Origin of the sequence: Spiroplasma phoeniceum P40, assembly GCF_003339775.1 — a bacterium.
GTDB classification, from domain to species: domain Bacteria; phylum Bacillota_I; class Bacilli_A; order Mycoplasmatales; family Mycoplasmataceae; genus Spiroplasma; species Spiroplasma phoeniceum.
In genome coordinates, this window is the sequence record NZ_CP031088.1 from 461,372 (window position 1) to 519,042 (window position 57,671).

Consider the following 57,671-nt stretch of genomic DNA (forward strand, 5'->3'; position numbering starts at 1 on the left):
TCTTTAATTCTCCTTTTCATAATTTTTTTGCTCATAATCAATTTCCTCATTTCTATTATCGCTATTATTGTCATCTGTTTGTTCACTTTCATCTAAACGATTAATAAAGTCAGCTATTTTATCAATAATATTTTTAGCTTCTAGTAATTCAAATATTTTTTTTTTTTTTTTCAAAAAACTCTTTTGTCTGTTTTATTTTTTTATTTTTTTTCTCTAAAAAAAGAATTTTTTGAGCCATTAAACGGATTGTTGGTTATGAAATTATGCGGCAATGAGATTACCTGGTTTATCAAAAGTTGAAATTCAAAAAGGGGATGATTTTTTAGTAATTCTAGAAAAGTTTGATGCTTAAGTTCAAATTTTCGTCTTTTAGTCTTATTTCTTTCCCTAACAACTATTCCTAAAAATGTAAATAATCCTAAAAAGAAAGTTCCACCTATGCTTCCCAAAATAATTTTAACAGTTTTACTCATTTTTCCTTAATAATGCTATTTTTCATTATACTTCCCACTTTCTTTTTCTTTTAATGAACTAATATAAAAAGGAAAATATAAGATCATTAATAACTATTTTATTTATGTCTGTAATATTCTGCTTAGTAATTTTTTATATTTTTTAATTTATATATTTTATTATATAATAATTATTTTTTATTTGTGAAAAAGATGAATAGATATCATTATTTAAATTAAGGACTATGCTATTTTTTTGCTAACAAAGGAATCGCTTTTGTATAAATTTCTAACATTTTTTTAAATCATCAAGCTTAACATACTCATTATAAGAATGCATTGTTGATTCATTAATATCAAATTCAGCGCCAAATGCCACACAATTTGGCATTGCTTTAGCATATGTTCCACCACCGATTGCTACAGGTTTTGTGTGGGTATCACCAGTCACCTATTAGTAAACTTTCATAATATTTTTAATCATTAGACTATTAACTGGCATATAAAGTGCTTCTTGCCAAGAAATATTTGTTAATTCCAAGTTATATTTTTTTAATTCTGCTGTTAATGGTTTTTGTACATCAGGTAATTTATATGAAATTGGAACGCGCATATTTAAAGTTAAGCGTGTTTTTTTCTTGATTAATTTCAACTATTCCATTATTAATAATTAATAATCCGGTTTCATATTTCATATCTGGGAAAAGATGACTAAAATGAAAATTATTATATAAATGTTTTTTTGCAAAATTTGCAATTATTGAATTATTATTTAATTCAGCATATGTTGCTAAAGTAATTAAAGCAGCATTGATTCCTCGATCTGGTAAACTACCATGTTAAGATTTTTGTAGAAACCACATACATTTTGTATTTTTGTTTTTTACAGTTTTGGAAAGTAAATTTTTTTTAATATTTTTAATTGAGGAGTTGAAATTATGCAAACAAAGCAATATTTTATTTTGCAGTCGCTAGTGAAAAAGTATGGTAAAGATAATGTTATTAATACTGTTAATAAGATTGCAAAAGATATTGAAATTAAAAAGTAAAAGAATAAATTATTCCGCGTAATTTATTAGCGGATAATTTATTCAATAGTGTTTTTAATGGAGCGAAGCGACAACGAGCGGAGCAAGTTTGCAAATTTCAATTTTTTAGTTTTTAGAGAGGAAATGTAATATGCCAACTTGATTAACGACAATATTTAGTGTTGTTATTATATTAGGGATTTTTGCTTGAATTGGTTTATCAATTTATCAAAAAATTAAACAAATTCGAGGAAAGAAAAAAGAAAAAAAATTGAAAGAAAGGAGGATAAAAAAAATGTTAGGTATGTATTTAACAACAGCGGTTAATTTTTTAACAGCACCTACACCTAAAACTATGACTGAGGGTATGACTGGGATTTGAACTGGTTTGACTAGTGCATTATGAAAAGTTAAAGAAGTTATAACAAATATTTTACCTGAGATAATGGTTTTCTTAGGTGGAGCGTGAATTATATTAATTCCATTTGCTATATTTTGTATTATTAAAATCTTAAACTTTTTCCGTGTTATGGTTAAAGGATTTTAATATTTATTATTTATCATGTATTTTGACTGTGGCACACTAGTTTTTATATGTGATTTGATTAAATAATTTTGTTGTTTATTTTTGCACTATACACTGTCTACAAATTTATTTTTAAATAAATTTAATTATTTTGGTTATTATTGATAATTTTACAAGATGAAAAAACTTGTAGGCAGTATATAGTGTAAAAATATCAATTTAATTATATTTAAGGTATTATTATGGTTTTTTCTCTGTATAAAAATATTTATAAATTTGTTAATTTATAAAAAATTCAAATAATAAATTTAAAAGTTATTATTAAAATTATTATTAGTGAAATAATTGTTTTAATTAAAAATGAATTTATTAAATAGAAAAATGAATTTATTATTTCTTCGATATTTTATTTCTCCTTTCTATTTAAAATAATTTATACAGAGAGAAAACCATAATAATATCAACTTAATTATAAACTTATGATTTTATATTTTAATAACTATTATTAAAAATTAAATAGTATTTTTCAGTGTGCCAATTTTTATTATTTTTATATTTAACAATGTTTATTAACAGTGTTTATTAAGCATTAAATAAACAATATATTAGCATTATCTATAACATTGTTAATAATCAGTGTTTATTACAATTAAAAAACATTATATAAACATTATTTATAACATTGTTTATTAAACAAATATTTAGTTAGGAGATGATAAAATTGAGTAATTTTGTTAAGAAAAATCAGAATGTAGAAAATTATTTTATTAGTAAGGAATTTATCCCTTTTACAACAGATAAAGCAAGTTTTATTAATTTACCCAATCATAATCGCCATATTGGGTTTTGATTGAGTAATAAGTTTATTTATCCGAGTGAAAAACATTCGGATCAAGTAGCAATCGGTTTGATTTATAATAATTCTTATCCTATTATAAAGTATGATGAAAATTTAAAGCAAAATATTTGAAAATATTTAACTGGAACAACCTTAATCAATTTATATAATCAATATAAACAAAATTATTTTACTAAAATGAAAAAAGCATTATTTTCAAGTGAACCTCAAAAAGTAAAAACAAATAATAATAATAATAATTTAATAAATTTAAGTTTTGAAAAAGAACAAGAATTAATTAATGATTTGAAATATTTAAATTAAATGAGTTTATATGATTATTGAGTTCAATTTGTTATTTATATTATTGGTGCAAATGCCCCTGATTTTTTATATGTTATATCGTTTGTGTTATTTATCGTTTTGTTTTTTGGAATGTTTTTTAAACTTATTCAAAAAATGTGGAGTTTTTAAATATGCAAAATGATTGAATTAAATTAAAAGAGTTTTTTATTCATGTCTTTTTGTTTATAGATAAAACGAATGTTGAAAGTATTACAATGTGGAATTTAACGCAAAAATGAATATTTAACTTTGATGGTTGGTGTTTGAATTGTGATTTTGTTTTTAACTTGGTTTTTATTATGAATGGTTTTTAAAATAGTTGGGTATTTTAAATAATGAAAAAGTTTATATTTTTCTTTAAAAACTATTGTTATATTAGTGGTTCAATGTTTTTGTTTAGTTTAATTGATTTATTACTTTTGATAATTTCTTTGTATTGTGTTGGTTTAGTATTTTGATTTTTGTTTGCTTTGCAGTGTGTTTATTTTGTGTGATGATTGTGAAAAAATATTTTTTATCAGCTAAACGCTTTTCGGTTAGTAAATTTTGTTTGAGATAATCCGTTATCAGTTATTATTGGGAAGTTAGGGACCTGTAAAACATTACTTTTAACTTATTTATCGCAAACTATGAAATTATTGACAGATGAAATTTATAGTAATTATCCGTTAGAAGATGATAAAGTTAAAGTTTTAACATTTAAAAATTTAGATTTTACAGATAGAACAAAAACCAGTCCCACCCGATGATAGTGTTATTTTATTTGATGAAAGTTATTTGTATATTGATGGAACTAGTCCTCACGATGAGAAAAAAGTTCATAGTAGTAAAATACCGTGAATTGTTTTAGCGAGGACATTTTGGATACCGTGCGTTGTTTACTTCTCAGCGTGAGGGTATGATTTGAAATAATATTCGCCAGTTAGCAAGTGGAATTATTATTCCAATTTCATTGAAAAAACCCGTTGCTAAAAAAGGATTTAATTTTTTTAATCGTTTCTTTATTATGCGAATTGGAATTTTTCAAGATATAACGGATTATGAAATTTGAAAAACAAAATCAGTAGAACGAACAGCAGAAGGTAAAAGAGCAAAACATAAGTCGGATGTTGGGTTAGGAATTCGGTTTTTTAAAATAATTATTCCGCTTGAATTTGCCAATAAGTACGATAGTCAATGGTTAAAGTTTGTGCGTGATTTAAAAAATGATGAAATTATTGATAAAAAAGAATATTATTGGTAAGAAATCACAAAATTAAGCGTTAAAGAACGATTGGAGTTATTTGATATTGATATTTTGAAAAAGAATTTAAAACCTAAAAAAGAGAAAGGAAATAGTAAAGATGATTAATTTATTAGTTGAAAATAATAATAGTAATTAAGACAAGATTTTTAGTTTTGTTTTTGATATATTTTTATTTATTTTTGATGTAATTTGAAATACAAAATTACCGATGACAAATACGTCAATTGCTTATTTTTTAATCTTTTTTATGGTTATTAAGTTATCTATTTATGCAATTCACGGGACATCAACACAATATAATAATTTAGGTTCAACAGTTAATATAATGGTGTTTCACAAGTATATTCGTCAACTGTACGAAAAGGTATTAATGTTGGTAAAAATGTTTATCAAAATAGTAATAAGCAGCAAGTTAAAAAAAGAACTTAAACGACAAAGTATTAGATATCAAGCAAAAAATATTAAAAGTACTAAATTTAAAGGAGATAAAAAGTAATGATTAAATTAGTTTTATTGGTTGCGGCAATCGCGATATTTGGAACTGGTTTTATTACTGTTATTATTAATCAATTTACATCGGCAAAAAATATTATTATGGATTTATATAATTCTGATACTTGGTTGATTTGATTATTTGGTAGAATGGCAATTTTATTTAGCCATCCGTTAATGTTAACAATATCAAGTTTATATATTGTTGGGTTTATTGTTTCAAAAACATTGTATAGTTAGGAGTTGAGTTTATGAAAATTAAAAATTTTAAAGTTTTTAAAAGAAAAATGATGAGAAATATTAGTATATATTTTAGTTGTTGGTTTTGGTTTTGCTTTATTTATTGGATCAATTTACGATAAATGAGATAAATTAATTAATGAGTTTGGTATTTTATTCTGATATATGTTAGTTGCAAATTTGTTTTTTTGATTTGAATTAGTTTGATGTATTTTATTTATAATTAATTTTAAAAAGAAGAAAGGTGGTAAAGAATAATGCGTAAGTTATTATCTTTATTTGCCATATTTATTTTAAGTTTTTTAGGTTTGATTATTCCATTTATTACTTTAACGGCGTTTAGACCGTTAAATGAGGAGCAATATACGCTTAAACAAAAAAGTATAGTACTGATAAAGGTATTAATGAAACTGATTTTATTAATACAATGTTTTTACGCAGTAGTTTTTTTGAAAATTGGTCGGAAACAAATTATTTTATTAATCCAACTTTAAAAACATCAAAAAAATTATCGTTTAATGATAAATGATATTTGGATTTTTTACAAGATAGTTATTCCACGGGAGTTGTTTATGATAAACCTGGTGGAACATTTTTAAATTATTATCAACAATGACATAGTTTAAAAAGTTGATATATGGTTGATAAATTTTATGATGTTAAAAAGGAGAATTTTTTGGATGATTTAACTGATTTTATTTATGCTTTTGCAGTAAAATATAAGATGTATGATGTATCTAAAAAAATTGTGGAGAATGTTGACCATTATAAAGATAATCGTTATCCAAGAGTTAGGTTAAACCAAGATAATTGAAAATTAATTCCTAGGGTTAATGATGTTTTAGTACCACCCAAAGTAATTGCTTCTAAGAAGATGATAGGAAATATATTGTAATTTATCCATATCTAATCCAACAATGAAACATAATTAAAACAGATGCAAAAAATATTAATAATACCTGAGCATGAAGTTCAAAAGCAATAATTTATTATTGAGATGGTAGTGATGAACTAGAATTGCCAACAATTAACTCTAATACAGGTGAAATTACTGATTGAAATAGTTATCAACAAACTCGCGTAAAAGAATTTATTAGTTTATCTTTATATTCTGTTTTGCAGGAAAATATTAGAGTTCAACAAGGTGGTAGTGCGGATTATGAAAATCCGAATAAGGTTGGAACAAAGCGGATAATTTTTGATTTTGAAACGGTTGATGTTTTATTCGAACGGAAACTGGTGAGGTTTTTAATTTTAATGGTTCAATTTATTCATCATTAAATAGTAAAGATTTAAAATATTATCAACAATTTAGCGGTCAGTTTGATCTATCTAAGTTTTTACAGTCGTTTTTTGCAAGTGCTTTGGTGCCAGTGTTTCAAAATCGTAGTTCGTTTATTGAAAATGTATATATTGATAATTTACAGTATGATACTGTTTTAGTTAACTTTTTTGCGTTGAAATTACAAAATTTTAATAATATTTTATTAAGTGAAAATATTAACGATAAATTACAATTTGATAAATTATTAAATAGTATGTTTAAGATTTTACAGAAATTTTATACTAATTATTTACGCACGATTTTTGATTTAGAAAATAATACTTATGTTCAAGGTTATAATAAAAAATATGGTTTATTAGTAAATAATGGTTTTAAAATTTACCCACGATATTTTTATTTTTCAGATAAATATAAACAATTAGATATTAAATTATATTCAGCATTTAAAAATCGGTTTTATACGATTAATAATTATGGTAGTGTTTTTAATTATGATTTTTCGATTTCTAATAATTATGATATTAAGTTAAATTAGGGTTATGTTTTTGGCGGTAATTTACAAAATAAATATGGTTTGCAATATAAAAAAATTGAAGAACAAAAAATCGATTATAATGTTTTTGAATTGCAAGCCCAAAAAGAGAATGATATGTACCGATATTATTATTTTAATTTTGGAATTTATAACTGACAAGAAATTAATAATGGTGGTTTGTTCCCCGATAAGCAATTATTTCAAGTGCAATATATAAATCCTAAAGGTTGATGAGATTTTGAAACTCATATTAAAAATGCGGTCATCTGAATTTTTAATACTATTCCCGGAGTTAAACAAGTGAATGAATTAGCTAGTGGTGTTGGTAAGGTTTTTGAGACAGTGTATAGTTTTTTTAGTCAAATATTTGAGGTATGAAAATTTAATCCAGCATTGTATAGTATAATAACAAATATTTTTTTATTAATTATTTTTATTAAATTTGTGCGATTAATATAAAAAAGGAACTGTTATTCAGTTCCTTTTTGTTCTTTTCAATCAGTAATTTCACCGGTGTTTTTATCAATGGTAGGTATTTGTGGTTCATTATCACCATCTCAACGATAAATTATTGCTTTTGAACTTCATGCTCAGGTATTATTAATATTTTTTGCATCTGTTTTAATTATGTTTCATTGTTGGATTAGATATGGATAAATTACAATATATTTCCTATCATCTTCTTTTACATATTTATTTTTATCAGTAGAAGCAATTACTTTGGGTGGTACTAAAACATCATTAACCCTAGGAATTAATTTTCAATTACTACCTTCTGGTGGTTGTTGTGGATTATATTGTGGTTCTGGTTTATTACCCCCACCTCCGTTTTTATTATTATTTTCTTTTTTACAACTGATTAATGTTGTTGTGCTTGTTGCTGTTAATCCTATTGTTCCTATTATGCTAAGTCATTTTTTCATATAGATTGCTCCTTTTTATTGTTTTATATCAAGGAAAGGGGCTTCGCCCCTAAGTCGTTCCGCGACTTTTACCCCTTTAAGTAAGGTGGTGCGTGGATAAACCACCACACCACCTTACTTTTTTTTACCAACAACATTACATTATTTAGTCCTAAAAATAACGTAAAAGTCCATTAACCATTGCTAAAACCAAAATAGAACTTAACATAATCTTAAATGTAATATCAAAAGCAAACAAATTACCAATATTATTAAACAATTCAGACATATTACTAAACACATGTACTATCCCATTAACAAATTTATAAATTTCTTTCATACCAGGCAAATTATTTACAATCCAAATTGCCGAATTTTCAATATGAATATCTAAACGGTATCAAGCACCTTTTTTATAAGGTAATTGTCAAATTTTTCCATCATTAAGTTCACCATTTCAATCAGTAGCATTATAAAGACTAAAATTAAAACCATTAATTGAAATAGATCTATTTTCTATTAATGTAGTTGTACTAAATCTAATTAAATTAAAACCTTGATATTTTGACCTATCTGTCATATCTAATAATTTTATTGATTGAGTATATTTATCATTATTAGAAGGTAAAATATTAGTCTTATAATCTCAATTTGAATAATAAGAAAAATAATCATTAGTACTATTTATCGTATAGGCATTATATAATTGCACTCGTGGTTTTAAATAATAAATATCTGTATCAGGAAATCTTAAAATATTAAAAACCATTGATTTTGGATATAATAAAAAACCATTTTTTACAAAAAACACAAAACTTAAATTACCATTATTAGATGTAAAATAAATAAATTCTCTAAAATTAGAAATATTAAATATAACTCTTAAAACATTAGAATAAAAATAATCTAAAACTTGAAATAAATTATCCAACGAATAAAAATTTTGTTTAACATCATTAACAAAATAATTACTGTTAGATTTTTTAAGAATATCCATATTAAGCAATTCTTTATAATTAAAATTTAAAACTAAATAATTCATATCAAAATGTTTATAACTCTGATTGGCAATAATTGGATCTTTTAAATATTTTAAAGCATACAAATTAATAATTGTCGGACCTTTGTCATCAATTGCTCCTCGACCAAACAATTTATTATCTTTAATTTGTGGTTTAAATGGTTCAAACTCTCACTTGTTAAGATCACCTAGAAGAACAACATCTAAATGTCCTAAAATCGCAAAAATTTCTGAACCAGAACCAGATTCAACATAACCATAACGATTTTCTGAATCTTGATATGTTTTGAAACCTAATTCTGTTCCTAACTTAATGACATATTCTAAAACTTTTTTGTTCCTTCACCAAATGGTGCTCCTGGTTTTGCTTCACTACGAACTGAAGGAATTCGAATAATATCCTGAATTTTTTGTAAAGCTTCATCAAAGTATTCTATTAGTAATTTATCAACATTAATTTCCATAATTTTCTTCCTTTCTTATAGTTTTAATCTCTTATATTTTCTTAATTATCAATTCTAATTATTCACAGTTCTTCTTTAGTTAAATTATAGCATAAGTCTTAATCTATAATATTAACTAAAATATCATTTAAAATATTTAAACCTTGGCTTGTACAACGTAAATGATTATTATCAAAAACTAAATTATTTTTTTGTACTTCTACATCAATTTTATTTTGATAGTAATCTACTGCTGCTTTTGCATCTCTAACCTTTGTTAAATCAATGCCATTTAAAACACGTAATCCCATCATTAAAATTTGAAAATAATAATCCTTTACCGACAATTCTGTTTTAGTTTGTGTTCAGTTAGCATATTTTCGCGAATTCTGTAATAAATAGTAACCATCATTATTAATAAAACCAGCTGCACTAGGGCCAAGCAGTCAAAAAGACTTATTAGTTCAATACGCTAAATTATGTTGTGATTTTTTGTTGTTATTAGTATAATTTGAAATTTCGTATCTTTCATAACCTATTTTAGTTAATGCAGTATTAATAATTTCATCAAATGCAATATCATACTCTGGTAATTTAAGTTTTGTTTTACCCCAATATGAATTTTCTTTTAAAATTAATGAATATCAACTAATATGATCAGGTTGTAATTTTTGAATCATTAACAAATCTCCCTCAATATCAGCTTGTGTTTGATCAAATAAATTATAAATTAAGTCAAACGAAATATTATCAAAACCTTCTTGACGAGCTAAGTAATAACTATTAACAACAGCAGCACTATTATGATAACGATTAACTTTTTTTAATAACTGATCATTAAAAGTTTCAACACCAATTGAAAGACGGTTAATCTGATATTTCTTTAAAAGTTGTAATTGACTTTTTGTAATTTTTTCTGGATTTAACTCAATTGTATATTCCATTATTGGGTTTTGCACAACTTTTTGTAATAGTTGTAATAGTTGTTCTAATTGATTATCATCTAAACTATTTGGTGTTCCTCCTCCCAAATAAATTGTTTTTAAAGCAAAATCAGGATGGGGTTGAGCAATCTCATGTGATAATGAAGTTAAATATTCTTCAATCATTATTGGGCGTGATTTTTTAATTTTAAAAAAATCACAATAAAAACAAATATGGTCACAAAAAGGAATATGTACATATAAATGTTCAATCATTGTTAATCCTCACTTCTTTTATATTTTAATAATATAGATTTATAATTTCAAGTGCAACAATTATATGTTTTTTAATGATTAAATTAAAAGATTTCATTTAAAAATTAACCAACCTCAAATTCAATTATTTGCAAAAATGAATATTCACCATTATTAATAATCATTTCTTCCTTGCTTGGAAAAATAAAAAAACAATAGTCAAAGTCGTTCATTAATAATATGCTATTTTTAGTATATTTATTTATATTTGCAATTTTTGTTAATAATTTTACAGTAAAAGATTTTTCAGTTTTATTAATTAGATTAATTGTATTTTCAGAATCACTAGGATTATTAATCTATAATAGTTTTAGATTTGAATTTGTTTTACTGTTAAAAAAATTAATAATAGGTATAAAAATTGAAGTGATATAAGTTCCTTCTGACTTTTGTTCTAAAACACTAGCAACTTCAAGTACCTTATCAAAAAGTCGCTTGGTTCACCTTAAAAACCAAACGATGATTCTCATAATATGTTTCTAATTTAAAATAATGTCAAAAATTCATTACAATATTTTCAAATTGCTTAAGCTGAAAATCAAACACATTTTTTTCTACTAAAACTTTAACCTATTGTTCTAGATTTATGGAAGTCCGCAAATGTTTAAATGGTAAACTTTCAAGTATAAATTTTTCTACTATCATACTTCTAATTTTAATTTCAACATAAGAATCTTTGTACTCAGTTACTTTTTTTATAATATATGTTTCTTTATAAAAATTTAACAAATTTTCTGGTGTTAATTTCATTGGGTCATATCCCTTGCCGGCTCATGCTAAAACAGAATCCTTTTTAAAGGACATAGAATTTAAATTCATAAAAAAGTATTTCTATAATCGGATAAATTACTACCAAAAAATAAAATATTTTCATTCTTTAAAGCCTCCCTAACAATGGATCAAATTATCCTGCTGGGGTATCATTCATAACTATATTTTCTCACTCTAATTTGAAATTTTTGATTTTTTAAAACTTTATTAACAAACATAGTAAAATACTCCTCAATATTATCCTGAAGATTACTTAAAACATCTAAATCATTAGTTATAACTACTAGAGCATTAATCTTATCTCTTGCTGGCAATCCTTTAAATGTCACTTCATAATCAATATTAACTTGCACTGTAATTCCAAATACCTATTGTGGAGTATCTTTTAATAACCTCCGTATGTTATCAAAATTAATATTATACAAAGTAAATAAAATATTATCCTCATTTAAAAACAACGGCATTGTATCAACATAATAATTTGAATAGCGATCTCGTAAACTTTGATTCAAATTAGCAAACTCTACTTTAAAACCAGTAAGTAACTGTGTTAAAAAACGATATTTACTAATTCTTGGTAGTATTCATTATTCTTAGGTTTTTAATAAAATTAAGTAATTAGAAACAAATTAAGTTTCGCTTATGACTAAATGATAACAAAATTTATAAAAAATTCAACTTTTTTAAAAATTATATTTTTAATTGAATAAATAATTTTATAAAATTATGAATTTTGGCACACTAAAAAATAATTTTTAAAGTTATTACTAATTTTAAAAATTTTTTTATTTATAAAGATAAAAATTGATTTTGAGATTGATTTAATTTAAAAATATTAAATTCAATTTTTTCTTTATTTTTATTAATTTTAACTTCAATAATTCTGATATTAAGTCTTAACATTGAAGCAATTAACATATTATTAAATGTTTCTTTACAATATATTTTTGCACCTCGCCCCTTAACAGCCTTAATATAATGTGAAACATCACTTCAACATGACAACCAATATTATATTCTAATGCTTGATTTTCAATACCATCTTTATTATTTTTAATTAATTCAATAGTTTCTAATAAAAATTTCTTTTTGTTGTCAATAACATAGGATAAATGACAAATTAAAAAATCTAATAATGCTTCATAATTTCCAGTAAAAAAATATATACTTGCTAATTTATATTTTAATCTATGAATCTTGTTTCTATTTCGATATGGAAATAAGTCTTTAAATCTTTTTACTAAATGAAATTTATCGAAACTATATAATACAGTGTTATTTTTATATTTTTTTATGGCTTTGTAAATTTTTTTAATTTGTTTTTCACCATCACTTAATACTAATATTATAGTATTTTCATTAATATCATAAGTATCCATTAGTTTAAAAATTTTATCAATAAAATTATTAAAACTAGATTTTTCATTTTTATTAGTATTTTTATCCATCATTTGAAAAACACCTTTTTTCTTTTTAATTACTTTTCTTGTTTTAGTTAATTTTTCTTCATCAATACCAATATGCATAGTTGAAAAAAATATTTTCTTTTCAACTCTTTTTTTATTTTCTCACATAGGAACAAAAGCACCGTCAATTTGAATATATAAAACATTATTTGTAATTTTAATTTTATTGTTATTTTTGTTGCTAATATAGTCAACTTTTTCTAAATCGGCATTTTTAAAAATATTAGATATTGTTTTTTCGCTAATATTTGCATTCTCTGTTGTATGTAAAATATCTTTATATCTTTTTCCATCACCCAAAAAATATAAATATCTATCTTTTAAATTTTTTTCAATCTTTTCGTATTTTTTTAAACCTAATTCTTCATCTAATGGGTAACGATTAATATTTTCTTTTTTATTTTCATAATATTTAACATATAATCTTCTTTTTATAGAAATATTTCCATATTCTGTTTTAATTGTTTTTGGTAATTTTGATACAACCTTATATCCTTGTAATATTTGTCCTTGTTGATATAATTTAAATATCTCATTATCTCTATTAATTAATAAATTTTTAACTTCATTTTGTGTCTCGATTGTTTTATTTTCTTTATAATTTCCTAACAAATTTTGTTTTAACTCCATCTTATTATTTCCCTATCTTTAAAAAATATTTTTAATATGATATTAATAATACTTAATTTGATATTTGATAATGTTTATCATTTTATCATAATTTGAAAGCGAGGATATCTAAAAAATGCAATGAATTTAAATGAATTAGTAGAGCATTACGGACAATGAATAATTAATACATTTGATAAATTTGATGGTTTTGAATATGCCACATTTCATTATGACATTAATGCCCACAACTTTATGCAAAAATTACAAGAAGATATTTATCCTTATTTAGGTTATAAGATTAAAATGTTTAAAGCCAAAAAACATCAAACATCACTTAATAAAGAAGCGGGAATAATTAATCGTGTAACATGAATACGAAAAATGTTTGTTCAAGGCAAGATATATTGCATATTAGATAATTTCCCATTTTTAGATAAATGTATTAGTGAATTAAGATTTAGCGATACCAAACAAATATACCCGATAGTAAAATGTATCATGACCGATATATGATGCTTTGTTTTATGGTTCTTACCCATATCGCTTTAAAATGGGAATATAATAAATAATTTGTAAAAATAAAATAAGGTATAATTTCCCATCTTCAAACCAAAATCCAGTTATTTGTGAATTATAAATATGATTAGTTTGTTCTCAACAAATATAAGTATCTTTTCCATTTAAATTAATTTTAGTTCTAAAAAAATTTTGAATATTTTTATTTATAGATTTTTTTGTTGAAGTTGGTACAATTAAAAGTGATTGCCCCATTGTACCAATAACTATTGCTGGTCTAGTTTTAATAAACTCATTATCAAATGTTTTTGTTATTAAATTAATACCTTTTTTAAGGGTTAATTCATTATTTTTTTCATCAAAAAAATGATTATGAAAACTTGAATAATGTAATTTATGATATTTAATAACACTATACATAGTTATTTTTTTTATTTTATTTTTTTTAATCATATAAAATTTCTTTCATTTAATGCGTTCCTCTTTTTTTAAAAAAATATGGATGACCTGATATTTAAAATACCGATCTAGATGATGAGATGCTAATTTACTAATCATCTCTATTTAAAATAGATAATTATTTTTTTAATTTGTCAAGTAAATATAATTTTGGGCCGAGCGGTTGACTTTCTTAAATTATTGTGAAAAATAACTTAAATTTTCCGCGAGGCCAGATTGACCCTCTGCATATAATAAATTAAATAATTTCCTTTCAAAAAGTTAAATAACGCTTTTTTTATATATACAAGTATGTTAAAACAATTATATAAAAAAATTTAACAAAAGGAATTATAATAATGAAAAAGATATTAAGTCTTTTAGGCACAATCACTCTAATTGGAACAAGTGCAACAAGTTTAGTTGCTTGTAATACAACACAATATAGCGAGGATGAATTACAACAACTAAAAAAAGAAAACCAAATATGCACAAATTGCAAAGAAATAAAAGATAATTTAGAATGAATTTATCAACAAGAAAAACCTTTTAATCAAGTTGATAATAAATGATATTATGTTGTATGGCGTGGTGATAAAAATGGTGATTGAAGAATTGTTAAATTTTTAAATAATAGTAATTTATTAAAAATTGATAATTTTAATAATCGGCAGTTAGAAAAAACGGATTTAGCATATGGGAAGGATTTATATATTAGTAATAATTCTGGTTTTATTAAATATGTATCAAATTGACAAAGAGATGATGGAGCTTATTTTAAAGCATTTTATCGCTGAAATTTAGATACTAATGAACCTTATTTAATTATTAATGATAATGATAATATAAAAGTTAATGAAGAAATATAAAAAGTCAGTTTAATAACTGAATTTTTATATTTCTAATGTAATTAATGATAATTTTTCATTGTTTATATTAAATAATTGTAAATTATTAATATTAATTTCTTCTTTTTCTGTATAAATTGTAATATCATAATTTCCATAACCTCATATCCCCGATATTTCAATTTGATTTAAATTAAATATTTTTTCGTGTTTATAAAAAGTTATTTTAATATTATCTACAACTAATTTTTTAACAATACTCATTCAAACCGCCTTAGAATAAAGTAATCTATATCATTGTAAAAAATAATTTAAATAATTTTCTATTTTGTCATTAGAAACAATTAAATTAGTTAAATATTTTCCATATTCTCCATCTGATAATTTAATTTTAAAAGGTATAAGGGATGGTATATTATTTGTTTCTAATTCATTTGTTATTGATAATCAATTAAAATAATTGACTTCTAATTGATAAATTCGATTTTCTGAAATATCTTTATTTTTAACAGTTACTTTAATTTCATAATTTTTGTTATTATTATTTTGCTGTTTTAAATTTCAATCGATAATTTGTCCAGTTTTAGGTGAAATAAATGGTGTATTTGGTTCATTAGTATCTAAATTTCAGCGATAAAGTGCTTTAAAATAAGTTCCATCATCTCTTTGCCAATTTGATACATATTTAATAAAACCAGAATTATTACTAATATATAAATCCTTTCCATATGCTAAATCCGTTTTTTCTAACTGGCGATTATTAAAATTATCAATTTTTAATAAATTACTATTATTTAAAAATTTAACAATTCTTCAATCACCATTTTTATCACCACGCCATACAACAAAATAATATTTATTATCAACTGTATTAAATGGTTTATCATCTGCATAAACTTCTTCTCAATAATTTACTGGTATTGGTGGAATAGGACTACTACCACTAAAATTAAAATATAATGAATTTAATTCAACTTTGCAAGTTTCAAATACTCAATATCCAGTTTCTTGTTCTCTTGGTTTAGAAACTAATTCAAAATAATATGGAGCAATTAATTTAACATCATCATTATAGCCTTTGTTAATTGCATATTTGCTATATGTATAATTTGATAACATATAGATAATTTGTTTAAATCTTTTGACAGCATTATAATTAATAAGATTTGGATTATCTAATTTTCAGTTTTCAAATAAACCATCAATTACTTCTTCGGGTTTTTGCCCTTCGAATTGTTGGCGTAATTCAGCCGCTTTATTTGTAGGGTTACCCTTTTCATCGTATTTTGCGCCTTTAAATTTTCTATCATAATTGTAGCGATATGTTAAATAATTTAATAAAACTTTATCTAAACCATTTTCATTTATTAAATCTAATACATCTTTACCTTGAATGTAATTTTTAGCAATACTTCAAGGTAAAAAACTTTCTGTAAATAAATATTGAAATATTATTAAATTAGGTTCTGTCTCTATTGGCATTGATAATAATGGTACTAAACTAGCATTTTCAATATTTGATGAGTGATAAGAATAAACACCATTAATATTCCCTCAGCATTTAATATTGCCAAATAACATAGATTTAGGATATTTAATTTCAATCCCAGTAAATACTGTATCTTTGGGCAATGATTTTTGTAATACTAAATGGATGCTATTTTGGTTTTTTCATTTAAAATCGATTATTTTAATTAAATGCATAGATTTTATGATATCAATCCCTTCTAATGAATAGTGGTGTTTATATTCTTCAATGATATAACATTCATTTTTATTGTCTTCACTAATTGGTTCATTGACAGATATTATTTTTAAGTCTAATGTTTCTAAAAATTACTTGTCTTGTTTTGAAATATCATTAATTAAAATATCTTTTTCATCAATCATTATATAACTTGTACTGTTGTCTTGGATTGTGGTATTTTGCTGAATTTGTAATTTAAAATTAAAGTCACTAATTTCATAACCAGAAATTTTAATATACTCATCTTTATCAATAAAACCGATTTTAACGCTATTTTGAGAGTAGTTTAATGTTAGTTTTTCCTTTGTCTTAACAAGATTATTAATTTTATAAATATATAAGGTTCTAGCACGGTCTTCAGTAAATAACTGTTCTAAGTCAGGGTCGCTATATTGTGATTGACTGGCAAAATCTAAGGGGATATTATCAATTGAATAGTCAATTGGTTCATCGTTTAATTCTGATAACATCTTTTCTGATGGTTTTAACATTATTCTTGTCCTCCTTGCTCTTCATTAGGAGCGTTTATAATAATTTCATCATTTTTTAATTGTCTGTTTAAAGTAGAATTTAATGGTAATTTAACATCAACAATTAACTCATCAATATTTTTAATATTGAATGTTCTACTGTTTAAAATATCATTATCATATTTAATTAACTTAATAATAAATTCAGTTAATTTAATTTCTCTAATATATATCATTTGTTCATAAAAAGCGTTTGTTTGAATATTTACTCCCGCAACTTCGGCTTGGGTTTGTTGTGCTACTTTAGCAATAGCGGGAGCATGATGACGATTAATTTTATAATAATTAGTTAACAATCAATCATATATTTTTGTTAATTGTTCACCTTTAAAATTATCAGCAATATAGTCTACTGGTTGAAAATTACTATCAGGGTCTCCTTCAACTAATAACAAGTCATTTTCAATAAATGATGCCAAAATTTTACTAATTTCTTGGTCAACAATACCAGTAACTCCATTAGTATTAATAGTAAATTTACCACTATTTAATAATGGATCTAACATAATCTTTTCAGCAATGATATCTAAAATACTAGCAAATTGTTTGCCATAACGAGCAGAAGGTTCAAAATTAGAATTATTAGGGATAATTTCAATCGGAATAAAATTAAGTGGTAATATTTTTTCGCGTTGTAAAGAAGTATAGTTATTCCATTTAGTATCATCAATATATAAATCGGTAATAGTACTATATAATCGTGTTTTTAATGTTCTAATAACTTTTACTTGTTTATTTATAGCATCAATTTCTAATTTTTCAGTAATAAAAATACTTTGATTATTTTTAATATATGGGTCATAATCAAAAGTACAAGAAACTAAATTTCCCAATTCGTCATACTGGTCATTGTAAAAATCAATCGTAATAAAATTAAGTTTTGAATTATTAACAAAAATAAAATATGCGCCCTTACCATATTTATTAATTTTATATTCGTTATATCAATTTTTATTAGTAAAATCTTGCATTTTTAAAAAGTTATTAATTAATTTAGTATCTAATTGCTGATTAGTAACTGGATTAATAATGCTAATTTCTAATTCACGTGGATTTAAAAAATTAGCATTATCCTCACATATTCTTTTTTCTAAAATATCATTATGTTTTTGAACATTAACATTTTTACGATTAGTAATTGTTGATGCTAAATTAAAATAATAACTATCAATATCATATTCTTTTTTTATTTTTTTTTTTTTTTTTGCTGGTAATAATCCCATTTATAGCACCTCTTATTTTGTATCTTATTTTTTAATAACATCTTCAATACTATCTTGTTTTTTGTCTTTTTTAAAAAAATTAAAAACTTTATCAATTAAATAAATAAAAGACCCAGTAATAAGCAACGATAATTTAATATAAAAATATTCTGGTCATTCAATATCAATTACTTTAAATACCTTACAAAAAAATAATACAACTGAACTTATTATTAAAATAGCACCCAATCCTCAAATAAATACTTTGCGAATTAATAACAAAATTTCTGATTTATATTCTTTTAAATCCATTTATAACACCTCACTTTCTTTCTATACTTCTTGTCGTAAAACCCGAACACTATTAATTGGTATATTAGAACCCTCTGAACCATTAGTTAAATAAACCCGACCACTAGCATTATATAAAACAATACTATAAGGGGTTTTATCGATATCATCAATAAAACAAGTTGCTTGATGTTTAGATAAAGTTTTATTTTCTTTTGTTTCTGTAAAATAAGGTGGTTCAAGTCATAACATACCTTCAGCACCTTTAAGATTAGTTGGTGATAATCAAACTTGATAACGATATTCTTCTGAAAATTCAGGAATATCAATATACTTAGCACTATCAGGCTTATATGATATCGTTACTTTTTCTCATTTAATTTTTTTAAAAGATAATTGATTTTCTTCAATACCAAATTTATCTGATAATAATAATTCTAAACTATTATCATCTTTTTGATGTAATGGAGCATTAACTGTTATTGAACTACCGCCTTGTTTTGCTTTTCAAACATTATTTTCATAATAAATCGTATCATTGTCAAACGGAACTGATAACTCATTATTTTTATTTTTAATAATTGCTTTATTATCAATTTTAGTTTTTTCTTCTATTAATGCATCAACTTCTAATTGTGTATAATATGCTTCTAAATCTATCATTGTTAAATCAATTCCTTTTTCTTCAAAAGTGGGAAACATTTTCTTTAAAGTTGTTAGATTAGCCAATGATTTTGCATAAGTAGGTAATAAACCTTGCCATGTTGCCATTGGGTAGTTTTGTGAAGAATAATTAATATCACCAATATTCATTGTTGCAGAAGTAAAAAACTCAACTGGGATCCGATTAAATGTTCAATGATCTACAGTAATAAAAACCATATTAATACATATTTTCTTTAATAATGGGTCTTTAAATGTTTCAAACTTTAATTTTGTAAAAGGATAATTTAAATATGAATTAATCATATTTTGTGCTCTTATTGCAAAAGTTCTAAATCACAATTCTACATCATTTTTAAAAAATTTATTATAACGAACTGGAACTTGGGTAATTTTACCTGTCATTGGATTAAAATTATTATAGTTTTTTAAAGTAACACCATCTCATAACTCATTTAACATTTAACCATCTCCTTATCATTTTCTTTTTTTAGAATATATTTTTTTTGATATAAATTTTCTACTATTTAATAATGTTTTTGATTTAATTGTTTTACTTAAATTTTTGTTTTTTCAAATTGTTTATATGTTTTAAAAACAAATCCACTACCTAATAAACTAGTTGCCACACTATCTTCAACAGTTTTTAACATTTCACTTTTGTTCCAATTATTTTTTATTTGCTCTCTTAACTTTAAAAATTTAGCAATTGTCCGATATGTTTTAAAACTATCTCTTACTACTTGGCGATAAACAGCGGGGGCAAAAGATACTAAATTAAATAAACTTGTTTTTTTAAATCCTCAGTCAATAAATCATTCACTATCCATATAGAATTTAAATGGTTCTTTTGCTAAAATAAACTGTTCTGCTTTTATTAAAGTGGTAGTAACAACAATTGGAGAATATTTAGGATTTTTATAATATATTGTTAAAGCAACTTAACCCGCAACACTTATTGGAACAATTTTAACTGCTAAAAAAACATCAGAACCATAAGCAAATGGTAATAATTGTCCTTTTTGAATAGCCTTGGTTTCAAATTTAGATAATACTTTTCTAGTTTGTTCATTAATTTTTTGAATTACTTTTTGTTTAATATTGATTATTCTTTTTTCAATTGGTGCTAATATTTTTTTAGTTGCTTTTTGAATATAAAAATTTGGGTTTATTTTTTCTAATTTTTCTAATATTTTATTTAATTTGATTGGAGTTTTATGGATAAAATTAACTAATTTATTTTTATATATTTTATTTGCTAGCATTAAATTAACATTTAATAATAATTTTTTAGCAATTCCTTTTTTATGTAAATCAGTCATAATTTTTTATCATTCATCAGTACTTATTTTTGTTATTTTTTCAAAACTTAAACCATATTCTGATAATCAATTATTAACATATCCTTGATATTTTTTTGTTAATCTAGGTGCTTTTTGTACCAACTTTGGACTTATTTTTTGTTGACTAACATTATTAAAATCAGTTCCAGGAGGAAATAATTTTCTAATTGTATATAATAAAGTCTCATTATTTGCTTGTTTAGTAAAATCAAATATTAATTTATTAAATAAAATCTTTTTACCCGCTACTTGTCTTACAACATCTTCTAAGTTTTTAGCAGTTACTATTCCTAATTTTTCAAGTAATTTAGTTTCTTTTGCTAATTTTAAAACTTTTGTTATTCTAGCAGCACGAGTTAATTTACCAATACCCCCAATTTCTGGAAATAAATTTAAAGCGGTACTTTTTGCGGTAACTTCTGAGGTTAATTTATCATATATTTGATTGACTGTAAAATCAGTTGCTGTTTCTACTCCAAACGATATAAGGGCAGCAGCAAAATTAGATAATCCCGCACCTAATTCAACAGCAGAAGCAATCCCACCAGTTAAAACTGATAAACCAAGTGCTAAAACTTGTATTCCTAAAAATTCTAATAATTGTAAACCAAAACTTTTTTGTTGTTGCTGAATTGATAATCTGGTTGGAGTTTTAATACTATAAATAAGAGCAGTTTTTGTTGTTCCAATTGGCATTTTTATTTTTTATTTTTGGTTTTTTTAGTAGCAGCAGGAACTGTAATTTCCATTCCTGTTGTTTCACCAGTTAATCAATTTGTACCATTTAAACTATATGACAGTTCAACATCTTTACTAAAATCACCCTCATCTCTATCATTAAAAATTAAATGACTAAAATCTAAAATAGTAACAATATAATCTGAAGTTGTTAAACCAGCATTAATTTTTTGAATTGCTTTAATAAGACCAGTATTCATTTCCGCAATTACATCTGCTTTTTTAGTTAAATCAGGAACATCACTATATCAAGGTTTAGTTAAACTACCAATATTACTTTTATTAAATTGATTAATATTAATTTGATTTACTTTTTGCACTTTATAATATTGAACTTGTGATACACCAGTTGCATTATTTTTACCAGCAATATAAATATCAACATAAATATCTGTTGATGTAATATCATAAGTTGATGGTGAACCTTGATAATATAAAGATCATCAATCATAATCATCAACTGTTAAACTTGCATCAACTGTTTTAACTGCTTTTAAAACTTTATCATTTAAAAGTGGTCTTAAATCTTCATTACCTACTTTTTGCGGTACAATAATTCCTTTAATTATTTCATCATTTGTTAAACTATCAACATTTTTAATTTTATCGTGGATATCTATGGCGCTACTTACTTTGAATAAATTAGAGAAACTGTTCCACTATATTTATTTGGATTTCCAGTTGCTAATGCGCCAGTAGATGTAATATTAGAGAATGTTGCATCTCCATTTTGATAATTAGGATTTTTTACTTTAATAGCAGTTTCTAATTCTGCTGTTGTTGGGGTATCACCAGCCATTGTAATTTGACCTAAATTAGGTACTGTAATAACTTTTGATAAAGCAGACTTTGAATAAATGTGTTTAATAATTCCTTTTGTTTCAACTACTGCTCCACCCAAATATAAAACTCTTTCCATAATTAAAGTATTACCCATTCCAGTACCTAAAGCTGCCGCACCAACTCTTAATGGGGTATGGTCTTTTTTTTGTAAAATAAGTGGGTCATATTTTTTGCTAAATTTAAAAGCTATTGCATTAACACCATTTGGTAATAGATTAATTGTTCCTTCTGAACCATCTTCATTAATAATGGGTAATTTTTTAGGAACCATATAGTATGTTGTTCCTTCAACAGTTTTCATTGCTCCACTTGTTTCAATTACACTATTAATTTGGTCATTTGCTCCAAGTTGTAATTGTAATTTATTACGAATTCCACGGATAAAATCTGCTGAACCTAGTACAACTGTTTCTGATGGAGTAAAACCATTTTCATATATTTTGTCCATAATTTCATCGTGGATTTGTAAAGCATTTGTATCATCAGCTTTATTTCCTTGAATAGTTGTAACTTCTCCATTATTAATAATTTCTAAAATTTTATTTCGTTTATAAGAAACTTCAGTATCCATTGCTTGTTCAATATCAGCGGCTCAAAGATTAGGATTAAAATCACTTTCTACTGGGTCTAATTTACCAGCAAAAGTTAAAATTGTATCTAATTCAATAATTCCATCTTCAAACTCAACAGTTGAGTATTTTAATAAGTTATCATCGGTATTAAATACTTGACCACCTTTTCCTAGGCCTTGTTTATATTTAATATTTTTCTTTCTTTTATATGTTAAACCAAATTTATTTGCTTCTTTTCACGCAAATAAAGCTTCTCAACTAAATTTTTGTTGATATGTTTGTAAATATCATTCTTCAAATGCTTCTCGATCTCGTTCTGTTGCTTGATTAGCAATATCACCGAAAATTCTTTGTGGATTTTGTGCCATAATTTTATACCTTCCTTCTATTTATTAAATACATTGTCAGTATCTAAAATATTGTTTTGTTGTTCTTCTGTTTTTGGTACTCCACCAGTATTAACTGTTTGTACCTTAATTAATTCATCATAAACACTTTGTAATTGTGTTTTGATAACTTCAATATCATCATTAATATCATAAGACTTTAATAAAACATTTTTAAATTCTTCATTATCAGTTAAAGAATTAATAAAGTCAATTACTTCAATTTGTTTTAATTGAATAGTTTGTTGTTCAATTTGAGAAGTTAATTCAGTATTTTTTGTTTGTAATTCGTTGATTTGTTGATTACTATTTTCTAAATTACTTGCATTAAATTCTTCAACTTCAGCAGTATTTTCTAAAATAATTTCAGCAGTTTTAATATCTAAACTACCATCTTCATTTTTAATTGGTTCATTATCTTCATTGATAAGAACATATTTTACATTTTTTAATGCCATTGTTTTTCCTCCTATTTTTTAATATTTGTATTTGTTCTTTTTCTAATCGCTTTTTGTATAATTTCAAAACTTTCTACTCTAAAATATAAAAAATAGCGGTTAGTTTTTATATTTAACTGATTAAATACTGAGCCTTTAATTTTTATCTCATCATCTTTTTTTAATTTCAAAAATTCAGTTAAAACAGATGGGTTATATATTGATAATGTTGAATAATTTAATCCGTCTCATTGACATTTAGCCGAACAAGCATCAACTTCAATGCCACCAGCAACAAGTGCTTTAATTTTAGTTTTAATAGGATTTTCATGTAATTTAACAGTTAATTCTAACTTATTAACTTTTTTATTTTTTATTTTAGGTTTATTAGTTATTGATTTTTTAGATAAATTACTTTTTGTTTGTGCCATTTTTATCAACTCCTTTTAATAAAAAATATTGTAAATGTTTCCAAGCATCTAATTCATGCTCTGTCATTTTAATATTTCCAGTATAAATATAATTTTTCTTAACAGCTGGATATTGTAAAACATAATTTAAATTAAATAAATATTTGCATAAAACTTTTAAACCACCAATAAATTTAGGAGTAGATAAAGGATTTTTTATTTTTAAACCCTTATGAAGTTGGTAATCTTCAATTATTACAATAGCTTTGTTTAAATAAGAACAAATTTTATTTTTGAACTCATTTAATATTAAATACATATTATTTATTGCTTCTTCTTCAGAATTATAACTAAAAGTAATATTATTAATTATTTTCTTTTGCATCCATCCCTAGACAACTTTATACAAAGAAAATAACCTTTTGGAGCTCCTCCCTCTTGTTTTTTAGTGTCCGATATTGTTTTTTTGGTTTAACAACACTCTTTTTATGAAACAAGCAAAAACACACGCTCTGACATTTCGCGGGCGACTAACCCCGCCGAGAATTAAAGAAATAAATAGGAGTAGTAAATCCAATCGCTTTCACACTTTTTTAAGGCTTCGTGCCATAGATGAGTTATCCATCTTTAAGCATCAAAATATTAAGTTTTAGATTACATTATTCATCAGATAGTACCTTTATTAAAAATGATATTATTAGTTGTTAAACCGAAAAAATATAATAAATCACAGAAAGGAAATTATAAAAATTAACTAATTTGTAGGGAAAAATAGGTTAATTTTTAATTTTAAAGATACTATCTAATGAATAATGCAAATAAAAAAACGCTTTAATAAGCGATTAGTTTAATTTGTATTTAATTACTTTATTTATATTTTTTATAAAAAATAAGCTTTTTTCTTAATACCTAATTCTTTCATCCGTCAATGTCAAACCATCATTATCTTTTTTTAACTAATCAACTAACTCTGCAACAAATGGTATTTGATCCGGATAATCATTAATATCAATTGTTGCCTTTGTATCTCACCACGCTGCAAAAGTTTGGTTTACTTCCTCTTTTATATCATTTAAAATACCAAGATCTTGATTATGATCTAATTCATCTTTATCATCACGTTCATACTTTCCTCGCGCGGTACAACTAGCCACCCCAAACACATTACCACTGCCTAACACAAAAGAACTAAAAATGGTTAATAACCGTTTCATCAATATGCCACCTTCTTCCAATAAGATACTTATTACTTATTATTATATTGAATAAACAATAACAATTATTATTTATCTTTTGGTTAAGAAAAACATTATCAATTATTTTTAAAACAATATTTAATTTCGGTTAAACCAACGACCAAGTAATGCATCACCGTTTCGTTTACGACGACGAGCAATTAATCATGGAATTGAAATTACTAGTGTTAAAATAATTAAGAAAATAATAAAAATTACTAAACAAATACGATTTGTTTTTTTCTTTAAAGCTGCTAATTCTTCTGGATGAACAATTTCATATCCATAATAACCAATAATATTTGCTTTTCTTTTTTTTGTTAAAACAATATTCGCAATATGAACGCCTAATGTTAGGATTAAAATAATAATTGTAATTGTAATGGCTGCTGTTAAATCATCAACAATTCCTCAACTTCAAAAACCAAACCGAAACTCTTCACCTGAATGTTGTTGAAAACCATATAAAATTCCTAAAATAATTCCACCAAAGAAATAAGTCGGGAATGCTAATCAATTTAAAACAATACTACGAACAGTCATTTTTTTATAATTATCAATTAAGAAATGCGGAATAGTATGATTACCGCGTGTTAAATTAGAAAGATAACTATTTGTTTCAATTCGAACTCGTGATAAATCAAAAATACCAGCAAACAATAATCCTAGAGAAATTAACAAAAAAGTAATTGTCAAAAATGGATGAGGAATATATTTCGCTTTAATTCCCATAATTGCTTCTAATTCTTGTTGATGAGAAATAAAATATAAGGCAATAAATAAACTTGTCATCATTGTTCCAAGAAAACCAATAATAATCATAATTAAGGTACGAACTTTTTCCGAACGAATCTCACAAACAATTTCTAAAGGAATTAAACGGTTAGCATATTCCTTATTAAAACGACGACGTTGTTTTTCTGATAACTGTGGTTGATAAGCATAACGATTATTTTCCCTACTTTTTGTTAAAGCTGGTGGGTCAAATTGCGCTGATGGAATAAAATGACTATTTTGATAATACGATGGTGGCGCTGGCATTGAATTTGTCATCATTTGATTATCATAAAAATATTGTGATGAATTTGCACCACGATAGGCACCTTTGCTATAATAAGCTAATTCTGAAAGATTAAATTGTTCATTAACTTGTGATTGATGATACGGTGATGCAACACGTGATTGATAAGGAGGGCGATATTGATTTTCATACATATTATCATCGTTAACATAACCATCACGGTGGTTCTGATATCACATAAATTCAGCATTGTCATATCGCCCTTGATTTTGTTGTCCTGACCAATATTGATCATAATTAGAACTTGTTACATGCTGCTGAATTCGGCGTGGCAAAATTTGTTGATGAACTGGACGCGAATAATTTTGCGCCGCATCATGATTATAATATGGTTCAACATAACCGGGTGGCATTTGTGAAGCATTTATATTCATTACCTCACGGTCTTCTTCAAAATACTGGCGGTCATGATTATTAGCATAATAATTATATTGGTTACTTAAGTTCATTCGTGCTGGACGAATTGTATTATTATTTTGATATAACATTTCCATATTATTTAATTGGTTTTGTTTATATGCTTCATTTGGACGAAAGTATTGATTTGACGAAAGATGATTTTGAGGCATTCCATTTGGATGGGGTTGATTTTGACTAAAATCAACATTATTTTGGTTTCTTAATTCAGGATTAAAATTATCACCAAAACGATTTGCTGATTGCATTGGTGGTTGCTCATGTTGTTTATCTTTCACCATAAACGATTTAACCTTATTAAAAAAACCCATGCTTTGTTTCACCTGCCCTAAATGTGAATAACATTGTATTAAAAAAGAAACTGCTAGTTTTTATCACCCATTTTTTTAACTAGCATAATTTCTTGTTCAAAATACTCAATGTTTTTCTTAAAACTAGTTTCTTGTTTTAATTTTACAATATTCGTTCAATTACTACTGCTTTTTTTACTTCGAAATAAAGAAAAAGTAATAATAAAATAAACAAATAATAATAGCGCTGCAAATCCTAGTAGAAAACCAATTAACCCGATTACTGGAATGTCTAAATCTAAGATTGTTATGCTTGTTGTCAAGAAGCCATCCATATAAACACCACACTATCTATGAGTATTATACTATACTTTTTAAAATTTATGCAAAAAAACATATTATTTTTATCCTAAACCCTTTTCTAATGTCTCTAATAATTTAGTTTTTACTTCATTTTGTGTTTGATAAGTTAAATTTTAATGTATCAGTAAAGTGCTCTTGTTTAATTTGATCATAAATCATCCCAATTGTTGTTGTTAATTTAGTAATCTTTGCATCGTTATTAATATAATTAATAATACTATCATCAATCCATTTTGTTTTTTTCAATTTCTAATCAATTTAAATTTGTTTTTGAAGATTGGTCAGTATTAATTCAACAAGAATCAAGTTGCTTATTATCTCATTGTTTAGTTACATTATTATAAATACAAGTTGTTGAATAGATATTAGATAAAGCTTTTTCTGTTGCTTGTGCAATATTTAATAACACACTAGTAATAATATATTCATCACCATATATTTGAGATTGTGCTGTATCAATTCCAACAACTTTTTTTCGTTTTATTATATTTAATTCGGTCAATTGTATCTTGGGTTTGTGGTCCTGCAACAGGGAAAATAATACTTGCTTTTTTAGTAATTAAATAATCAGAAATCACTTTTCCTTCTCCTTGATTAAATGATTGTGAAAACCATGACTCATTGTCATTTAATACTTCTTGAACTTTTCTTATTGGTAATAAATTATTAATTTTGGGGTTTATGTTTTTAATTATTGCTAAAATATCTGTCATCAATTGATGTAAATTAGGATATCTAACATCGTTCTTAATAATTTCATTAAACACATCCGCTGATAATAAAAATGCTCATAAATAATTTGAAACACCAACTGGATTATCCATTCCTCCATAAGTTGCAATATTTAACTGTTGTTGAAATTCTGTTTGATGCAAATTAAGTCATATTGTTGTAACAAGACCCGCTAAAAAACCAGTAATTTCTTTTTGAAATAAAATTCCGACAATATTATCAACTAACGGACCATATGGGTCCATATTTTTATGAACATTCTGACCACTACCATCAATAAAAATAACATTATCCACTAAGTTTGCTGCTCAACCAATGGTATTGGCATGACTAAAACCAGGTAAAATTAGCGTCTTTGTCCCAGCAATACTAGCTGTAATATAAGCTGCTTTAAATTCACCTGGTGTAATACCATTTGGTTCAAAATAGCTAGCTCGAAATGGACTATCTTGTCATTGTGTCATTGATGAAACTTGGGTAAATTGTGACACGATATATTTGCTTGCTCCTTCTCAAGCTGATTGAATATAAGATTTATCATTAATTGACCCACCACTAGTTAATTATCTAAATATCATACATATATTGGTATTTTTTAACACAAGATGTTAAAAAACTAGCAGAAGTAGTGCCAATTTGTAGTGCCATTAAAATTTTAATTATTTTTTTCATTCTAATCTCCTTTAACCATAATTTAAAAAAATACTAAAAATATTCTTTTATTAAAACAACAATTATTTTATTTAAGTTTTTTTCTTGTTATTTGTTTCAGAATTAATATTTGATTTAACACGACTAATAAAACTTTCGCGTAATAATAGATTAACTTTCGGAACTAATAAACGTAAATGATTGCGATATTCAGCTAAAATTATGTCTGAAGTATAATAAAATATTAACAATAAAAGTAAAACAATTGTGGCACAAATTGTTGAAATAATTGTTGTAATATTATCAATTTGAATCGCAAAATTATCACGGGTAATATATTGCTGACCATAAGCATATTCTTTAAATATACCAACCTTTTTATCACGCATCACATCATCAACAAATTTAATAATGAATTCTAATCCAAATCATAATAATTGAAATTGTGCTACAATCGGTTTATTTGTTGGCGAACGATATTTTCATTCACACGTCATTGCAAACAAAATATTAAAACACATAGCAAAAGCTAATCCATTAATAACTTGCAATGCTAAGTAAGCTTCTGGAGAATGATTAAATGCAGTAATACTAAAGAAAATAAATCATAGTAATAACCCTAACCCAAAGCAATATTTAACACCAATTTTATTATACAGTAAATGACAAGCTAAATAAGCACCAAAAAATTGTGGAATTAGGAATAATTGTTCATTTAAACGCACAAATTGGTTGACTTTTCAAACATCATGGTATTTTTCTCATGTGCGTTGGCCTAACAATCAAAGATAAATATTTGATTGAGACACTTCTTTTAAAATAATAATTAAAATTACCATAAAAAAGATAATTAATACTTTTCCCCATTTAAATGGTTCAAACATTTTTTGCTGTTCAATCGTAAATGATGTTGATGTAAATTCTTTATGTGAAAATAAAGCATATAAAATTGTTGCACCCGCAATAGCAATTATTGCGCCAATTCCAATAATTCCTATTTGCAACTGATTAGTTAAATTACTTCCTACTGTAATAACAATATTATTAAACTCACTACCAAAAATAAGCGCAAATGTCATTAATGGCGCTACTAAACTAATTGTTTTAAATGGAAAAAACTTACAACCATATTCTTCATTATTATATGATAAAAAATAACTAGCCTTTGTAATAATTCCAAAACCAAGAAAAATTGCCGCGATAATTAATGTTGGTGCGGAAGGATAAACAATTAAAATAAAAATTCCAAGCATTGATATTCCAAACATTGTATATTGAAAAAAATGTCAACCAATACGAGAAAAAACCTTATGTAAAAATAAATAAGGAATCATCGCTAAAAAAGCATAAAGAGAAAGGGAAGTTGTTGCAATAATGGCAATTCCTTCCATATTATTAATTGATGCGGCAAAGAATAAATCGCGGAACTCAAAATTATCACCAATAATTGATGATAATGCAAATCAATATAAAAACGTTTGAATAAAGAATGCCTTCTGACTAGTATGTTTAATTTTAATGTTTTTTATTAAAATTAATATGTAAAGAACAAATAACAATAATAACATTAATGGATTAAATAAAAAAAAATCTCAATTATTTTGTAACACACCTGCACCCTCTTTCTGTATTATAGATTATAACATAACCTAAATAATTACATCCGTTCAATAACATTAACCCCTAATAAATTAAAGGCATTTGATAAAACTTGATAAATTACTTTAATAAATACTAAGCGCTGTTTTGTTAATTCTAAGTTATCTAAATTAATAACTTTTGATTCATTATAATATGAATGGAATTGCCGCGCAACATTTTGCACATAATCACAGACAAGATGTGGTTGACGTAATTTTGCTGCTCCTTCAATGCAACGATTAAATAAATCAATCTCATTTAAAAGGTCTAATTCTTTTTGTGACGTTAATAATTCAAAGGTTTTAACATCCGTAATATTAATTTTGCTAATTTTGGCTTGTTTTAGCACGCTATTGCAACGCGCTGTTGCATATTGTGCATAATAAACAGGGTTTTTTGAAGAATGCTCTTTTAAAATACCAATATCTAAGTCCATATGACTTTGAGCACTTTTTGAAGCTAACATATAACGAATTGGGTCAACTCCAATTTCTTCAATTAAGTCAATTAATCAAACTGCTGCCCCTTTTCGTTTACTCATTTTATATTCAGCACCGTCTTTAATTAACCGTACCATTTGAATCATATCAATATCTAAAATGTCTTTTTTATATCCTAATAACTGTAACCCCGCTAACATTCGTACAATATAACCGTGATGATCACCACCTCAAAAATTAACCAATTTATCTGCTTTGCTTCGCATTAAACGTTCATTATGTGATGCTAAATCAGGAGTAATATAAGTTAAATCACCATTTGTTTTAACTAAAACACGATCTTTATCATCACCAAAGTCGGTTGTTTTTAATCATAGTGCACCATCTTGTTCATAAGTTTTTCCCAATTTGGCATATTGGGCTAATGTTGCATCAATTTTTCCTCCCTCATACATTGCAGCTTCAGAAGAATAATATTCAATATCAACTCGAAATAATTTTAATTGCTTTTTAATAATATCTAAAAATAAATCAACTGATTTTTTACAAAACATTTCATGTACCTTTGGATCACTAATTTTATAATCCTTATCAAAAGTTAAATTAATAAATTTATCTTGATAATTGTCAACAAAATATTGTGCAACATCAGCATACATATCGCCGCGATATGCATCAGGGGGTAATTCGGTTTTTTTACCCAATAAATTTAAATAACTAACAAAAACCGTCACTGCTAAAGTATTTATTTGATTACCAGCATCATTAACATAATATTCAGTTTGAACATGATAACCAGCTGCTCGCAAAATTCGAGCAACACTATCACCAATGGCACCATTCCGAGCATGACCAATATGTAAAAATCCCGTTGGATTAGCTGAAACAATTTCTAAATTATAAGTAAAATTCTTTGGAGCTGAATATCCATATTTTTCTTCTCGTTTTAAAACCTCATTAATAACTTGATGTAACTGATCAGCAAGTAAGGTAAAATTAATAAATCCCGCACCAGCAATTTCAATTTTTTTAAAATATGATTTATTATTTTTTTCAATAAAATCAATAACTTCTTCAGCAATTTTATTTGGTGACTTTTTTAATTTTTTTGCTAGTAACAAAGCCAAATTGGTTGATAAATGTCCAAATCCTTCTTGACGTGGTTTTTCAACCATCACTGGTGTTGTTAAATTATTTGCCTTTAAGTACTCTTCTAACAGATTTTCAATTAATTTAACATTCGTATTCATAATTGTGGTTCCTTTCTTCTTTTATTTATATATATTTTACATAGTTTTTATAATTACTTATCTTTTTTTCTAATTTTACAATAATAAAATCCATCAGTATTATTTTCATAACCAAAAATTTGTTCTGTTGCAATAATTTTTAAATCCGGATGTTTTGCTAAAAAATTGCGGATTTGAACAGTATTTTCATATCCACCAAAAGTACAAGTAGAATAAACCAAAATTCCACCTGGTTTTAACAATTGATAAGCTTTATCTAATAATTGTTCTTGAATCTCAACTAAATTTGCTAATTCTTGATTAGTCAAAGTATGATATTTAATTTCTGGTTTTCGTTTAATTACCCCTAAACCACTGCAGGGGGCATCACAAAGAATTTTATCATATTTAATTTCAGGATTAATTTTTCTAGCATCTAATAAATGTGGATAAATATTCGTAATTCCTAATCGACTAGCATTCATTTTAATTAAATTAATCTTCTTTTCACTAATATCATATGCATCAATAATCCCTTTGTTGTTCATTATTTGACTTAAATGTGTTGTTTTACCACCCGGTGCACTGCACATATCTAACACGCGATCAGTTTCTTGAGGATTTAATACTTCTGCAATGCGCATACTCATTTCATCTTGAATAAAAATTAAACCTTTTTTAAACATTTCTGAATTAACAACTGGTTTATCGGCAATGACACCTACAGAAGATACTAAACTTTTTGTTAAATTATAATTTGAATATTGAGCTAATAATTCATCTCGATTAATTTTTAGGGTATTAACGCGAAATGAAAGTTTTGGAATTGTTAAACTATCAACCATTACTTGCTGAGCAATATCTTCACTATATTCATTACGAAGAATTAAATATAATGATGATGGAAAACTATATTTAATACTTAATTTTTTTGTTTCATAAGCAATATTAATTTCAAAAATCTCATCTTTACTGACAAAAATCTTTTTTAACGTAGCATTAATAAAACCAGCATACTTTGGATTTAGATTTTTACTAATATTAACAGCTTCATTAACAATTGCATAATTAGGGATACGATCTAAAAAACGAAATTGATAAATACTCATTCATAATAAAACTTGTAATTTTTGATTAGTTTTTTTGGATTCAATAAATTGATTAGCAATATATTCTAAATACAATTTATTTTTTAAAGTACCATAAACAATTCGATAAATTAAAGTTTTATCTTGGTCAGTAAAATCATCATTTTGTTCTACAATATTTGATAATAAATGATTACTAAACTTGTTTTTTGAAAAAATTTTTCATAAGATATTTCATGCTATTTCTCTTGCTTGCATTTTTTAATCCTTTAAACTTACGAACGATTAGCAATTTCTTGTTCTAAAATTGTTTTAATTTCTGCAACTGATTGTTCTACAGTGTTATTTACCACAACATAATTATAATTACTTTGCAATGAAAGTTCATCAGCTGCTTTTGCTAATCGTGCTTGTAATACTTCTTCGGGTTCACTTTTTCGGCCTCGAATTCGTTTTTCTAATTCCTCTAAACTTGGTGGAATTAAAAAAATTGAAACTGCATCAGTTACTTTCTGTAACACTTGTGTTGCACCTTGTACTTCAATTTCTAATAAAACATTTTTTCCATTATTAATTTGTTCAATACAATATGATTTCGGCGTACCATAATAATTACCGACAAATTCAGCATATTCTAATAATTCATCATTTTGAATTGCAGCTTCAAATGTTGGTCGGTCAACAAAAAAATAATTTACCCCTTCAAATTCATCCTGCCTTTTTGTTCTTGTTGTCATTGAAACTGAATAAGCCAAATTCAACTCCTCATACTTAAAAAGTTCTTGGCATATTGTCCCTTTCCCGACTCCTGATGGGCCAGAAAAAATAATTAAAAAACCCTCTTTCTGCACATTAACGTTCTCCTTTTTCTAATCTTAATATATACAAATACTTTTTTTTATATGTTTTACAACGTAACATAACTAAATTAAATTGATCAAATGACAACATTTGATTTGATTCACAAACTATTATTCCATAGTTATTGATAATATTGTTATTCAATATTATAGTAATAATATCATAATAATACTCAATTTGCTTAAAAGGTGGGTCTAAAAATAAAATATCAATTAATACTTTCTGTTGTATCATTCAATTTAATAAAACTTTATAATCATAATTTAATACTTTTGCATTATTTATTTTTAAGTTATTTAAATTAGTTTCAATAATTTTGGAAGCACATTGGTGCGAATCATTAAAATAACATTGTTGTAATCCACGTGATAACCCTTCAATTCCTAATTGACCACTTCCAGCAAAAATATCTAATCCAATTTTATTTTCATAAATAAAATAATTATCTAAAATATTAAATGTATCTTCTTTAACACGTGCCGTCATTGGCCGGGTATTTATTCCAACTAATGTTTTAATTTGATAACCCTTATATTTTCCACTAATTACGCGCATCTTCTTAACCCTTTTCTTTCTTTTTTTTATTATACTAAAACTTTAGAATTTTCTTTAATAATTGCTGAATATGTTATAATTTTTTAAGAGGTGATTTTTAGTGTTGCAAAATGAAATACCAACTAAAGACTGACTAGTATTTGATGATACACCGTCAATTCGACAAACATCAATTGATGTCTCTTTACCATTAGCACCTGAAAATGAACTTGTAATGCAAAAATTAATTGATTTTGTAAGATATTCCCAAGATCCGCAAAAAAATAGTGGTCATACAATTAGACCAGCTGTTGGTTTAGCTGCTCCTCAAATTGGACATAATCTTAAAATGTATTATATTCGAATTGAAGAGACAGATGACGAAACAGGAGATAAAAAAATAATTGAACATGCAATGATTAATCCTAAAATTATTGGAAAAAGTGAACAAATAGCTTGTATAGAAGAAGGCGAAGGTTGTTTAAGCGTTAATTGTGATAAAGAAGGTTTTGTCCCTCGTAGTTTTCGAATTATTATTGAAGGTTATGATTATTTAAAACAACAACAAGTAACAATTACTGCCCGTAGTTATGAAGCAATTGTTTTTCAACACGAACAAGCACATTTAGAAGGTAAATTATATTATGATTTAATTAATAAAACCGAACCTTGAATGAAAAAAAGTAATTGAATTATTTTATAAAAAATAAAAACTGGTAATACCAGTTTTTATTTAGTTTTAAATAGTAATTATATTTTCTTATTTTAATTCTTATGATAAAATCGCATCAGAGGTTATTTTTAATGCTACAAAATGAAGTACCAACTCATGACTGATTAGTATTGGATAACACTCCATCAATTTGGCAACCATCAATTGATGTGTCTGTATCCTTAACACCCGAAAATGAAATTGTAATGCAAAAATTAATTGATTTTGTAAGATATTCGCATACTCCCCAAAAAAATAATCCCAATAAGATTAAACCAGCTGTTGGTTTATCCGCTCCTCAAATTGGGCATAATCTTAAAATGTATTATATTCGAATTGAAGAGACAGCTGCTGAAACAGTAGATAAAAAAATAATTGAACATGCAATGATTAATCCTAAAATTATTGGAAAAAGTGAACAAATAGCTTGTATAGAAGAAGGCGAAGTTTGTTTTAGTGTTAGGAATAACCAATAAGGTTTTGTTCCCCGTAGTTTTGAGATTATTGTTGAAGGTTATGATTATTTAAAACAACAACAAGTAACAATTACTGCCCGTCGCCTTGAATCAATTGTTTTTCAACATGAACAAGGGCATTTAGAAGGAAACCTTTATTATAATTTAATTAATAAAACGGAACCTTGAATGAAAAAAAGTAATTGAATTATTGTATAAAAATAATATTTAACTTTTTTTAAAACAAAAGTTTTTTTGGTAATCTTACTAATCTTTATGTTATAATTTCTTGGATACTAGTAAATTAATTTTTTTCTTTTTAATAATATCCAATTTAATAAAGAAAAAACTATGCGTTAATTTTAGAATTATGAGGTGATAATTTCAATGAATGAAGAAAAGAAAGAAACAAGTAAAAACAAAGCAATAGTTACAAAACCAACTAGTATAGTAACAAAACAACCAATCCAAAATGTTGTTAAAAATAAAATTCCAACAAAAGTGTTTGCTTTAGGTGGATTAGAAGAAGTTGGAAAAAATACATATTGTATCGAGCATGATGAAGAGTTAATTATGCTTGATGCAGGAGTTAAATTTCCAAGTTCAACAATGCTTGGAGTTGATGCTGTTATTCCGAATTATAATTATTTAAAAGAAAACCAACGAAAAATAAAAGCATTATTTATTACACACGGCCATGAAGATCATATTGGTGGAATTCCCTATTTATTACGGGAAGTTAATATTCCAATTATTTATGCACCACGATTAGCAGCTGCTTTAATTCGTGATCGTCTAAAAGAAGCAAAATTGGAACAAACAACAATTGTTAAAGAAGTTGATAATATGAGTGTTATTAAAACAAAAAACTTTAAAATTAACTTTTTTGCTGTTAACCATAGTATTCCTGATGCCTTTGGAATTTCAGTAGTTACTCCAAATGGAAAAGTTGTTTCAACTGGTGATTATAAATTTGACTGAACACCATTAGGACATCGTGCTGATATTGAACGAATGGCAAATATGGGGCAAGAAGGTGTTATGTTATTAATGGCTGACAGTACCAATGCTGAAGTTGAGGGTTACACTCAAACTGAAACAAAAATTATTAAAAATATTGGTGAATTATTTATTAAAGCTAAGGGGCGAATTTTAATTTCAACTTTTGCTTCAAATGTTCATCGAATTCAACATATTGTTGAAATTGCAAATAAATATGGACGAAAAATTTTAGTGTTTGGTCGCAGTTTAGATCGCATTATTAAAATTATTCGTCAAATGGGACATTTAAAAATTTCTGATAAGGCATTTATTAAAGCTAATGATACTAAAAACTATAAAGATAATGAAATATTAATTATTTGTACTGGAAGCCAAGGTGAACCAATGGCAGCATTATCCCGAATTGCAAATAATCAACATCAACATATTTCTATTATTCCTGGTGATACTGTTATTTTTTCATCATCACCAATTCCCGGCAATCAAGCTGATGTTGAACGAGTTATTAATAAACTAGTTCGTGCTGGTGCTATTGTGCAAGAAAATAGTCCTTTAAATCAAATCCATACGTCTGGTCATGCTTCACAAGAAGAACAAAAATTATTATTTACCCTATTGAAGCCAAAATACTTTATGCCAATGCATGGTGACTATCGTATGCTTCGCCAACATGGTGAAACAGCAATTAGTGTCAATGTCCCAAAAGATAATGTCTTTATTTGTGCTAATGGTGATCAAATTGAACTATTAAATGGAACAGCAGCAATTGGTAAAAGAATTGAAGCTGAAGCTGTTTATGTTGATGGAAAAGATTTATCAGGGCAAACAACCGCTGTTGTTCGTGACCGTGAAATTTTATCAAAAGATGGATTAATTGCTGTTGTTATTTCAATTGATTCGCAAAATAATCAATTACTAACACCACCACGCATTATTTCAAGAGGAAGTTTCTATGTTAAAGAATCTGGAAATATTATTAATGAATCAATTCGTTTAGCAACCGAAGCAGTTAATGAAGTTTTAAAAACCCAAAAACCAACTTTTGGCGCTCTTAAAAATGCTATTAAGCAATCATTATCTCCTTTCATTTACCGTTATAAACGTCGTAATCCATTGATTATTCCAGTAATTTTAAATAAAAAATAAAAGAATATGTAAAAATATTCTTTTATTTTTTAATATATTATGAAAATCATTTTTAATTCACCTAATAAATTTTTCTTTTCCTTTATTTACAATTTACAAATATAACATATAATTTAATATTAAGAGAGGAACCGATATATTATGACTAATGAACAAATTGAATTATTATGAAGTACCTTGAAAAAACAAAATAATAGTGTTAATCTTCCCCTTACCACTTTTCTTGGTTATAACCAAACAACTGACATTGGAACAGTTTTAGCATTATTTGATGCAAATGGTTATCCAGTTACCACATTAAATGGAATTGGATTTATTGCTTTTGATCACACTGTTTTTTATGCCCTTGGCGGGGGTCAAATTTCTGATACAGGAATATTAATTAAGAAAGACCAGAAAATTTCTGTTTTTGACTTAAATAAACAAATTTACAAAAAAGTATATCTTCATCTTGTTAATACTAATGGTACAACAATTGAAATTAATGACGTATTAATCCAAAAAATAGATGTTGAACGTCGAATTAAAATTACAAAAAATCATACAGCCCAACATATTTTATCTTATATTATTGAGCATATTTTAAATGATGGTGATATGACAGATTCAGTTCAAATTAAAACTGATTATGCTTTCTTAGCAATGAATAAAGTTGATAACTGATTAGAAATTATTTTAATCGCTCGTAAACAAATTATTGAGAAATTAATTAATCATAACATTGCGAAAATTGAACATCAAATGCCAATTGACCAAGCAAGAGAATTAAAAATTGCTCATCCAAATTTTGAATATGATCCAATTGTTCGTGTTGTTGAATTTCCAACTGCAACAATTGATTTATGTGGTGGAACCCATGTTAATAACTTAAAAAAAATTAATTTTTTTGAAATTTGAGATTGTTGAGTTGATAAAAAGAAAGTTCGAATACAATTTTCAACAAATAAAGAAGCAACAGAAAGTTATTTTGCTAATTGAATTAACCAAAAAAAAGATAATTTATACCAAAGTATTAAAAAAATTAAAAGTTATGATGCTGATTTTAATTTCATAATACCTAATTTTGAAATTCCAACAACAATAATTGCAAAAAATAGTTTAAATACGGAAATTGAACAATTAGAAAAACAATTAAATGAAATTGCAAAAGAAAAATATAAATTATTATTACAAACAATTGATAATGCTGTTTTTCCATTCAAAGAAACAAGTATTAATAATAATTTAACAATCAAAGAAATTATTATTAATGATGAAAAAATAACACTTGAACTAATACGAAATAAATTAAATAAATTTTTACAAGAATATGAAAATAGCTTACTAATTTTTATTAATTCAACCTTAAAATATGGATTCATTAGTTTTACTAAAAAACATCAAAGTAAAATCAATCTTAATAACTTTTTACAAACCAATAAAAATGCCTTTGCAATATCTGGCGGCGGAACAGCTTTATTTATTAGTTTTACTTTTCAAAATGATATTAAACCATTTTTAGATCTTTTAATAGCAACAGTCAAACAAACAGAAATGGATTAAAAAGATGATATATAATATCATCTTTTTGTATGAAACAATTTGTTTACTAAATTTTTTAATAATTAGTATCTTTTATTAAAATTATTTATATATTTAATTCTTTCCATAATACTTAATATTAATTATTTTGTTATATATAAAAATAATTATAAATGGTAAATAAATCAAAAAGTGTATTAATTTAATTAAAATGATTTTCACAATAAATAAGATAGTATTTTATAAACTATGAAAAAATCTGTTAAGAATAAAAAAACAGAAAGGAAATAATGCAATTAAAAAAATATTTAGTTTATTAGCACCCATGAGTTTTGTTTTTGGAACTATGTCTAAAATAATTGCCACCAGTTCATTAGTAGACCAGCAAAGAGAACCATTAATAATAGAGGAACAATCAAATTTAGATTTATATTATAAAAACAATGATAATAAATGTGATATTGTTTTTAATGATTGAGGTTTTAAAAAAAGATGGATGACGATTGTGACATACATTTAATATTCACTTAATTAACCCTATAAATTACAAATACATTATGTTTTTAGGTCAAGAAAGTGATTTTTTTCAAAAATTAGATTAGGAAATATTGAATATTACGGTGATAAGTTAAATAAATATAATAATTTTCATAGTGATAATGAAACTTGCAAAAAAATGATTAATGCTAAGATTGTTGATGTCAAAGATATTCCTAAATTAATTAAACCTGAAAATTATTTTTTAGTTCAAGCACGTTGAGTTAAATATGGAAATGCATATTTTGAAGGCAGTCAACGGTTTGCTTTAACTTGATATTATGAAAATAATAGTTATTATATTCAAGTTTTAACACAGCATTGAGTAAATGTTACAGGTTCATCTATCGGCGGTGGAACATGAATGGGAATTGGAACTGGTATTAGATTATATAATGATTAATAATAATATTGCTATAAATAAATCTCTAAAGAATCTTTTTTAGAAAATCATTAATTGTCTTAGAACATAACTAATTAAATATATATCTGCATAAGTTTGTTTCAAAAAAATAAAAAGCACTTTAATGCTTTTTTAAAATTAATTATGCTAAAAATTTTGGTGCAGCAAGCATTAAAATGGCAACAATGCAATTATAACCAGCATGCGGAATTATGGTATATGTAACATTTCCATTAACAATAAGAAATAGCATTCCTAGTGTTAATGATGCTCCAATATATCCAATAAAATGTTCTCAATCACCGGTTCCAGCGACATGCATGCCAGCAAAGAAAATTGTTGATGCAACAAATCCAAGTCATTTGTTACCACTTAAACTAAAAATTCCGTGTCTAGTTGCTAATTCTTCAACAACTGGAGCAATTAAAATTGTATAGATAAATAAGAAAACAATATTTCACCATTTATCTAGTCCTTTAATTAAATTATTTTGATTGTTTGAAGTTGTTACTGTTATTAATGATTGTAAATAAACAAAAAATAAATGAATTGAAAAAACAGCAATAATACTAATTGAGAAAACAACAAAAAGACTTTTGCAATCTTGTTTTAAAGTTAATTTAATTTTTTCAAAAATTAATGGTGATGACCGATAAAGAATAAAAATTGTCACCAATCCCACAATTATTAATGTTAATAAATTAATTGTTGTTTTAACACTATCAGATGGATGAAACTGGTTTACAATGGTTCCAATTACTAAACCAATAATATTTGGAATAAAATAAAAATAATAAAAGTAAATAGCACCTGATCGCATAATTTGATTTTGTGCACCACTAATAACAAAATATGAGCCAACTGCAACAATAATCCAACTAATAAAGTTCATCCCTGCTAAAGCATATTCATTATGTGTAAACATATATGAAATTAGAATATTAATAAAAAAGGGAGCAAAAATAGCTGTTCCTAAAAAAATATAACCCGTATTTTTAAGTTTAACTAAATTAAAATCAAAGGGAGCAGCACGTTCAACTAATGTTGGTTTTAACTCATATCATGCTCTTTTACGATTATAAACATTATCATTATTAGTCATTTTTATTACTCCTTTAAATCCTACTTTTTATTATATAATAAATTAGTTAAAAATCCATTTAAAATTTAAAATTATTTGGTACAGAATTTTGAATCCATCTATTAAAAAAGACATTTTGCAATGTCTTTTATTTAATAATTAATGATGGTTGTGTCATTTCAGGGGGAATTTCTTCACCTAATAAATCTAAGATTGTCGGAGCAATATCAGCAATTGCCGCATTATCTTTTCGTAATTGTAATCCCTCTTTTGTAATAATAATTGGAACCAATTGTGAAGTATGCTTTTTATTAGGGCCCCCTGTTTCATCAATCATAATTTCAGCATTTCCGTGGTCAGCAGTAATAATCATAATTCCGTTAACTTTCTCAATTGCTGCATAAATTTTGCCAAGACAATCATCAATAGCTTTAACTGCTTCGATTGCGGCTGGTAAGATTCCAGTATGCCCAACCATATCACAATTTGCAAAATTTAAAATAATAACATCAAATTCATTTCGATTAAGTTCAGCAATTAATTTATCAGTAATTTCATACGCTGACATTTCTGGTTTTAAATCATAAGTTGCTACTTTTGGTGATGGAATTAAATCTGCTGAAGCCCCTGGTAATGTAATTTCGGCTTGTGTTGCTAGACCATTTTTAAAATAATCTTTTCCACCATCAAAGAAAAATGTAACATGAGCAATTTTTTCTGTTTCAGCAATTCGCAATTGACGGTAACCTTTTTTACTTAATCATTCTCCTAAACCATTAATAACTTCAATTGGTTTAAAAGCAACATGTTTTGAAGCAACTGTTTCTGCATATTCCATCATTGAAACAAAATAAATATCATATAATTTTGGCATAAAATAAGTTTGTGCATCATTACCCGGAAAATTAGGATTTGTTAAAGCCGAAGCTATTGCAATAGCACGATCAGGACGAAAATTAGCAAAAAAGACAGCATCACCTGATTTAATATAACCTCTTGGAGTATTAATATTATATGCTGGCATTAAAAATTCATCATTACGGCCAGCTTGATATTCACGGTCAATATATTCTATTGGGTCAATAAATTCCGAGCCTTTTCTTGAAACTAAAACATCATAAGCAACCTGCACTCGGTCATATTTTTTATCACGATCCATTGCGTAATAACGACCACCAATGGTTGCAATTTCGCCAACTTTTAATTCGTTTTGTAATTGTTGAAATTGTTTAAGATAAATTTTAATACATTCTGGTTTAGTATCACGTCCATCACCAAAAATATGCAAGTAAATTTCTTTTATTCCTTCTTGTACTACTAATTTATAAGCAGCAAAAATATGGTTTAAATGTGAATGAACACCACCATCTGAAAATAATCCCATAATATGAAAAGCACCATTATTTTTTTTTGCAAAATTAATTGCAGCTAAAAGTTCTGGATTTTGATTAAATGTTCCATCTTTAATTGCTTTATTAATTAAAGTTAATGATTCATATTTAATGCGACCTGCTCCTAAATGAATATGTCCAACTGCAGAATTTCCCATTTGTCCTTCTGGTAAACCAACTCATCCTCCTGCCGCATGTGCTGAGACTCATGGATATTTTGCTTTTAGCTTTTCAACATTGACCATATGCCCTTGTGTTACAGCATTTCCTTTTGAATCAGGTGCAATCCCTCACCCATCAAGAATTGCCAATAAAATTGGTTTTTTAACTTTCATTTTATTATTTCTCCTCTTTTTCTTTTTTCTTAACAATTATATAATTATTTTCTATTATTGAGAATATATTTTTCAATCATTTTTGCAAAACCACCTGTTTCAACGGTTGTCGTTACTTCTTTTGCTATTGCCTTGATTTGTTCTTGACTATTCTCCATTGCAATTCCCAATCATACATTTTTAATTATTCAATAATCATTCATACTGTCACTAATTGCCATCATTTCTGATAAAGCAATATTCCATTGGGGTGAAATTCATTTCAAACCAGCTAATTTACTAATCTCTTGAGCATTTATTTCTGCTGTTCCTGAGGCATCAATTGCAATTTCAATATTTTGCTCACGAGCTGCAATAATAAAATCGTCGTTTTCATGAACATCTATTACAATACATTTATAACTTTTATTTTGAATTGTTAATGCAGAATCATATTGAATAAACTCTCCATAAAAAAATGCTAATTCAGAATTATTTTCAGCAACAGGATTAAAATTAACAATAACTTTGGTTAAATAATCAGTATAACATCATAATTTTTTATGATATTTTTTTGCCAATTGGAATAAAAAATTAACTTGAGAAGTAGACAAGGTTTGTTGATAAAAAATTGTATGTGTCTTAATATCATAAATACATGCACCATTAAAACCAATAAAGTATTGAATGAAAATAATCCATTTTTACTTTAATAGCTTCTGATAACGAAGTTAATACTGGTCGTCCTGTTGCAAAAATAACTTGTACCCCCATTTCTTGTGCTTTAATAATTGGCATAATATTGGCCTCGTGAATCCCTTGATGAAAGGAACAAGCAGTTCCATCCATATCTAATGCAATTAATTTAATTTTAGTCATAATTCCCTACTTTCTATTAAAATCTCATAATTATATTGTAAAAGAAAAAACCATATTTTTAAATATGGTTTAAAAATTAAATTATTAAACAAGAATTATGCCTTAAAAAACTGCATTTGCATTTTCAGTTGCTACTTCATCTTTTAAAAGTCAATATCTTAATTGCGGACGAAAACCATAAATAGCACCTACACAACCACCTAAAATCGATAAAACAATTAAAATAGTAATAAAAACAGTTAATCAAGGACGTATTTTCTTTGCACAATTTTTACATTGACATTGAATTTTTTCAATATTTGCTTGATGTTTTTTGCTATTAGTTCCTTTTTGCTGCTTATCATCAAATAAATCGGGTGGTCCTGGTATTCCAATATTCATATTTTTGCCAAGTCCAACTTTAATATTTGGATCAATTGGGGCATTTAAGAAATCTGATGGTTTAATTGAAGTACGATTTTGCATATTAGCAATTCGTTCAGCAATCGTTTGAGATTGAGTTACTTGTCCCGATAATTGTTGTGAATTTTCTTGCATAGTATTTATTTGTTGGTTATTTTGTTGTCCTCAATTACTAACATTAGGAGAATATTGTTCATTTACATTTTGTTGTTGATATTGCGACGCTGATTGAACTCCTTGGTTATTACTAAGCTGATTATAATTTTGATTAGGTCCATTCTGCTGCTGATACTGTGAACCAAGATTTGATTGTTGATTAAATTGCTGTGGTCCAATATTTTGCGGTGGACGTTGCATTAAATTTTGCTGTTGATATTGTTGTGATAATTGATCCCCTTGGTTAGTACTAAGTTGATTATAATTTTGACTATTACCATTTTGTTGTTGATATTGTTGTGAACCAATATTTATTGTTGGTGAATATTGTTGTTGCGAAATATTTTGTCCGACCTGTCCAGATGTTACTGGATTATAATTTTGATTAGGTCCTTTTTGTTGATAATTTTGTTGTGAAACATTAAAATTATTTCCCTGGTTAAAAGAAGTTTGCTGTTGGTTACTTTCTGGCTTGTTGCCTGAACCATTGTCAAAAGAATGTTTAAAATTCATTTTATGCCCTTCCATTTCTTCAATAATTACATACTCTTTATTTTTGTATAATAATTATAACATAAAAATGGCCGCAATTTTAGGATAATATTGCTTTTGTAAAAACATTATTAATAATTACACTTGGTCGTTTATTATAATATAAAATATCATATAAAGCTTCAAATAAAGGTAATGTAATATTATTTGCACGCGCATCTAACACAATTGTTTTACAAGTTAAAACACCTTCTACTGTTTTTACTTGCTCTGATAAAACTTTTTGAGCATCATCAACTTTAGCAATTGCAAAACCAAGAGAATAATTCCGTGATTTACTTGAGGTAGTTGTTAAAATTAAATCAGCTAATCCTGCAAAGTTAAAAAAAGTTTCAATTTGAGCTCCTTTTGTTTTGGCAAAAAGTTGAATCTCATTTAACCCCATTGTAATTAATGATGCCTTAGCATTATCAGATTCATAAAGACCATTAAAAATTCCTGAGGCAATTGCTACTGCATTTTTTAAAGCAACCGCATATTCACTACCAATCACATCCGTATTAGCAAAAGTAACAAAATATTCATTATTAAACAAATCACGAACTTCTTGCGCAATTACTAAATCCTGTGAAACTGCCATAATACACGTTGGTTTTCGTTGTAAAACTTCTTTTGCAATGCTTGGACCATAAATACCTGCATATGCTTTTAAAATTTTTGTATTTATTAATTTTATAATTGATTTTGATAAAACTTCGTGTGTTTCAGGATCTAATCCTTTAGCAACATTAATGATAACAACTGGTTTTATTACTGTTTGATTGATTTTCTCAATTATTAATTTAATAGCAACAACAGGAATTCCTAAAATAATATATTCAGCATCTTCAACTGCTTCAGCAAAATTTGTTGTGGCCTTAATTTCTTTATTAATTTTTAAATTACCAAAAAAATGACGATTTAAATGTTCGTTGTTAATATCATTAACTTCTTTCTTATCAATTCCATACATAATAACGTTATGATCATTATCTGTCAAAACATTTGCTAAAACTGTCCCATATGCTCCTGTTCCAATAACAGTAATATTTTTTTGTGTTTTTTTCATCATAATTTTCCTCGTTACTTTCTCTCTCTAAATAATATTTTAATTGGTACTCCCTCAAATCCAAAATATTCTCGAAGTTGATTTTCAAGAAACCTTTTATAAGAAAAATGAAGATATTTTGGATTATTACAAAACATAATAAAAGTTGGTACAACACCTTCAGGCTGAGTAGCATAATAAATTTTTAAACGCCCACCATTAAAATCTGGTGGTGGATTTAACAATTGTGCTTTTACTAAAATTTCATTTAGAACACTAGTTTTTACTCGCTGCGTTAAACCAACATAAACTTCATCAATTGTTTGAAATAAAATATGTAATCGTTTTTTTTCTAAAGCAGAAACAAAAACCATTTTCGCATAATTTAGATATTTAAAATATCCACGAATACTTTGTTCAATTTTTTTCATTGACCGTTCATCTTTTTCCATTACCGCATCTCACTTATTAACTACCAAAATAATTGGTTTATTTTGTTCAAATGCAATACCAGCAATATTTGTATCTTGGTCAGTAATAGGAACTGTCCCATCAATAATTAATAAAACAAGATCACTTCGTTCGATTGCACTAACAGCACGAAGAACACTATATTTTTCTAATTTTTCATAAACTTTTCCTTTTCTACGAATTCCAGCAGTATCAATCACAGTATAAAGTTGATTATTCCGTTTAAATGATGTATCAATTGAATCTGTTGTTGTTCCTGCAATTGGTGATACAATGACTCGTTCTTCACCTAAAATAGCATTTGTTAAAGAAGATTTTCCAACATTTGGTTTACCGATTAAAGAAAAATGAATTCCTTCTGTTTTTGGTTGAACTGGAATTTGATCTAAATGAGAAATTACTTGGTCTAATAAATCACCAATTCCAATTCCATGAGTAGCAGATACAGCAATTGGCTCACCAAATCCTAATGTCATATTTTCATACAATTCACTTTCTTTTTCTTGCTTATCATATTTATTAACAACTAAAAGAACCGGTTTTTTAGCACGATATAGTATTTTTGCAACCATTTCATCATCTGGGGTAATTCCTTCTTTGTACGATAAAACAAAAATAATAATATCAGCTTCTGCAATTGCAATTTCTGCTTGCATTTTAATCTCTTGTGCAAACATTGCTGTATTATTTAATGTAATTCCCCCCGTATCAATTATTAAAAATTCTCTTGTTAATCATTCTGAGAAAGCATAAATTCGATCGCGTGTTACACCAGGAGTATCTTCAACAATTGCAAGGCGATTTTTAATAACACGATTAAATAATGTTGATTTTCCAACATTTGGACGCCCTACAATTGCAACAGTTCCTTTTTTTGCCATTTATTTTCCTGCTTTCTTATAATTACATACTATTTCATAAATTTTAGTTACCGTTTGTTCAAATGTTAACTTACTATTATCCACAATAACTGCATCAGGGGCAATTTTTAATGGTCCAACCGCTCGGGTAGTGTCAACATAATCTCGTTCTTTTAATTTAGCAGTAATTTCTGCCAAATTATTCGAAACAATATGGTTTTCTTGATTTTGATTTCATCGGCGGTTAGCTCGCGCTGTAATACTCGCTGTTAAGTAAATTTTCACTTCAGCATCAGGAAGAACAACAGTAGTAATATCTCGCCCAACAACAACATTACCTTTTTTAATCACTAATTTTTGTTGCAGGCAAACCATTGCTGCTCGAATAAAATCAAGTCCAGTAATTTTGTTGATATTATCCAGAACAAGATCAGTTTGCAACTTATCAGTAATATCTTTCCCATTGACATAAACACGGTTATTAATCACTTGATAATTAAAGTTTGTTAATTGCGCTTGTAACTGATGATGATTTGTAAAATCAACTCCAACTTTTACACAAAAATAAGTAAAAGCACGGTAAGTTAACCCAGTATCAATAAACTGATAATTTAGTTTTTTGGCCAATTCAGAACCAGCAGAAGATTTTCCACTACCAGCGGGGCCATCAATCGCAATATTTATTTTCATCATCTACTCCTATTTTCTATAACATAAAGATTAAAACTAAACAAATAGCTAATAAAACAACAAGCAAAAGCATAGTACTAAATAACATTTTATAACCTGGTTTTATTTTTCGATAAACAACTAATACATTATTATGTTTTTCTTCTAAAAGAGCGCTTGATTCTTTTAGCATTTCTGCTGTTGATCGTTGATCATTTTTACGCATATGTGCAATTGTACTAAATTCAATATTAGCTGAATTAATTTTAAAATCACTATTTTCTGCTTGAATTTTATCACTTACTCGATGATAAGTAATTTTTTCTGCTAAAATACTTTCTAAAATTGCTTGATATTTTTGATATGTTGGTTTATTTAACAATGTTTCAGCAATTAAAATATTATGCATAACATCACCAGCATCTTGGTCATTTTTTTGATTAGTTTGAATTGTTGCTTTAGTTGTATTAACAACTTGTTCTAGCAATTGTTGCAAATCATATTTAAAATCAGATGGGTATGGTTGTTCATCTGGGTTTTTATCCAAATATACTTTTTCTCAACTAAATTCTTGTTCAAAATCTGATTTAACACTACCAAAAAAATTATAATCAATAGCGTTTAACTTAGCCATGTAACTATTAATGACTTGACTAGTTTGATTAATTTCTTGATTAATCTCAATCTCTTTCTTAATAATTTCACGTAGCTGGGCAAATTTCTCCATTCTAGTTTCCATGTTAAACCTCCAACTTTTTTAAACTACATTAAAATTATATATTATTATTAAAATTTTTGTTATTATTATAGTGAATAAATAATGGAGTGATAAATATGGCAAATCGTGATATATCAAAAAAAAGAACATATGTAAATACTGACTTATGTATTTCTTGTGGTAGCTGTATTATGATTGATGAAACTGAAACATTTTTTATGGATAATGATGGTTTTGCAAATACCATTGATAATGATAAGGAGTTAGTGGAAGCACAAATGGTGTGTCCAACAGCAGCAATTTTTATTAAAACATTAGAAGAATTTAAAGAAAATCGGAAAAGTAGTCTTGATACTGATTAAAAAAATTTTTTTAATAATTATTTTCTTGGCGAGTAAAATTAATTTTATTTTTTTTATTATAAGCGGTAAGTAAATCATCTTCAGTAAATTTTAACTGTTCAGCAATTATTAAATAATGATTTAAAACTTTAAAATAAACTTCTAATGTTTGATTTTTAATTAGTTCTGTTGCAACTGCAAAACAATCTAAATAAAGTTTTGTTAAATTAATATTTTCCTGACAATATTCATTATGGTATTGATATGTTTTAAAGTCAACGGTTAAAGTATTACCAATACTAATTAAAAAATGAATTCCATCAATATATTCTTCTAATAAAATATCTTTTGCTGAAGCCGGCTTGACACTTCAATATTTAAAATCACGTTGTTCATTAATAAATTCTGCTAACTCAACTAAAAAAGCCAAAATTCGTTTCTCAAATGTTTCATTATCATTTAAGTTAAATTTTGTTAAAATATGCTTATCTAATTTTTTTTGGTTTTCTAACAAATAATTAAAAGTATTGTTACTTAACATTTTTGCTAATCTCCTTTGCAGTTCTCATTTGTCCTAAAATTGCTTTTGCATTAGGAACTTTATCATATTTCTTTACAATTTGCCCTGTTAACGAAGCAATTATTCGTTCTGAAGCAAATGGGTCACGTGGGTCATAAATTCAAGCATTATTAAAAATTGTTTCTATATTTTCTGCACCCATTGCCCCAATAACAATAGCATGAAAGCAATTCCGACGCTGTTTTAATAAATTTATCTTTGTTATTAAATCAGGTGATAAATCAGAAGTTAAAAAATCACTAATTAATAACAAATCAGCATTAAAATATTCATTACTATCCATTACTGTTAAAGTATGTTCTAATGCTGGCTCAACATCTGTATCCCCAGCAAAACTTTTTGACAAAAATTCAATTAATTTTGGTAGTGAATCTTTTAAAGAAGATAAATTATAAACATCTAAACTTTTAGAAAAATTAATCATGTAGCAAGGACGATGCTCTGCTAAAGCAATTTTTGCAATTGCTAAAGCAAGAGCTTTGGCAATTTGTTCGGGACTACCTCGCATTGAAGAAGAGGTATCAATTGATAAAATGATTGGCCCTTTTTCTTGAGGAACATATGTTTCAATTGTTCGTAATTTAATTTGTTCTTTGGGAACTTTATCTTGTGATAAAAATTCAAATGTTGTTAATTTGCCCTCAATATATTTTTTATAAAAAATATATTTTAAAACTGGATCTTTTAATAAAACTAATTCGTTGGGAAACATATGTTCTAAATCTTTAGATTCAGTTGCTCCAATAATTTCTTCTGGTGAAGAACCAATTGGTTTTCATTCATAATTTATTACAATTTCTTCTAAAATTCGTTGTTCAATTAAATTACTTTCACCTTGAAAACGCCCTAATAATGTTGCAATTTCAATAATTGATGGATTAGTTTCCAAAAATTTTGCAAATTTATCAATGGCTGACATATTAACACCTTTTTTTAATTCTACTGGATTTCATATTTTGCCAAAAAAGTTTCATACTGTTTTTAATAAACTATTAGCTTTATTATAAATTTCCACTTTATTATATAAATCTTGCATAAACTTTGTTCTTAATTCTTCAATTTTTGCAAAACGATAATCATTAATTCTTTTAATTAAAATGGATTCTCAAATTCCAATAAAATCACGAAATAACATATTTGGATTATTGTTTTGTTTTTTATTAAATTCATAACGATAATAATTTAGCCGATCATAAAATGGTGAATTAACTTTAAATAAAAAATCTTGTGTTGAAGCATAATTCTTTTTTAAACCATCATAACCATTAACTTTAATCCAATGAAATAAATAAATTTCTTTTTCGATATTTGAATCTAACTTAATTTTTATAATTTCATTTTCAATTTGATGATCATAAAAATTATTAACAGCTTGGTCAAACATTTCACTTAATCACCGGTTCGTTTTTTTCATCAGAGCAAACCTTGGATTAACTAAATCCGTATTTTTTAATGCTGTTAATTTACTAGCTAGTTGAACTCCCGCTTTTTGCTCTAAATATGGATTCACATTAAATCCTCCCTTGTTTTACTCATTTAATTTTTTGTTAATTGTTCAAAATTACTATTATTTATTTTTTGCTCTGAATTTGAAAATTGTTCTAATTCTAACCAATTTTCATTAAAATTTATTTTATTATCACTAAAGGCATTATTAACTGCCAACATAAAACGTTCTTTAAAAAAGAGGCAATTTAAAGATAATAATCGTTCTTTTTCATCCGGAAAAGCAATTGTTAAACTATCAATTTCTCGTTCAACAGCTAAAATTCTTTTTTCAAGTTTTGAATTATTATCCACTTTTGAATTCTTAATTTCAATTTTAATTTCTTCATTTGTTTTAATAATTTTAAAAGTACTATCATTAACATAACTAATCTCTGTTTGCAAAACATCTGCCATATTATCTAAATCTTCACCATAATATAATTCAATTAATGTGGGTTTTGTCTTATTATGACGAGCATCAATAAAATCTTCAACACGAATAAAACAAATTGGATACTGTTGATTTTTTCAAAAAATTCGGTGAAATGTTCCTTGTAATTTTCCATCAAAAACATCCAAATATTCACTTTTGCGACTATTAACTTCTTGAATATCTTCATACTGAGCTGATAATTCTTCTAATTCTTTGCTTAAACGATTCTTTTTTTCACGAACATCATACGTTAAAGCATCTAAATAAAATTCATTAAAAATAGCATTATATGTTTCTTCTTGTTGTTCATCATCTCAAATACAATATGGAATGACTAACCAATCAGCTTTATCAACTGTATCACGACCATTATAAAATGCTGAAGCTTTCATTAAATGAGCAATCTTCTTTCAACGACGATCTGAAATATAATATTCACCTTCAGTCGCAATATACATTGCTTTTCGAAATCGAGAAATAAAATCAAAAGTTACTGGTGTTATTTTAATCTTATTAATTTCTTTTCGTCATGTATCATATTCTTCATGTGTAATTTGTAAAGCTTCATCAACTTTTACATCTAATTCAGTTACTCCAGCAATCATATCATTAAAGTTTTCTTCGTCTTTTAACCCTTGTGCAATATAACGAATAATAAAACGGTCATATAATGCTTCAAGACCTTGTCCTTCTGATGGCAACTCATTTGACGCTGAAATTAATAATTTCATTGGCACTTTTATATCTACTCCAGCATTACGAAAAATCTTTTCATTAATAATTGTTAATAAAGTATTTTGAATTGATGGTCCCGCTTTTCAAATTTCATCTAAAAAAACAATTTCAGCCGTTGGTAAATATTTATCAATTAAGCGCTTATACACTCCTTTTTGTAAATCTTCAATTGAAATTGGTCCAAAAATTTCTTCTGGTGTTGAAAAACGATTCATTAAATATTCAAAAATAGTACCATTTTTAAAAGCATGCTTTAAACGACGCGAAACTAACGATTTAGCAATTCCGGGTTTTCCTAAAAGAAAAATTGATTCACCACTTAGCATCGCTAACATTGCTAAATTAAAAATTTCTTCTTTTTCATAAACATTTTGTTGTAATTGTTTGGTTAATTCTTCTAATCTTTCTGTAAGTGTCATAATTTTCTTTTTTCTCCTAAACTTCTAAATTAATTCTTCGTTTAACATCATCTGATTTAACAATTAAGAGGCATGCTCCAACAATTCAAATAGAAGTAATTATTAGAACCAAAACAATAAAAACTAATAATCAAATATTAATTGGTTCAGCGGGATTTCCTTTAATACTTCCTAGAATCAATAAAATTGCACATAAAATTTCAACAAATAAAAAATATAAAATTGCTAACATAATATAAGCAATACCTCATCCATAAATAGCACCCGCAGTTCGGACCATTGTCATCGGAATAAAATATAATAAACTAAATAATAAACTAAGAAATAAGAACCCATAACTTAAAAGGTCTTTAACATAAATCTCAGCAAAAACTTTAATATTTGGATCAAGATAATTACTTAAAGCAACTAAAATTGCCTTTTGACCAATAAAATAAGCTAAAACAATTGCTACTAACTGTCCAAAAATAATAAAACTTCGCCCTACTCGTTCAAGTGGACTATCCCAAAACATTCGTCGTTGTGAAAAATCATTGTGCTGAGTTGGTGACAAATAACTAAAACGTTTCTGTTCCTGTTTAGATAATTCTTTAACTTCCTCCTCATATTTTCGGCGTTCTTCTTCAGTATCAAGCAACTCTAAATCTGGAAATTTGCTTCCATATGTTGGCTTATTTTTAAACATTTTGTTCCCCCTTTGGTATTTAACCCTATTTTAATTTGTGTAAACATTTTAACATTTTCCCTAAATTTAGGCAATTAAATTATTTTTTTCCTATTTTTTAACAATCAAAATATTTCATATTGTTCCCTCAAAATATTTTGCTCCAAAACTTGTTACTTTAATATAATATCAATAATTACCTTCTTCTAAAAAGACATCATTAGCATCTAATTTGTAGAATAAAGGATGAAGTAGGAAAAAAACAACTCTTGTTAAAGGGTTGTTTTTTTATTTGAAAATTAACTCTAAAAATTAAATATATTGGCTCTACAATTATTTTAATTTACAATTACATATTTTTTAAGGGAAGGTTTCCCAGCAAGGCATTTTGCCGGTATGAAATTATTAGAACTGTTAACTTGTTTTTTGCGATTTTGTAAATTAATGACTTTGAGTTAAGATAGGCGCGTAGCGGTGCATTCATAACTATTAATTGCAAGAAAAAAATAAAATCGTGTGCGTAGAGGTTGAATAACTTTTAAGAACTGGGCAAGGATTTCTTAATTAATCTACTAGTGGGGACTTGATGAGGAGGTACTTAATACTACAAGTAACTACAAAATGTAGAACATTGTAGTACTTTGTAGTTAATTGTAAAAAGGAGAATTTAAAAATGACTATAAAAAGAAAATTTGTTTAAAAAAAAGATATTGAGGTTATTGTTTTAAATGTAATAAACAAAAGCAATATTGTCATATGGAGGGTGATGTTTCACATTATGCTAAGGGTATATTTTCTAAAAAAGGAATTTATAGCGAAAAAACTGTTAAAAATAAATTGAATACTAGTATGCTAAAATTAAGAAATAATATTAAGGATTTTAAACAATCAGAAAAACCACCAGAAAATAATAGTATTTTATATAATAATTTTAATAAAACTGAACAACAAAAATTACGTCTTTATTAATTTTATTTTTAAATTAAATAATTTTAATAAAAATGCATTTTTTGTTGTGATTAAATTTAAAAAAATATAAAAATTTGTTGACAATAAAATTAAACATGGTATCTTTAAGTTAAGTGTGTAGATTATTTATTCCATAATTTCTTGAAATATAGTAAATACCCCAAAATAATTTATACTACCAGAAAAGTTGACTTTATTAGCAACAAAAATAAAATTAAAATTAAAAAATAATGTTTTATATATTCAAATTGACGGTGCTTTTGTTCCTATGTGAGAAAATAAAAAAAGAGTTGAAAAGAAAATATTTTTTCAACTATGCATATTGGTATTGATGAAAAAAAATCAACTAAAACAAGAAAAATAATTAAAAAGAAAAAAGGTGTTTTTCAAATGATAAATAAAAATACTAATAAAAATGAAAAATATAGTTTTAATAATTTTATTGACAAAATTTTTAAACTAATGGATACTTATGATATTAATGAAAATACTATAATATTAGTATTAAGTGATGGTGAAAAACAATTTAAAAAAATTTACAAAGCAATAAAAACAAAATATAAAAATAATACTGTATCATATAGTTTGAATAAATTTCATTTAGTAAAAAGATTTAAAGACTTATTTTCATATATAAATAGAAACAAAATTCATAGATTAAAATATAAATTAGCAAAAATATATTTTTTTGCTGGAAATTATGAAGTGTTATTAGATTTTTTAATTTGTCATTTACCTTATGTTATTGATAACAAAAAGAAATTTTTACTAGAAACTATTGAATTAATTAAAAATAATAAAGATGGTATTGAAAATCAAGCATTAGAATATAATATTGGTTGTCATGTTGAAGGTGATGTTTAACATTATATTAAGGTTGTTAAGAGTCGTGGTGCAAAAATATATTGTAAAGAAACATTTAATAATATTTTAATTGCTTCAATGTTAAGACTTAATAGCAGAATTAATGAAGTTAAAATTAATAAAAATAAAGAAAAAATTGAATTTAATATTTTCAAATTAAATCAATCTCAAAATCAATTTTTATCTTTATAAATAAAAAAATTTTTAAAATTAGTAATAACTTTAAAAAGTATTTTTTAGTGTGCCAAAATTCATAATTTTATAAAATTATTTATTTAATTAAAAATATAATTTTTTAAAAAGTTGAATTTTTTATAAATTTTGTTATCATTTAGTCATAAGCGAGACATAATTTGTTTCTAATTACTTAATTTTATTAAAAACCTAAGAATAATGAATACTACCAACAACTTTGTAAGCTAAACCACTTCGTTTGCCATTTAATCCTTGCCCGTTATTATTGGCACTTGATATGTCTTGGCATGGAAATGATCAAGTTATTAAATCAGCATACGGTAAAGTTTCTAATTTAGTAATGTCACCTAAATTTGGTGTGTCATAATCATTAAAAATTGCTCGATATGATTTTTCAGCGTATTTATCGTTATCACAAAATGCAATTACTTTGTGGTTAATTCCAATCTTTTCTAATGCTTTTCTTTGGCTTCCAATTCAAGCAAATAATTCAATTACTTTAAGCATAATAAACCGTCATTCTTCTAATTTTTCTTTTATATAAAACAATTCATGGATTGTGATACCTATAAGAACAAAAAAAAAAAAAAAAAATAATATATTGATATTGTTTTCATTATAAATATTATGAATATATTTACAAAATGGACAATTAATCATTTCTGCACCTCTTTCTAAAAAAACAAGATATTAATTATCTTGTTTTGTGTTATTTTCATTATTTATGTTTTTTTTAATTTAATCTATTGATGTATTTTCATCTTTATATTTGCTTTTATTTTGTTTTTTGTTATCTATACATAAATCATTTCTTCCTTAATTGTTTTTAATTTCGTCTAAAATTTTTTTATATTTTTAATTTTTGTATTTATTTTTTCTAAATCTTTCTGGTCAAAATCACTATTTTTATTTTCGCTTAATAAATTTAAAGCACTATTTAAGTTGTTTATTTGTTTTTTTAACAACTTAATTGCTTGTTGTTTTTGTTCGTCTGTAAACTCATTTTCTTTTTGACATAGTAAAATTTGATATTCGCAATTATTTAGTTCAGAAATTTTAATAAATTTTTCTGCTTGTGATTGGTTTAATTCTGTATGATAATCTGTTTCGTTTTCATAATCATTTTTACTATTTTCAATTTCTTTAATTACTTCATCATATTCTTTGATTTCTGCTGTAATTTCTTGTTTTAATTTTTCATAGTAAAAAACATCTTTGACTATTGGTTCTTTTGGTTTTGCTGGTGGTAAGTGTGGTTTGTTATTTGCAATATTACCACAACTAATCAAATTCACTGTGTTTGTGCATAAAAACGAAAACATTGCTAAAAAACTAAGTAATTTTTTCATATTTGTTGTATTCTAAATAAAAACCATTATCTCAATAATTGGGGTTATAAATATTTTCTAAATCTTCTAGTAATTGTTTTAATTCTTCTGATGTTAATTTTTGTTGTTGTATTTTATTATTTTTATAATGATTATCATATTTATTTAGTAAATCATTATTAGCATCAATGTTGTTTTGCGAATTAAACTGTTTTTTGTTTTCATGTTTTAATTTTTCAAAAGATAAAATTAAATTTTTTCCCACAATATTACCATTTTTATTATTGATACTACTATGAACCGCATAATTTTTATTTTCATCAATTTTTAAACAAAAATAATTTTTATAATTTGATAAACCTAAACAATTTTTATCTAAAACAACACAATCTT

65 protein-coding genes and 5 pseudogenes (2 of these 70 running past the window's edge) are annotated in these 57,671 nt (G+C 25.6%); 18 read left to right on the forward strand and 52 right to left on the reverse strand.

What is annotated here, in order from left to right:
• From SDAV_RS03020 to SDAV_RS12965, 4 genes are all read right to left on the reverse strand, one after another.
• Positions 1 to 35, reverse strand: the start of a protein-coding gene (locus tag SDAV_RS03020; RefSeq protein WP_114564493.1) for a hypothetical protein. The gene continues 535 nt to the left of window position 1, outside the view; the window shows 35 of its 570 coding nt (coding positions 1-35); the start codon lies at positions 33 to 35; its stop codon lies off the left edge, out of view.
• On the reverse strand, positions 4 to 174 hold the full coding sequence (locus SDAV_RS11865) for a hypothetical protein (protein WP_186823458.1): 171 nt from the start codon (positions 172 to 174) through the stop codon (positions 4 to 6). The genes SDAV_RS03020 and SDAV_RS11865 overlap by 32 nt, the downstream gene beginning before the upstream one ends.
• A gap of 567 nt (positions 175 to 741) precedes the next feature.
• Entirely contained in the window at positions 742 to 903 is a 162-nt protein-coding gene (locus tag SDAV_RS12960; protein WP_245938491.1) for a hypothetical protein, read from the reverse strand.
• Between the two features lie 3 nt (positions 904 to 906).
• Positions 907 to 1,104, reverse strand: coding sequence for a hypothetical protein (locus SDAV_RS12965; RefSeq protein WP_245938492.1), 198 nt, complete (start codon positions 1,102 to 1,104; stop codon positions 907 to 909).
• A 527-nt stretch (positions 1,105 to 1,631) separates the two neighbouring features.
• On the opposite strand from SDAV_RS12965, the gene SDAV_RS12970 reads away from it, so the two are divergent.
• The 8 genes and pseudogenes from SDAV_RS12970 (at position 1,632) to SDAV_RS14605 (ending at position 7,446) form a co-directional block, all read left to right on the forward strand.
• Positions 1,632 to 2,027 (forward strand): hypothetical protein, encoded by a 396-nt coding sequence (locus SDAV_RS12970; protein ID WP_245938493.1) that lies wholly within the window; start codon positions 1,632 to 1,634, stop codon positions 2,025 to 2,027.
• A gap of 691 nt (positions 2,028 to 2,718) precedes the next feature.
• Positions 2,719 to 3,168, forward strand: coding sequence for a DUF3627 domain-containing protein (locus SDAV_RS03050; RefSeq protein WP_114564495.1), 450 nt, complete (start codon positions 2,719 to 2,721; stop codon positions 3,166 to 3,168).
• A 152-nt stretch (positions 3,169 to 3,320) separates the two neighbouring features.
• Positions 3,321 to 3,525: pseudogene (locus SDAV_RS14315) on the forward strand (DUF2649 domain-containing protein).
• Positions 3,525 to 4,540, forward strand: a pseudogene (locus SDAV_RS14320) (hypothetical protein). Before SDAV_RS14315 ends, SDAV_RS14320 begins: the two co-directional pseudogenes overlap by 1 nt.
• Before the next feature lie 37 nt (positions 4,541 to 4,577).
• Positions 4,578 to 4,931 (forward strand): annotated as a pseudogene (locus SDAV_RS14600) (hypothetical protein).
• On the forward strand, positions 4,931 to 5,167 hold the full coding sequence (locus SDAV_RS03070; RefSeq protein WP_053390637.1) for a hypothetical protein: 237 nt from the start codon (positions 4,931 to 4,933) through the stop codon (positions 5,165 to 5,167). Before SDAV_RS14600 ends, SDAV_RS03070 begins: the two are co-directional and overlap by 1 nt.
• A 3-nt stretch (positions 5,168 to 5,170) precedes the next feature.
• Complete coding sequence (locus SDAV_RS03075) at positions 5,171 to 5,425, forward strand: hypothetical protein (RefSeq protein ID WP_222611581.1); 255 nt, start codon at positions 5,171 to 5,173, stop codon at positions 5,423 to 5,425.
• Positions 5,425 to 7,446: pseudogene (locus tag SDAV_RS14605) on the forward strand (spiroplasma phage ORF1-like family protein). Before SDAV_RS03075 ends, SDAV_RS14605 begins: the two are co-directional and overlap by 1 nt.
• A gap of 11 nt (positions 7,447 to 7,457) precedes the next feature.
• Here the strand turns inward: SDAV_RS14605 and SDAV_RS03085 are convergent.
• From SDAV_RS03085 to SDAV_RS03110, 7 genes are all read right to left on the reverse strand, one after another.
• Positions 7,458 to 7,910, reverse strand: coding sequence for a lipoprotein (locus SDAV_RS03085; protein ID WP_114564496.1), 453 nt, complete (start codon positions 7,908 to 7,910; stop codon positions 7,458 to 7,460).
• A 151-nt stretch (positions 7,911 to 8,061) separates the two neighbouring features.
• Positions 8,062 to 9,261 (reverse strand): spiroplasma phage ORF1-like family protein, encoded by a 1,200-nt coding sequence (locus SDAV_RS12990; RefSeq protein ID WP_334199347.1) that lies wholly within the window; start codon positions 9,259 to 9,261, stop codon positions 8,062 to 8,064.
• A complete protein-coding gene (locus SDAV_RS12995; RefSeq protein WP_245938496.1) occupies positions 9,234 to 9,374 on the reverse strand; it encodes a hypothetical protein in 141 nt (46 codons plus the stop codon). The genes SDAV_RS12990 and SDAV_RS12995 overlap by 28 nt, the downstream gene beginning before the upstream one ends.
• A gap of 98 nt (positions 9,375 to 9,472) precedes the next feature.
• On the reverse strand, positions 9,473 to 10,552 hold the full coding sequence (gene hemW / locus SDAV_RS03095) for a radical SAM family heme chaperone HemW (protein ID WP_114564497.1): 1,080 nt from the start codon (positions 10,550 to 10,552) through the stop codon (positions 9,473 to 9,475).
• Positions 10,553 to 11,400: 848 nt separating this feature from the next.
• Complete coding sequence (locus SDAV_RS03105; protein WP_114564499.1) at positions 11,401 to 11,715, reverse strand: hypothetical protein; 315 nt, start codon at positions 11,713 to 11,715, stop codon at positions 11,401 to 11,403.
• A gap of 15 nt (positions 11,716 to 11,730) precedes the next feature.
• Complete coding sequence (locus SDAV_RS11875; RefSeq protein ID WP_186823459.1) at positions 11,731 to 11,874, reverse strand: hypothetical protein; 144 nt, start codon at positions 11,872 to 11,874, stop codon at positions 11,731 to 11,733.
• Positions 11,875 to 12,273: 399 nt separating this feature from the next.
• Positions 12,274 to 13,458: an Mbov_0401 family ICE element transposase-like protein gene (locus SDAV_RS03110; protein ID WP_114564500.1), complete on the reverse strand. Its 1,185-nt coding sequence runs from the start codon at positions 13,456 to 13,458 to the stop codon at positions 12,274 to 12,276.
• 36 nt (positions 13,459 to 13,494) lie between these two features.
• Here SDAV_RS03110 and SDAV_RS03115 point away from each other — a divergent pair, with 36 nt between their 5' ends.
• Positions 13,495 to 13,989: a hypothetical protein gene (locus SDAV_RS03115; RefSeq protein ID WP_151202502.1), complete on the forward strand. Its 495-nt coding sequence runs from the start codon at positions 13,495 to 13,497 to the stop codon at positions 13,987 to 13,989.
• Here SDAV_RS03115 and SDAV_RS03120 read toward each other — a convergent pair.
• On the reverse strand, positions 13,972 to 14,409 hold the full coding sequence (locus tag SDAV_RS03120; RefSeq protein WP_114564502.1) for a hypothetical protein: 438 nt from the start codon (positions 14,407 to 14,409) through the stop codon (positions 13,972 to 13,974). The two genes, SDAV_RS03115 and SDAV_RS03120, sit on opposite strands and share 18 nt — an antisense overlap.
• A gap of 344 nt (positions 14,410 to 14,753) precedes the next feature.
• Here SDAV_RS03120 and SDAV_RS03125 point away from each other — a divergent pair, with 344 nt between their 5' ends.
• Positions 14,754 to 15,263 carry a lipoprotein gene (locus tag SDAV_RS03125; RefSeq protein ID WP_114564503.1) on the forward strand — a complete coding sequence of 170 codons (510 nt, stop codon included), beginning with the start codon at positions 14,754 to 14,756 and terminating at the stop codon, positions 15,261 to 15,263.
• 24 nt (positions 15,264 to 15,287) lie between these two features.
• On the opposite strand, the gene SDAV_RS03130 is transcribed toward SDAV_RS03125, so the two are convergent.
• The 24 genes from SDAV_RS03130 to rsmD all read right to left on the reverse strand — a co-directional run bounded on the left by SDAV_RS03130 (position 15,288) and on the right by rsmD (position 35,020).
• The gene (locus tag SDAV_RS03130; protein ID WP_186823460.1) at positions 15,288 to 16,874 is read right to left on the reverse strand and encodes a hypothetical protein; all 1,587 of its coding nucleotides are present in this window, start codon (positions 16,872 to 16,874) and stop codon (positions 15,288 to 15,290) included.
• Between the two features lie 204 nt (positions 16,875 to 17,078).
• Positions 17,079 to 17,480 (reverse strand): hypothetical protein, encoded by a 402-nt coding sequence (locus SDAV_RS03135; protein ID WP_114564505.1) that lies wholly within the window; start codon positions 17,478 to 17,480, stop codon positions 17,079 to 17,081.
• Positions 17,480 to 18,742, reverse strand: a complete 1,263-nt coding sequence (locus SDAV_RS03140) for a hypothetical protein (RefSeq protein WP_114564506.1) — start codon at positions 18,740 to 18,742, stop codon at positions 17,480 to 17,482. Before SDAV_RS03140 ends, SDAV_RS03135 begins: the two co-directional genes overlap by 1 nt.
• A gap of 24 nt (positions 18,743 to 18,766) precedes the next feature.
• Positions 18,767 to 19,033: a hypothetical protein gene (locus tag SDAV_RS03145; RefSeq protein WP_114564507.1), complete on the reverse strand. Its 267-nt coding sequence runs from the start codon at positions 19,031 to 19,033 to the stop codon at positions 18,767 to 18,769.
• Positions 19,034 to 19,054: 21 nt separating this feature from the next.
• On the reverse strand, positions 19,055 to 20,137 hold the full coding sequence (locus tag SDAV_RS03150; RefSeq protein WP_114564508.1) for a hypothetical protein: 1,083 nt from the start codon (positions 20,135 to 20,137) through the stop codon (positions 19,055 to 19,057).
• 95 nt (positions 20,138 to 20,232) lie between these two features.
• Positions 20,233 to 20,505, reverse strand: coding sequence for a hypothetical protein (locus SDAV_RS03155; protein WP_114564509.1), 273 nt, complete (start codon positions 20,503 to 20,505; stop codon positions 20,233 to 20,235).
• 111 nt (positions 20,506 to 20,616) lie between these two features.
• Positions 20,617 to 20,997, reverse strand: a complete 381-nt coding sequence (locus SDAV_RS03160; protein ID WP_114564510.1) for a hypothetical protein — start codon at positions 20,995 to 20,997, stop codon at positions 20,617 to 20,619.
• A 6-nt stretch (positions 20,998 to 21,003) separates the two neighbouring features.
• Positions 21,004 to 21,714: a hypothetical protein gene (locus SDAV_RS03165; RefSeq protein WP_114564511.1), complete on the reverse strand. Its 711-nt coding sequence runs from the start codon at positions 21,712 to 21,714 to the stop codon at positions 21,004 to 21,006.
• Between the two features lie 2 nt (positions 21,715 to 21,716).
• On the reverse strand, positions 21,717 to 22,076 hold the full coding sequence (locus SDAV_RS03170; protein WP_114564512.1) for a hypothetical protein: 360 nt from the start codon (positions 22,074 to 22,076) through the stop codon (positions 21,717 to 21,719).
• A 308-nt stretch (positions 22,077 to 22,384) separates the two neighbouring features.
• Positions 22,385 to 23,539: a hypothetical protein gene (locus SDAV_RS03175; RefSeq protein WP_114564513.1), complete on the reverse strand. Its 1,155-nt coding sequence runs from the start codon at positions 23,537 to 23,539 to the stop codon at positions 22,385 to 22,387.
• A gap of 17 nt (positions 23,540 to 23,556) precedes the next feature.
• Positions 23,557 to 24,015, reverse strand: coding sequence for a hypothetical protein (locus tag SDAV_RS03180; RefSeq protein ID WP_114564514.1), 459 nt, complete (start codon positions 24,013 to 24,015; stop codon positions 23,557 to 23,559).
• Between the two features lie 11 nt (positions 24,016 to 24,026).
• The gene (locus SDAV_RS03185) at positions 24,027 to 24,425 is read right to left on the reverse strand and encodes a hypothetical protein (RefSeq protein WP_114564515.1); all 399 of its coding nucleotides are present in this window, start codon (positions 24,423 to 24,425) and stop codon (positions 24,027 to 24,029) included.
• Complete coding sequence (locus tag SDAV_RS03190; protein ID WP_114564516.1) at positions 24,406 to 24,789, reverse strand: hypothetical protein; 384 nt, start codon at positions 24,787 to 24,789, stop codon at positions 24,406 to 24,408. The genes SDAV_RS03185 and SDAV_RS03190 overlap by 20 nt, the downstream gene beginning before the upstream one ends.
• A 571-nt stretch (positions 24,790 to 25,360) precedes the next feature.
• Positions 25,361 to 25,621, reverse strand: coding sequence for a hypothetical protein (locus tag SDAV_RS03195; RefSeq protein ID WP_151202503.1), 261 nt, complete (start codon positions 25,619 to 25,621; stop codon positions 25,361 to 25,363).
• A 117-nt stretch (positions 25,622 to 25,738) separates the two neighbouring features.
• Positions 25,739 to 27,418, reverse strand: coding sequence for an MSC_0882 family membrane protein (locus SDAV_RS03200; protein WP_245938497.1), 1,680 nt, complete (start codon positions 27,416 to 27,418; stop codon positions 25,739 to 25,741).
• Positions 27,419 to 27,501: 83 nt separating this feature from the next.
• Positions 27,502 to 27,762: a hypothetical protein gene (locus SDAV_RS03205; RefSeq protein ID WP_245938498.1), complete on the reverse strand. Its 261-nt coding sequence runs from the start codon at positions 27,760 to 27,762 to the stop codon at positions 27,502 to 27,504.
• Between the two features lie 103 nt (positions 27,763 to 27,865).
• Complete coding sequence (locus tag SDAV_RS13000) at positions 27,866 to 28,036, reverse strand: hypothetical protein (protein ID WP_245938499.1); 171 nt, start codon at positions 28,034 to 28,036, stop codon at positions 27,866 to 27,868.
• Positions 28,008 to 28,199: a hypothetical protein gene (locus tag SDAV_RS13005; RefSeq protein ID WP_245938500.1), complete on the reverse strand. Its 192-nt coding sequence runs from the start codon at positions 28,197 to 28,199 to the stop codon at positions 28,008 to 28,010. Before SDAV_RS13005 ends, SDAV_RS13000 begins: the two co-directional genes overlap by 29 nt.
• Before the next feature lies 1 nt (position 28,200).
• Positions 28,201 to 29,013 carry a type 1 periplasmic-binding domain-containing protein gene (locus SDAV_RS13010; RefSeq protein ID WP_245938501.1) on the reverse strand — a complete coding sequence of 271 codons (813 nt, stop codon included), beginning with the start codon at positions 29,011 to 29,013 and terminating at the stop codon, positions 28,201 to 28,203.
• 252 nt (positions 29,014 to 29,265) lie between these two features.
• A complete protein-coding gene (locus tag SDAV_RS03215; RefSeq protein ID WP_114564519.1) occupies positions 29,266 to 30,783 on the reverse strand; it encodes a hypothetical protein in 1,518 nt (505 codons plus the stop codon).
• Between the two features lie 47 nt (positions 30,784 to 30,830).
• On the reverse strand, positions 30,831 to 32,504 hold the full coding sequence (gene argS / locus SDAV_RS03220; RefSeq protein WP_114564520.1) for an arginine--tRNA ligase: 1,674 nt from the start codon (positions 32,502 to 32,504) through the stop codon (positions 30,831 to 30,833).
• Positions 32,505 to 32,557: 53 nt separating this feature from the next.
• Positions 32,558 to 33,829, reverse strand: a complete 1,272-nt coding sequence (gene rsmB, locus SDAV_RS03225; protein ID WP_114564521.1) for a 16S rRNA (cytosine(967)-C(5))-methyltransferase RsmB — start codon at positions 33,827 to 33,829, stop codon at positions 32,558 to 32,560.
• A gap of 17 nt (positions 33,830 to 33,846) precedes the next feature.
• A complete protein-coding gene (gene gmk / locus SDAV_RS03230; RefSeq protein WP_114564522.1) occupies positions 33,847 to 34,422 on the reverse strand; it encodes a guanylate kinase in 576 nt (191 codons plus the stop codon).
• Between the two features lies 1 nt (position 34,423).
• On the reverse strand, positions 34,424 to 35,020 hold the full coding sequence (rsmD, locus tag SDAV_RS03235) for a 16S rRNA (guanine(966)-N(2))-methyltransferase RsmD (RefSeq protein WP_334199348.1): 597 nt from the start codon (positions 35,018 to 35,020) through the stop codon (positions 34,424 to 34,426).
• Between the two features lie 67 nt (positions 35,021 to 35,087).
• On the opposite strand from rsmD, the gene def reads away from it, so the two are divergent.
• The 5 genes and pseudogenes from def (at position 35,088) to SDAV_RS13015 (ending at position 40,742) form a co-directional block, all read left to right on the forward strand.
• Positions 35,088 to 35,669 (forward strand): peptide deformylase, encoded by a 582-nt coding sequence (gene def, locus SDAV_RS03240; RefSeq protein WP_114564524.1) that lies wholly within the window; start codon positions 35,088 to 35,090, stop codon positions 35,667 to 35,669.
• A gap of 101 nt (positions 35,670 to 35,770) precedes the next feature.
• Positions 35,771 to 36,352, forward strand: a pseudogene (locus SDAV_RS03245) (peptide deformylase).
• A gap of 168 nt (positions 36,353 to 36,520) precedes the next feature.
• Complete coding sequence (rnjA, locus tag SDAV_RS03250) at positions 36,521 to 38,281, forward strand: ribonuclease J1 (protein ID WP_114564525.1); 1,761 nt, start codon at positions 36,521 to 36,523, stop codon at positions 38,279 to 38,281.
• Positions 38,282 to 38,422: 141 nt separating this feature from the next.
• On the forward strand, positions 38,423 to 39,823 hold the full coding sequence (locus SDAV_RS03255; protein WP_114564526.1) for an alanine--tRNA ligase-related protein: 1,401 nt from the start codon (positions 38,423 to 38,425) through the stop codon (positions 39,821 to 39,823).
• A 655-nt stretch (positions 39,824 to 40,478) separates the two neighbouring features.
• Entirely contained in the window at positions 40,479 to 40,742 is a 264-nt protein-coding gene (locus SDAV_RS13015; RefSeq protein WP_245938502.1) for a hypothetical protein, read from the forward strand.
• A 142-nt stretch (positions 40,743 to 40,884) separates the two neighbouring features.
• Here SDAV_RS13015 and SDAV_RS03265 read toward each other — a convergent pair whose 3' ends face one another.
• The 9 genes from SDAV_RS03265 to SDAV_RS03300 all read right to left on the reverse strand — a co-directional run bounded on the left by SDAV_RS03265 (position 40,885) and on the right by SDAV_RS03300 (position 49,283).
• Positions 40,885 to 41,844 (reverse strand): CPBP family intramembrane glutamic endopeptidase, encoded by a 960-nt coding sequence (locus tag SDAV_RS03265; RefSeq protein ID WP_114564527.1) that lies wholly within the window; start codon positions 41,842 to 41,844, stop codon positions 40,885 to 40,887.
• 127 nt (positions 41,845 to 41,971) lie between these two features.
• Positions 41,972 to 43,549, reverse strand: a complete 1,578-nt coding sequence (gene gpmI / locus SDAV_RS03270) for a 2,3-bisphosphoglycerate-independent phosphoglycerate mutase (protein WP_114564528.1) — start codon at positions 43,547 to 43,549, stop codon at positions 41,972 to 41,974.
• A 44-nt stretch (positions 43,550 to 43,593) separates the two neighbouring features.
• The gene (locus SDAV_RS03275) at positions 43,594 to 44,226 is read right to left on the reverse strand and encodes an HAD hydrolase family protein (RefSeq protein ID WP_334199349.1); all 633 of its coding nucleotides are present in this window, start codon (positions 44,224 to 44,226) and stop codon (positions 43,594 to 43,596) included.
• Positions 44,195 to 44,407 (reverse strand): HAD family hydrolase, encoded by a 213-nt coding sequence (locus SDAV_RS13945; protein ID WP_281268836.1) that lies wholly within the window; start codon positions 44,405 to 44,407, stop codon positions 44,195 to 44,197. The genes SDAV_RS03275 and SDAV_RS13945 overlap by 32 nt, the downstream gene beginning before the upstream one ends.
• 102 nt (positions 44,408 to 44,509) lie before the next feature.
• Positions 44,510 to 45,478 (reverse strand): hypothetical protein, encoded by a 969-nt coding sequence (locus SDAV_RS03280; protein ID WP_114564529.1) that lies wholly within the window; start codon positions 45,476 to 45,478, stop codon positions 44,510 to 44,512.
• 79 nt (positions 45,479 to 45,557) lie between these two features.
• Complete coding sequence (locus tag SDAV_RS03285) at positions 45,558 to 46,568, reverse strand: NAD(P)H-dependent glycerol-3-phosphate dehydrogenase (RefSeq protein WP_114564530.1); 1,011 nt, start codon at positions 46,566 to 46,568, stop codon at positions 45,558 to 45,560.
• An 11-nt stretch (positions 46,569 to 46,579) separates the two neighbouring features.
• On the reverse strand, positions 46,580 to 47,896 hold the full coding sequence (gene der / locus SDAV_RS03290) for a ribosome biogenesis GTPase Der (protein ID WP_114564531.1): 1,317 nt from the start codon (positions 47,894 to 47,896) through the stop codon (positions 46,580 to 46,582).
• Positions 47,897 to 48,568: a (d)CMP kinase gene (gene cmk, locus SDAV_RS03295; RefSeq protein WP_245938503.1), complete on the reverse strand. Its 672-nt coding sequence runs from the start codon at positions 48,566 to 48,568 to the stop codon at positions 47,897 to 47,899.
• Positions 48,569 to 48,581: 13 nt separating this feature from the next.
• On the reverse strand, positions 48,582 to 49,283 hold the full coding sequence (locus tag SDAV_RS03300; RefSeq protein ID WP_114564533.1) for a hypothetical protein: 702 nt from the start codon (positions 49,281 to 49,283) through the stop codon (positions 48,582 to 48,584).
• 95 nt (positions 49,284 to 49,378) lie between these two features.
• On the opposite strand from SDAV_RS03300, the gene SDAV_RS03305 reads away from it, so the two are divergent.
• Entirely contained in the window at positions 49,379 to 49,624 is a 246-nt protein-coding gene (locus tag SDAV_RS03305) for a ferredoxin (protein WP_114564534.1), read from the forward strand.
• A gap of 10 nt (positions 49,625 to 49,634) precedes the next feature.
• Here SDAV_RS03305 and SDAV_RS03310 read toward each other — a convergent pair whose 3' ends face one another.
• The 4 genes from SDAV_RS03310 to SDAV_RS03325 are packed head-to-tail and all read right to left on the reverse strand — an operon-like array spanning position 49,635 to position 53,943.
• Positions 49,635 to 50,144: a dUTP diphosphatase gene (locus SDAV_RS03310; protein ID WP_114564535.1), complete on the reverse strand. Its 510-nt coding sequence runs from the start codon at positions 50,142 to 50,144 to the stop codon at positions 49,635 to 49,637.
• Positions 50,134 to 51,693 (reverse strand): VWA domain-containing protein, encoded by a 1,560-nt coding sequence (locus SDAV_RS03315; RefSeq protein ID WP_114564536.1) that lies wholly within the window; start codon positions 51,691 to 51,693, stop codon positions 50,134 to 50,136. The genes SDAV_RS03310 and SDAV_RS03315 overlap by 11 nt, the downstream gene beginning before the upstream one ends.
• A 26-nt stretch (positions 51,694 to 51,719) precedes the next feature.
• Complete coding sequence (locus SDAV_RS03320; RefSeq protein ID WP_245938504.1) at positions 51,720 to 53,258, reverse strand: AAA family ATPase; 1,539 nt, start codon at positions 53,256 to 53,258, stop codon at positions 51,720 to 51,722.
• A 16-nt stretch (positions 53,259 to 53,274) separates the two neighbouring features.
• On the reverse strand, positions 53,275 to 53,943 hold the full coding sequence (locus SDAV_RS03325; protein WP_114564538.1) for a hypothetical protein: 669 nt from the start codon (positions 53,941 to 53,943) through the stop codon (positions 53,275 to 53,277).
• A 735-nt stretch (positions 53,944 to 54,678) separates the two neighbouring features.
• On the opposite strand from SDAV_RS03325, the gene SDAV_RS03330 reads away from it, so the two are divergent.
• Positions 54,679 to 54,891: a hypothetical protein gene (locus SDAV_RS03330; protein ID WP_114564539.1), complete on the forward strand. Its 213-nt coding sequence runs from the start codon at positions 54,679 to 54,681 to the stop codon at positions 54,889 to 54,891.
• Between the two features lie 315 nt (positions 54,892 to 55,206).
• The gene (locus SDAV_RS03335; protein WP_114564540.1) at positions 55,207 to 55,755 is read left to right on the forward strand and encodes a hypothetical protein; all 549 of its coding nucleotides are present in this window, start codon (positions 55,207 to 55,209) and stop codon (positions 55,753 to 55,755) included.
• 384 nt (positions 55,756 to 56,139) lie between these two features.
• Here the strand turns inward: SDAV_RS03335 and SDAV_RS03340 are convergent, their stop codons facing one another.
• The 3 genes from SDAV_RS03340 to SDAV_RS03350 form a co-directional block, all read right to left on the reverse strand.
• Positions 56,140 to 56,610, reverse strand: a complete 471-nt coding sequence (locus SDAV_RS03340) for a DNA cytosine methyltransferase (RefSeq protein WP_114564541.1) — start codon at positions 56,608 to 56,610, stop codon at positions 56,140 to 56,142.
• 176 nt (positions 56,611 to 56,786) lie between these two features.
• Positions 56,787 to 57,299: a hypothetical protein gene (locus SDAV_RS03345; RefSeq protein WP_114564542.1), complete on the reverse strand. Its 513-nt coding sequence runs from the start codon at positions 57,297 to 57,299 to the stop codon at positions 56,787 to 56,789.
• On the reverse strand, positions 57,283 to 57,671 hold the 3' portion of the coding sequence (locus tag SDAV_RS03350; protein ID WP_151202504.1) for a hypothetical protein. The gene runs 82 nt beyond the window's last position; only the last 389 of its 471 coding nucleotides appear in the window; its start codon lies off the right edge, out of view; the stop codon is at positions 57,283 to 57,285. Before SDAV_RS03350 ends, SDAV_RS03345 begins: the two co-directional genes overlap by 17 nt.